Origin of the sequence: Vibrio superstes, from assembly GCF_003569005.1 — a bacterium.
Taxonomy (GTDB): domain Bacteria; phylum Pseudomonadota; class Gammaproteobacteria; order Enterobacterales; family Vibrionaceae; genus Vibrio; species Vibrio superstes.
On record NZ_BCUR01000004.1, the window covers coordinates 2679304 to 2736974 of the forward strand.

Here is a 57671-nt window from a genome sequence, read left to right on the forward strand (position 1 = left end):
ACTCTTTTGCGTCCCACTGTGCGTAGATGTCAGCAGGAACTTCAAATGGGCCGTGCTCCCAACCAAGAGCCGCTTTAGTCGCAACGATTTCGTCTTGACCTAGTGGTGCGCCGTGGCAGTCATGCGTGCCTGCTTTGTTTGGAGAACCAAAACCAATCACTGTTTTAGTACAGATAAGTGTTGGACGAGGATCTGCTTTTGCCGCAAGGATAGCCGCGTTGATTGCGTCGCTATCGTGACCGTCTACTGCTGGAATTACATGCCAGCCGTAAGCTTCAAAACGCTTAGGCGTATCGTCAGAGAACCAGCCTTCAACTTCACCATCGATAGAGATGCCGTTGTCATCCCAGAAAGCAACAAGCTTGCCAAGGCCTAGAGTACCCGCAAGAGAACATGCCTCGTGTGAGATGCCTTCCATCAGACAACCGTCACCCATGAATGCATAGGTATAGTGGTCAACGATGTCGTGGCCTTCTTTGTTGAACTGTGCTGCAAGTGCTTTTTCAGCCATTGCCATACCAACAGCGTTGGTGATGCCTTGACCTAGAGGACCTGTCGTGGTCTCGATACCAGGTGCATAACCATATTCCGGGTGTCCTGGAGTTTTAGAGTGCAACTGACGGAAGTTTTTAAGGTCATCGATAGATAACTCGTAACCCGTCAAATGAAGCAGAGAGTAGATCAGCATTGATCCGTGACCATTTGACAGAATAAAACGGTCGCGGTCAGCCCACTCTGGGTTTTGTGGGTTATGGTTCAAATGACCACGCCAAAGAACTTCAGCGATGTCAGCCATACCCATAGGTGCGCCTGGGTGACCAGAGTTAGCTTGTTGAACACCATCCATGCTAAGAGCACGGATTGCATTGGCTAGATCTTTACGAGAAGACATGTCTGCTCCTGAATGCATAAGCAATTTATTAAAAATAAGTCCTGATCCCAACGGAGGGTGTTGGGCGGCGTTATTGTCGCAAAGCGCCTCTATTACTGCAAACCCTTTCCCGAGCAAAATTCAAACTATGAGAGATTAATTTGTTTAACATCTCACTATTTTAATTAAAAACTTGCGTGAGCCAGCGCAAACGTTTGGCTCACTTAAATCGTAAAAAAGCTTGTATTTCACACATTCAAAATTAGAATAGACGTCTAGAAGTAGAAACACCTACTAAACAGTACGATTCAAAAGACGCCAAGATGCGTCTTTTCTTAACTAAGAAATAAGGGAGCCCATCATGGCTAAGCACCTGTTTACTTCTGAGTCAGTATCAGAAGGCCATCCAGATAAAATCGCAGACCAAATCTCTGATGCGGTTCTAGATGCAATTCTTGAGCAAGACCCAAAAGCTCGCGTTGCTTGTGAAACCTACGTGAAAACAGGCATGGTAATGGTGGGTGGTGAAGTCACTACCTCTGCTTGGGTTGATATCGAAGAGCTAACTCGTCAAACCGTTCGTGACATTGGTTACGTGCACTCAGACATGGGCTTTGACGCTGACTCTTGTGCGGTACTAAATACCATTGGTAAGCAGTCTCCAGACATCAACCAAGGTGTGGATAAAGCAGACCCTAAAGATCAAGGCGCAGGCGACCAAGGTATCATGTTTGGTTACGCGACTAACGAAACACCAATCCTAATGCCAGCTCCAATTACTTACTCTCACCTTCTTGTTAAGAAGCAAGCTGAAGTACGTAAGAGCGGCAAACTTGACTTCCTTCGCCCAGATGCGAAATCTCAGGTAACATTCCAGTACGACCAAGGTAAGATCGTTGGTATCGATGCTGTTGTTCTTTCGACTCAACACTGTGATTCAGTAACAACACCAGACCTACGTGAAGCGGTAATGGAAGAGATCATCAAACCAGTACTTCCTTCAGAGTGGATCAACAAAGACACTAACTTCTTCATCAACCCAACAGGCCGTTTTGTAATCGGTGGCCCAATGGGTGACTGTGGTCTAACGGGTCGTAAGATCATCGTTGATACCTACGGCGGCGCAGCTCGTCACGGTGGCGGTGCATTCTCAGGTAAAGATCCTTCAAAAGTTGACCGTTCTGCAGCTTACGCCGCGCGTTACGTTGCGAAAAACATCGTTGCGGCTGGCATGGCTGACCGTTGTGAGATTCAACTGTCTTACGCTATCGGCGTTGCTGATCCAACGTCTATCATGGTTGAAACCTTTGGTACTGAGAAAGTAGCTCACGAGATCATCATTGAGGCAGTTCGTCAAAACTTCGACCTACGTCCATACGGTCTACAAGAGATGTTGAACCTACTTCAGCCTATCTACAAGCAGACTGCTGCATACGGCCACTTCGGTCGTGAAGAGTTCCCATGGGAAGCAACAGATAAAGCAGAAACCCTTAAAGATTTCGCTGGCATCAAGTAAGCTTAAAACTCTATTACTAAGACCTCAGCCATGGTGCTGAGGTTTTTTTTGCTTAAAACCTACCTCCTTCTGATTAATTTCCGCACAAAATTTGTATTTCCCCTCATCCAAGACGATAGTTATAAAAGTTAACAAACTGTTAAATAGATCAACTTTTTTAGCAAGAGGGTCGTATTAATAACAGGCAAACTCCCTTGGTCTTTCTATTAGAGATGCGCTGCTCTATGCATCGAGGGTAAACATTACGGGACAGAATCAGGAGGATTACCATGCCTCGTACATACGATGACGACGACTTCCAGAAAACAACGGAAGTCAAAGACAGTGACTACGCAAAGACACTGCCGTGCAACAAAATCACCATCAGCGACCCCTTTCAGTGGTTATCGCTGGGACTTAATGACCTTGTTAAGTCGCCACTAATTAGTCTTTTCTATGGAATCTGCTTCGCCGCCGCGGCTGCTGGCATTGTTGGACTTATCTATCTGCAAGGAAATCATTCACATCTAGTGATACTCCCTGCTCTTATTGTGTACATGCTAATCGGCCCCTTCCTCGCTCTGGGTCTATACGATGCCAGCTGGGCGAGAGAACGAGGAAAACAGCCTAGCTTGCTTCATTCTATGAAGGCCATTGGGCGCAATTCAACATCTCAATGGAGTTTTGCCGTCCTTTTAGTGGTGGCCATGATTTTCTGGATGAGAGTGGCGGCATTACTACACGCTCTCTACCCTTCAGTTAAAGGGGCTAGCATTGTTGAATTTGCACCCTTCCTCATTACAGGGTCAATCGCAGGCTTCATTTTGGCATCCGTTGTATTTAGTATTTCAGTGTTCTCAATGCCACTGATGCTAGAGCGCAGGGTCGATATGATGACCGCGGTATTTACCAGCTTTAACGCCGTTCGGAGCAATCCTGGACCAATGCTAGTTTGGGCTGCAATGATTTGTGGTGGCGTACTGATTGGTTTTGCTACTTACGGGATCGGCATGATAGTCACCATGCCAATTCTTGGGTATGGCACATGGCACGCCTATCACGCAACCATTCAAAAGAAGCACTAAATTAGCCATCCTTAACTAGGGAAGCATTCGCTTCCCTTTTTCATCTCTATTTTTGCCTCTTTTTTGTCTAAACAGATTGCGCTAGAGTGCATGCATATACAGTTAGTACACTTAATTTAATGACCCCGATTCAGTATCAACTATCCAAGACAACAGCACAGCTAATAGACGTTGCAAATAAGCACTTCCAGCGAAGCTTCCCTATACCCAAAGTAGAGGTCAACATGCGAGGGAAAGCAGCCGGCAAAGCATTGCTGCAACTCAATACCATCAAACTAAATACAGTGCTGTTTGCTGAAAACCAACAAGCATTTATAGATGAGGTGCTACCACACGAGTTAGCACACCTAATCACCCATCAGGTGTTTGGAAGAGTTAGGCCTCATGGCAAAGAGTGGCAATACGTTATGGCTAAAGTGTTTGGTATTAAGCCTGAGCGAACCCACACTATGGATATCAGCTCTGTGCAAGGTAAAACCTTTGAATATCAATGTGGCTGTCGGAGCTACCCTCTTTCCATACGCCGTCACAACAAAGTCCAGCGCGAAGAGAGTCAGTATACCTGTCGCAGTTGTGGGAATGGATTAGCCTTCACAGGTAAGCAGCTTAGCTAATCAACCCACCTGTTTCTTATAGAACGAATCGATGCCACTAGAAGTATCGTCACACTCAACTGAACAAAATCTGGTCAATTTAACTAAACATCGTTATCCTACGCTCTGTTTTTTTACATTCAACGTTGTTTATTCTTGATACGCTTTATTTTCCCAATTATCAGCCTAGTACTTGTTGCTGCATCGGTTCATGCTAAACCGCAATCATTCTATAAGTCTAAGCAACTCGCCGTTGGTATCTATCAGCAACACCCCGAGTCCTTTTACTGTGGGTGTAAGATAGATTGGCAAGGGAAGAAAGGTACCCCGCAACTGGCTGATTGCGGCTACCAAGTTCGTAAACAAGAGCGACGCGCAAACCGTATTGAGTGGGAGCATGTCGTTCCTGCTGCACACCTTGGCAAGCAAAGGCAATGCTGGCAAGAAGGTGGTCGTTCGAATTGCACCAAAAGCGACCCTATCTACAAAGAAATGGAAGCCGATCTGCACAACCTAGTGCCCGCGATTGGCGAAGTAAATAGTGATCGATCGAACTTTGATTTCAACCAATGGAATGGGGAACGCGGGGTTAGTTATGGTCAATGCCAAATGCAGGTTAGCTTTAAAGATGATAAGGCGATGCCGCCAGAACAATCTCGAGGCGCTATTGCTCGCACCTATCTGTATATGGAAAAGCAATATCCCATCACTCTATCCGATCAACAAATCAAGCTAATGCAAGCGTGGAACAAAACCTACGCTGTGACTGACTGGGAGTGTCAGCGCAATCAATTGATCTCTGAAGCTCAGGGCAATTCAAACCCATTCGTTGAGCAAGCGTGTAGCCACTAAAAATTCATCTCTATCAGACTGCGCTACACCTCTTGTTATTTGCTACCATAGCAACCATATTTAGTGAGTTCAGTTAGTTACGGGTAAGAATTTAATGCGTACACCAAGGATATATCATCCTGAGTCTTTGTCTTCAGCCACACATGTCCAACTATGTGATGATGCCGCAGGGCACATTGGTCGTGTATTAAGAATGCAGACAGGACAAGCGGTTACCTTGTTTGATGGCAGCGATGTAGAGTATTCCGCTGTTATTACAGAGGTTTCCAAGAAAAATGTCGCGGTTGAGATAACAGATTCTCAGCAGCACAGTGTCGAATCACCACTCGATATCCATCTAGGACAAGTCGTTTCTCGCGGCGATAAGATGGAGTTCACTATTCAAAAGTCAGTGGAACTTGGCGTCAATACCATTACCCCTCTTATTTCTGATCGCTGTGGCGTTAAACTCGATGCCAAACGATTTGAGAAAAAGCTCATGCAGTGGCAGAAAATCGCGATTGCGGCTTGTGAACAAAGTGGTCGTAATACCGTTCCCGTGATTAGACCCATCATGCAATTAGAAGAATGGTGTAGCGAGGAGTATCAGGGGCTTAAGCTCAACCTTCATCCTAGAGCCCCTTATTCTATTAACACCCTTCCACAGCCAATCAAACACGTTAAGTTACTGATTGGCCCTGAGGGTGGGCTATCTGGCTCTGAAATCGACATGACCACCGAACATAACTTCGAACAAACACTGTTAGGGCCGCGCGTTCTTAGAACAGAAACAGCAGCCCTTACCGCAATTACCGCACTCCAAGTTCGCTTTGGCGATCTTGGCTAGGAGGAATAAATGATCAAGATCGGCATAGTGATGGACCCTATCTCATCCATCAACATCAAGAAAGATTCAAGTTTTGCCATGCTTCTCGAGGCACAAAAACGTGGCTACGAAATCCATTACATGGAAATGAACGATCTGCACCTAGATCAAGGTGTAGCGGTTGCTGATACTAAAACCCTAAGAGTCGAGAAGAACGCCGATTCTTGGTATGAATTCCTTTCCGAGCAAACCATCAAACTCTCTGAGCTAGACGCTGTATTGATGCGTAAAGATCCTCCGTTTGATACTGAGTATATCTACGCAACCTATATCCTGGAACGTGCTGAAGTTGAAGGCACACTAATCGTCAATAAGCCTCAAAGCCTGCGCGATTGCAACGAGAAGCTATACACAGCTTGGTTTGCCGATATGACACCAACCACTATCGTGACCCGTAAAGCCGACAAGATCAAAGCCTTCCAACAAGAACATGGTGATGTCATCCTTAAGCCACTAGATGGTATGGGTGGCGCATCTATCTTCCGCGTAAAAGACGGCGATCCAAACGTATCAGTCATCATCGAGACATTGACTAATCACGGACAAAATTACGCGATGGCACAAGCATTTGTGCCTGACATCAGCAATGGTGATAAGCGCATTTTGATCGTTGATGGCGAACCAATGCCTTACTGCCTAGCTCGTATTCCAGCGAAGGGCGAAACTCGCGGCAACTTGGCTGCAGGCGGACGTGGCGAAGCTCGTCCTTTAAGTGAGACAGATTTTGCGATAGCAAATGCGATAGGTCCTACACTTAAAGAGAAAGGATTGATCTTTGTTGGTCTAGATGTCATCGGCGATAAAGTTACTGAAATCAATGTCACCAGTCCAACCTGTATCGTTGAGATTGAAACTGAGTTTGGTATTTCAATCACAGGCAAGCTGATGGACGCTATTGAGCGACGCATTAGCAAATAACTAAAAGCCGCGTCTTGGCATAACGCGTAGCCACCGCACAGCGGTGGCTTGTTTTCGGAGGTAGCTGCATGAACCTTACTAATCACTTCTTAGTAGCCATGCCATCAATGCAAGACCCCTATTTCAAGCGCTCTGTTATCTATATCTGCGAGCATAATGAAAATGGCGCTATGGGTATCATGATCAATGCCCCTATCGACATCACCGTCGCCGGCATGTTGAAACAGGTAGAACTGAAATCAGAACATATTCAGGCTGGTGATAGCCTCAAGCAACCTGTGCACAATGGCGGCCCTGTCGCAGAAGACCGTGGGTTTATTCTTCATCAGCCTAAAGGCAGTTATCAATCCAGCATAGAAATGGCCAATGGCCTAACTATGACGACATCTAAAGATATATTGTCAGTGCTTGGAACCCAAGAAGAGCCAGCGCAATACCTTGTCACACTCGGTTATTCCGGCTGGGAGGCTGGGCAACTGGAAAATGAGTTAGCTGAGAACTCGTGGTTAACGATGGAAGCTGACCCCAGTATTATTTTTGCCACACCGGTACAAGATCGCTGGGCTAGCGCCGTACAGTCGCTAGGCATAGACGCATCTCAATTATCAACACAAGCAGGACATGCATGAGCAGAACCATAATGGCGTTTGATTACGGCACCAAGAGCATTGGTAGCGCCATCGGACAAGACATAACAGGCACCGCCACTCCTCTAAAGGCCTTTAAGGCAAAAGATGGTATCCCCCATTGGGATGATATAGGAGCACAGCTAGAAGAATGGAAACCCGACCTTGTGATTGTAGGCCTACCAACAGATCTACATGGTAAAGACCTAAAGACTATCACTCCGAGGGCAAAGAAATTTGCTCAGCGAATTCATGGCCGATTTGGGGTGCAAGTAGAACTCCACGATGAGAGGCTTTCCACTACTGAAGCGAGAGCCGACCTATTTGCCATGGGAGGCTACAAAGCCCTTAGCAAAGGCAATGTAGACTGTCAGTCTGCCGTGGTTATTTTAGAAAGTTGGTTTGAGAGTCAGTGGGGAGAGTGATCCTCACCCCATATCAATTTTAATATCGTCTAACGGGCCACTACTGCTAGTCCCTTGGTGATTTTTAAGCATTAAGCGCAGATCGTTTGCAGAGTCTGCGCTTCTCAAAGCCTCTTCCTCACTCACCTTGCCCTGCACGACTAAATCAAAGAGTGATTGATCAAAGGTACAGATCCCTTGTTGCTTGGTCTTGGCCATATAGTTCTTAATCTCCGCGATCTCTCCCTGACGAATAAGATCCGACGCTCTCGGCGTCACCAATAAGATCTCTAGCGCGGCATGACGTCCGCTATCATCTTGTGCCTTAAGCAATTGCTGCCCTACGATCCCTTTCAGGTTAAGAGAGAGATCGAGTAAAAAGTGTTCTCGCTGACCTTGAGGAACTAAGTGTAAAATTCGTTCTAGTGCTTGGTTGGCATTGTTTGCATGCAAGGTCGCGACGCACAGGTGCCCCGTTTCGGCAAAGGTCATCGCATAGCGCATGGTTTCTGGTGTTCTAATCTCACCAATGACGATCATATCCGGGGCTTGTCTTAAAGAGTTTTTAAGTGCGATTTCATAACTCTCAGTATCTAAGCCAACCTCACGCTGAGTGACTATGCTCTTTTGATGCTGATGCACAAACTCGATAGGATCTTCTACCGTAAGAATATGCCCTCGTTGGTGTTGATTTCTATGCCCCACCATAGCGGATAAGGTCGTCGATTTCCCTGATCCCGTAGCGCCAACCACCAGCACTAGACCGCGCTTGACCATAGCGAGATCTTTTAGCGTATCAGGTAGGCCAAGCTCATCAAAAGAAGGGATGTTGGTTTCAATATGACGAATGACAGCACCAGGAAGATCTCTCTGAAAGAAAGCACTGACCCTAAAGCGTCCCGATTCACTTTCTATGGCAAAGTTGGCTTCCCTAATGGCTCGATATTCTTTGCGCCTATCGTTATCCATGATGCTATCAAGAATGGCGGTCACTCCAGATTGGTGTAGCTTGTCGCCAAAAGGCTGAAGCTCACCGTCCACTCGAAACATACAAGGAGAATCTACAGTGATATACAGATCCGATGCCTTGTGCTCTGTCATCGCATCTAACAGTTCTTTTAATTCCATGGTCTTCTCCTTGTCGGTTTTAACAACACCTAAAAGCCGGAACCTAAGCTAGGCTGTATCTCAACCTTAGCCTCTGCTTCTTCGCGGCTAACCAGATTTTGTTGCATCAATTGATTTACCGATTGCTCCATAGTTCTCATACCTTGAGCCGCACCAGTTTGGATGATCGAATACATCTGCGCCACCTTGTCCTCTCGAACAAGGTTGCGAATAGCAGGATTCGCTAACATGATCTCATGACAGGCCACTCGGCCTCCGCCAATACGCTTTAGCAGTTTTTGCGCGATAACGGCGCGCAATGACTCTGACAACATAGAGCGAACCATATTTTTATCGCCCGCGGGGAATACATCAATAATACGGTCTATGGTTTTGGCTGCAGAACTGGTGTGCAGGGTGCCAAAGACCAAATGCCCCGTTTCTGCCGCGGTAAGCGCAAGGCTTATGGTTTCTTGGTCACGAAGCTCACCCACTAGAATCACATCAGGGTCTTCACGTAGTGCAGAACGAAGCGCCGCCTTAAAGCTATGCGTATCACGATGCACTTCCCTTTGATTGATCAAACACTTAGAGCTTTGATGAACAAACTCAATAGGATCTTCAATGGTTAGGATGTGTTTGTTGTGATGACGATTAATGTAATCAACCATGGCCGCTAAGGTGGTTGATTTACCCGACCCCGTGGGCCCAGTCACCAAAACCAGTCCCTTTTCATAATTAGCTATTTTTTCAAATATGGGCGGGCAATCAAGTTGCTCAAGGGTAGGAATCGTAGTGGGAATGGTTCGAAACACCGCAGAGGCCCCACGGCTTTGATTAAAGGCATTGACCCTAAATCGACCAACGCCACCCAGCTCGATGGAAAAATCCAACTCAAGGTTGGATTCAAACTCACTTCGTTGCGCATCATCCATAATGTCGAAGATAAGTTCATGTACCTCAGCTTCACTAAATTCAGGCATTTCCAAGCGTCTCACATCGCCATCAATCCTTACCATTGGCGGTAGTCCCGATGAAAGATGTAGATCTGAGGCATTATGCTTTACACTAAAGCGAAGCAATTCGGTGATATCCATAAAATTTCCTGTTAAGTCAAAACTATGCAGACAATCCAATCAAATTTAGAACATATTCATCAGCAGATTAAAGAGTCTGAACGTAAGTTTGGGCGTGCAACTGATTCCGTGCAACTTCTTGCAGTAAGTAAAACTAAGCCCAACCAAGCAATTGTAGACGCTTGTGTTGCAGGGCAGCGCCAATTTGGCGAAAACTACGTGCAAGAAGGTGTTGAAAAAGTTCAATACTTTCAAGAACATCATAGCGATTTCAAGATAGAATGGCACTTTATTGGGCCAATACAATCCAATAAAACACGCCCTATTAGTGAGAACTTCGACTGGGTTCACTCTATTGATAGAGCTAAAATCGCACAGCGCCTTAGTGACCAAAGGCCTGACGATAAAGAGCCATTGCAGGTGCTCATCCAAGTCAATACCAGTGGTGAGGCAAGTAAGTCCGGAATTTCGGCTCAGCAGGCGTTAGAGTTAGCCTCTTCTATTGAAGCAATGCCCAATCTAACTTTACGTGGGTTAATGTCCATACCCGCAGCGGTTGCAAGCTATGAGGAACAATTGCAGGCCTTTAATCAGCTCAAAGGCTTGTTTGAAGCAATTAAAGCCCAATATCCTCAAGTAGACACCTTATCTATGGGCATGAGCGGTGATATGGAAGCCGCTATCGAAGCCGGTAGTACTATGGTTCGTATCGGCACCGCCATTTTTGGCGCGCGAGACTATTCAAGCAAACAATAAGTCAAACAAACAGTAAGGGATAAAGCTCTTGGCAAATTCAGCACGTAACATCGCCTTTATTGGTTCAGGCAATATGGCAAGCTCCATTATTGCCGGGCTTTTAGACAGCGGTTACCCCGCGAACGCATTAACAACAACCGCCCCATCACAGCAAAGCCGTGACAGAATCAGTAAGCGCTTTTCCATTACTGCGACATCGGACAACCGAGCTGCAGTCACTCAGGCTGATGTCATTGTACTATCGGTCAAACCACAGATTATGTCTGAGGTATTGGCTGAGCTTTCTGGTATCGACTTTAGTAACAAGCTACTGATCTCTATTGCTGCAGGTATTACAGTTCCTAGATTGCAGTCAATGCTGGGACAAGATGCAGACTTTGTGCGTGTCATGCCAAACACTCCTTCCTTGCTTGGGCTTGGTATGAGTGGCCTTTATGCACCGCAGCAAATCAGTGAAAAAGATAAAGCCTTCGCTGGTGAGCTAATGCAAGCGGTCGGTAAAATCTGCTGGGTGGAATCAGAGTCTAAAATCAATTCCATTATTGCAGCAGCGGGAAGCTCTCCTGCTTACTTCTTCTTGTTCATGGAAGCTATGCAGCAAGAAGCCATCGCACAAGGTTTTGATAAAGACACGGCGCGCATGCTTGTACAGCAATCAGCAATAGGCGCTGCGCAAATGGTCGCTGAAAACCCAGAATTAGAGTTAGCAACTCTTCGCCAGCAAGTGACCTCAAAAGGCGGTACCACCGCTGAGGCCATTGCCACATTTAATCAACACCAACTCTCTGACACCGTTGCCACCGCCATGCAGGCTGCAGTAAAACGTGCGCAAGAGATGGAATCCCTTTTTTAACCTCATCAAGGATTTGTAATGAATTCAATGCAGTTTTTAGTGACGACCTTTTTTGATCTCTACATCATGGTTGTCATCCTTAGAATCTGGTTGCAGGCAGCTCGCGCTGATTTCTATAACCCGTTCTCTCAATTTATCGTGAAAGCTACCCAGCCGGTATTAAAGCCTTTACGTCGCGTTATTCCATCCATTGGTAATATCGACTTAGCCACGCTGACCTTTGCTTATGCGCTGTGTGTCCTGAAGTTTGTACTTCTAATGCTGATGGCGTCAAATGGTGCGGTAGGCTTTAGCCCTGACCTTCTAATTATTGGCTTGCTTGCCCTAATCAAGGCTGGCGGTAAGCTTCTGTTCTGGGTACTGCTACTTCGTGCAATTCTTAGCTGGGTTAGCCAAGGCCGTAGCCCTATCGAATACGTATTCCATCAATTAACTGAGCCAATGCTGGCACCGATTCGTCGTATCCTTCCTTCTATGGGCGGACTAGACTTAAGCGTACTGGTGCTATTTATTGCATTGCAGTTTGCTAACTTCTTGATGGGCGATCTCACCAGCAGCCTATTTGGTCCAATTTGGTACGGCCTGTAAGGTGTGGCCGGCAAGGTGTGGCCGGCAAGATACGGCCTGTAACGTTTAAACATGATTTTAGGGGTAAGAATGACAAAGCTACTCACAAGAGCACTGTGCACATTATTGATTGCCGGGTTTGCCATGCCCAGTTGGGCTGAACAGTTTGTGCGTATGAAGGATATTGAATTGCACTACTCTGCATTTAATTCCACCTTCATCGCCCCTGAAATTGCCAGAGATTTGAAACTAAAGAGAAACCCAAACGTTGCTCTAATCAACATCAGTGCCCTTGATCTCTACAGCGTTGGCAAAAAGCCAACGCAGGTAGCGCTTCAAGGCACAGCCAAAAACCTTGTTGGCAATACTCGAACATTAGAATTTCGAGAAATCACTCAGGGCGAGGCCATCTATTACCTTGCTGAGTTGCCAATCACAGAGAATGAAACCTATCGCTTTGAGATAAAAGCGGATGCTGGTTCTAAAGGCAGTGGCATTCTCCGATTTAACCAAACTTTCCATATTCAGGAGTAATCCTTTGTCTGCAAAAAATAAACTAGTGCTTGCTACCGGAAATCAAGGCAAGGTGCGTGAAATGGCGAACCTGCTTTCTGACTTTGGCTTTGAGGTGCACGCCCAAAGTGAATATCAAGTCTCAGATGTCGCCGAAACAGGCACAACCTTTATTGAGAACGCCATCATCAAGGCTCGCCATGCAGCGAAAGAAACGGATCTACCTGCCATTGCTGACGACTCTGGATTGGAAGTCGACTTTCTTAAGGGTGCACCTGGGATTTACTCTGCACGCTTTGCAGGCGAAGGGGCAACTGACCAGCAAAACCTAGACAAGCTACTCGATGAGCTAGATGGCGTTGCTGAGGAGCAACGTAGCGCGCGCTTCCACTGTGTATTGGTGTACATGCGCCACGCGGATGACCCTACACCTATCGTTTGCCATGGAAAATGGGAAGGACGTATTTTAACTAAAGCCCATGGTGACAATGGCTTTGGTTATGACCCTATCTTCTATGTTCCAGAAGACAAGTGCGCTTCTGCAGAATTAGCACCTGAGCGTAAAAAGCAACTCTCTCATCGAGGTAAGGCGCTAAATGAGCTATTCCAACAGCTAAAACAGGCTCTATGAGCACGCTAACGCCACCCGCGCTGGGCCTTTATATTCACATACCTTGGTGTGTGCAAAAATGCCCTTATTGTGACTTCAACTCCCACGCTCTGAAGGGTGATATCCCTGAAGAGCTGTATATCGATGCCCTTCTCGAAGATTTGGATAGCGATATCAGTAAATATGCGGACTCTGTTGGCGAAAGAGTGCTTACCTCCATCTTCATTGGTGGCGGCACGCCAAGCCTGATCTCTCCACAACACATTGCACGCTTGCTCAATGGCGCTAAACAGCGCATTGCCTTCTCTGAAAATATAGAGATCACCATGGAGGCAAACCCTGGCACGATTGAAGCTGAGCGATTTGCTCAGTATGTCCATGCGGGAGTAACGCGCATCTCAATAGGCGTGCAAAGCTTTGAACAGAAAAAGCTTGAGCGCTTAGGTCGCATACACGGTAAAGATGAAGCAGTGAATGCAGCCAAACTAGCCCATACCATTGGTTTGAATAGCTTCAATCTAGACCTAATGCACGGCCTTCCAGATCAAAGTATTGAGCAGGCGCTGGATGACTTAGATAAAGCCATTGAACTGGCTCCGCCACATTTATCTTGGTACCAGTTAACCATTGAACCCAACACCCTGTTCTATTACAAAACGCCGACACTGCCTGATGATGATGACCTTTGGGATATCTTCGAAAGAGGGCATGAGAAGCTAAATGCTGCAGGGTATGTGCAATACGAAATATCAGGCTATAGTAAGCCCGGTTATCAGTGTCAGCACAATCTTAACTACTGGCGCTTTGGTGATTACCTCGGTATCGGCTGTGGCTCACATGGCAAGCTCAGCTTCACCGACGGGCGCATTGTTCGCACTACCAAGACAAAGCACCCTAGAGGCTATCTAGCCAGCTATCAGAACATGGTTAAGCCTTATCTAGATACGGAACACATAGTGGCCGATGAAGACCGTCCATTTGAGTTCTTTATGAACCGCTTTCGATTGATCGAAGCCTGCCCTAAGCAGGACTTTGTGAACACAACGGGGCTGCCAATTAGCGCCATTCAACAAACCATAGATTGGGCGCTAGAGATGAAGTATCTCACCGAAACTGAGACTCATTGGCAGATCACCGAGAAGGGTAAGCTGTTTTTAAATGATCTTCTAGAAGCGTTTATGGTGGAAGAAGAATAGCGGTCAGTTATACCAATCACACTAAGTAAGTGTTCAGAAATAGCGCAGGAAAAACTCTCGAGGGCAAGGCAGAATTTTTCGATAAGTAGTTATTCTACAATCAAAAATTCTAGCGCAGTCATCGAGTATTTTAACAAGCTAGGATGACCAGTGATTTAGTACGACTGGTATTATAAGCACGTTTCTTGATCACAAGTCGTGCGAGGAGATAGGCGTCATTCCCGAGTGCTGTTATCGGGAATCTTCTACGCAATACAACTGAAAGGTCCCCGATAAAAACCTTCGGGGACGACGGTAATTCATCGTACGAACCCAAAGTAATCATCAATAAGCTAAATAATCTGTAAGATCACATTTAGGCAAGATACCTCTACTTGTTTATAAAAACTAGGCCATCAAAAGATAGACCGTCCTATACGCTCAGATAGAAGCTCTAGGGCTCGTGTGCCTGCCAATGAATTGCCTGATGCATCAAGCTCGGGCGACCATACCGCGATAGTCATATCACCAGGCACAACCGCTATGATGCCTCCGCCAACGCCAGACTTACCTGGCATGCCCACTCGGTAGGCAAATTCACCCGCACCATCATACAAACCACAGGTGGCGAGCAAGGCATTTAACTGCTTACTTTGAGTCACAGAGACGACACGCTTACCTGTTCTCACTGAGATACCCTTATTGGCCAAATAACTAAAGGTTTTTGCTAAATCGACGCAGCTCATCTGAAGGGCGCAGGCGGTAAAGTAATTCTCCAATACCGGAATCACCTCGCTGTTAAAATTGCCAAAAGAACGCATTATATAAGCGATAGCCGCGTTGCGATCTCCGTGCATCATCTCCGAAGCAGCTACCACCTTGTCATAGACAATATGCGTATCACCTGACAACTGACGCACGAACTCTAGAAGATACTGTCTTGGGGCAGACAAGCGACAATTCAGCAGGTCAGCAACCACTATAGCACCCGCATTGATAAATGGGTTGCGTGGGATACCTTGTTCCATTTCCAGCTGGATCAGTGAATTAAATGCTTGGCCAGAGGGCTCTTTTCCTACCCTCTTCCAGATCTCTTCTTGCTCATACAAGCGCATAGCTAGGGTTAAGCTAAGAGCTTTAGATATAGACTGGATGGAGAATGCCTCGTCCGCATCTCCCGCCTTGAAGACTTCACCATCATTGGTATATACAGCAATGCCGAGTTTGGTACTCGGGACTTGAGCAAGTGCTGGGATATAGTTTGCGACGTTACCCTGCCCTACCAAGGGCGTGACTTCCGCTAGAATATCTTGTAATAGTTCAGCTGTTGGTTTCATTTCTTACCTTGCGTTATTCAAGGGCAAAAAAGCCAACACTAGGTTGGCTTTAGGGAAGTCACTATTTAAAGCTAGTTTAAGGTTTAACAGCAATAAAGATATTACGGTTAATTGACTGGTCTACGCGGTGCAGATACCCAGTGTAAGGTTCTTTATCTAGTACCTCAAAGCCTTGCTCGGCAAACAGCTCTGCTAGCTCAGTCCACTTCAGAGTGAACTCATTGAACGACAACACTATCGCGCCCTTTGGCTTCAAAACACTCTTCCACGCTGGAAGTGCTTCCTCAATCAACTCTAGTGGGCTTCGAGCCATCTTAGTGTCTTTTGCACTTTTGCTGCCATGCTGCACACCATAAGGAAGGTCAGAGACCATCACATCACATGAGTTCTTCTTGATGATTTGATTCACAATGCGCGTATCAGCTGCGTACAACTTCATCGACTGCCCAAGGTCTTTCACAAAGTCTTCTTTGTTTACTGCAGCATTAACCACGAACCCATCGGCAATCTTTTTGCCCGCACTTCCGGTACGTTTTTCCTTGGTCACTTTATGCTTATAACGACCATTTTTCATGTACTTCACGATAAAGGTTTGGATCTCTTGAACCCATTTGGCATTGATCTCGACACCCATAACGTCTAGACCTTGGATCAAGCCTTCATACAGAGTTGTCCCCTTACCACACATAGGGTCCATCAGACACTTTCGCGTGCTGTTAGTTTTAGCTGCACTTAAACCTAAGTTAACCATCAAGCGAGTAAACTGCTCATTGGTCTTGCCTGTATAGCGCAGGATCTGACTCATGCTTTCAGGGAAGGTATTGAACGCTTCAGGTTGGAGTGGCTTGAGCAGACCCGACTCTACAACTTGGAAAATGGCATAGTAAATCGACGACGATGACAGCCTTTTGAGTTGCTGCGCATCCAGTTCTTTATCTGTTTCAAACACTAGAGCTGCAGGTAAGCCGATATCCTTTTCCAAGACTTCATCCACGATGATATCCATAGAAGTAAGAATCGCTTTTAGCTCTGAACACGCGATCTTTACTGCGGTATCAAAGTAGATGCGATTGTGACCCGGGTTGGCCAAGATAGCATATTGAAACATCCAAAAACCTTATTTTTAAAGTTGAGCAAGATAGAAATAAAAAAGGGCTACCTAGTAGCCCCTCGATATCAATTAAGCAGTGCGCTTATATTTAATATCCCAGACACCGTGTCCAAGGCGATGACCTCGAGCCTCAAACTTCGTCAAAGGACGCTCCTCTGGGCGAGGAATATAGTCACCATCTGTAGCAATGTTAGCAAATCCTGGAGCTTGGTTCATAATCTCGATCATGTGCTCTGCATAGTTTTCCCAGTCAGTTGCCATATGGAAAATACCCGTTTCCATCTGAAGCTTTGAACGAAGCATCTCAGCAAACTCAACCTGCACGATACGACGCTTGTGGTGACGCTTCTTGTGCCATGGGTCAGGGAAGAACAGCTGAACGGTCTGTAAGCTGCCATCCGGGATCATGTTCTCAAACACCTCAACCGCATCGTGACACATAACACGAAGGTTAGTGATACCCTCATCACGAGCAAGACTTAGACAAGCACCAACTCCTGGGCGGTGAACTTCAATACCGATGAAGTTCTTCTCTGGAGCAGCCTTCGCCATTTCGACTAACGAAGCCCCCATACCAAAGCCAATTTCAAGTACGACTGGGTTCGTGTTGCCAAAAACTTGGGCCCAATCTAGCAATTCATTTTGATAATCGATGCCCATCGTCGGCCAGCATTCGTTCAAAGCGGTTTCCTGACCTTTAGTCAATCGACCTTCTCGACGCACAAAACTGCGGATTTTTCTCACCAGCTTGCCATCTTCGGTATATTCGTTAGTCGTTACTTCGCTCATTCTGTTGCCTGTTCATCGATTAATCAAAGCGGGAATTATCCAAAGAAATCTTCATTACGCAAGTGCATAAATCATTTCAAAGGCAAATTATTCCAATTTCTATGCATATTGGCGGTCTATCGCGCTTAATCAGCACAACTTAGTTTTACTTAACCTAACTATTATGGTGCAATTTCTAACCTTTGATGACTAATTTTGTGGGCTCTCAGTGACACCATTCGCAAATCAGATACTTACTTGGTATCAGCAATACGGTAGGAAACACCTTCCTTGGCAGCAAGACAAAACGGCTTACAAGGTATGGCTATCAGAAATAATGCTACAGCAGACGCAGGTAGCCACTGTCATCCCTTATTTTGAGCGATTTTTAGAGCAGTTTCCTGATGTTAATTCTCTGGCTAAGGCTCATATTGATGAGGTGCTGCACCTTTGGACAGGGCTTGGCTATTACGCCAGAGCGCGTAATCTACACAAGAGTGCACAAATCGTAGCTGACCAATATAACGGTCGCTTCCCATTAGATATTGAAGAACTTAATGCTCTGCCCGGTATTGGTCGCTCTACTGCAGGCGCGATATTGTCATCGGTATTTAATCAGCCTCACCCTATCCTAGATGGTAATGTAAAAAGGGTTCTGGCACGATGTAATGCCATTGATGGTTGGCCTGGTAAAAAGGTCGTTGAAAATGCGTTGTGGGTAGTGGCTAGTGAGCACACCCCTGCCGAACGAGTAGACGAATACAACCAAGCTATGATGGATATGGGAGCTATGGTTTGTACTCGTAGCAAGCCAAAGTGTTCATTGTGCCCCGTTTCTGAGCACTGTGTTGCTTTTAAGCAGCAGAATCAAACTGACTACCCAGGCAAGAAGCCAAAGAAAGAGAAACCCACAAAACAAACTTGGTTTGTGATTCTTCATCATAACGATGAGGTGTGGCTGGAACAAAGACCAGCATCAGGTATTTGGGGAGGCTTACATTGTTTTCCCGAGCAGCCTAGCGCCGATATCCAACACTACTTACAGTCCTTAGGTTGTTGTGAGGGTGAAATTAACAATGCGAAAACGTTGATCGCCTTTAAGCATACTTTCAGTCATTATCACCTAGATATTACGCCTGTATTGTTAAACCTAGAGCAACTTCCTAGCCTTGTAATGGAACAAAACCAAGGTCTTTGGTATAACTTGTCTCAACCACAGAAACTTGGGCTGGCTGCACCGGTTAAGAACCTGCTAGCAAACCTTAAGTATGATCTAACATAAGGAACACTCATGAGTCGCACAGTATTTTGCGAGCATCTAAAGAAGGATGCAGACGGTCTGGATTTTCAACTGTATCCCGGTGAACTTGGCAAACGCATCTTCGATGGCATCTCTAAAGAAGCTTGGGCCATGTGGCAAAGCAAGCAAACCATGCTAATCAACGAGAAAAAGTTGAACATGATGGATCCTGAGCATCGAAAATTACTAGAAACAGAAATGGTTAACTTTCTGTTTGAGGGCAAAGACATCGTTATCGATGGTTATACACCACCGAGTCAATAATCCTATCGAGTGGCTTTTGCCACTCTTTTTTTAGTTTTTGGATGCCAATGAAAAAGCTGCTTTATCTTGCCCTTCCCTTAATTCTTGTTGGTTGCAGTCGTGAGTTTGTAGAAAAAATCTACGACGTAAACTATGAACCTACTAGCCGATTTGCGGCGAAAAATTTGGCCCCTAAGCCCGGACAGTTTGAAAAAGACACCGCAGCTCTCGACTCATTGATCAGTAGTTTTACCGGTGATATTGAGAAGAAATGGGGTAAACAGCAGGTCAAGGTTGCTGGTAAAAGCAACTATGTGAAGTACATAGATAACTATGACAGCCGAGCTGAAGTTAACTTTTCAACAGGCAAGATCACGATCGAAACCGTGGCCTCTAATGATCCAAAAGCCCACCTAAAAACGGCGATCATCACCACTTTATTGACACCAGATGATCCTGCGCATGTTGATCTTTTCTCTTCATCCAACATTAAGCTAGAGGGTGAACCCTTTCTATATCAACAAGTTGTAGACCAAGAAGGTAAGCCAATCCAATGGAACTGGCGAGCAAATAAGTTTGCAGATTACCTCATTGCAAACAAGATGAAGACTAAAAAAGTGGACTACAAAATAGCCCACTATGTAGAAATACCTATGGTCGCTACGCACTCAGACGTGCGCTCCTATAAGTACGCAGATATTGTACGAAGAGCGTCGCAGCGCTACGACATTCCAGAAGACCTGATCTACGCAATCATCAAAACTGAAAGTAGCTTTAACCCCTACGCCGTGAGCTGGGCGAATGCCTACGGACTTATGCAGGTGGTACCAAAAACGGCAGGCGCCGACGTGTTTAAACTGGTTAAAAAGAAACCTGGCATCCCCAGCCCTGAGTATCTCTTCAATCCTGAAAACAATATTGATACCGGTACCGCTTACTTTTACATTCTGAAGAACCGCTATTTGAAGGACGTAGATAATTTCTTGTCCCTTGAATACAGTATGATCTCTGCCTACAACGGCGGAACAGGTGGAGTATTGAACACCTTCGACCGAAACAGTCGCAGTAATGCGATGAAAAACTTAAATTCTTTGCAGCCAAATCAAGTTTATTGGGCATTAACCAATAAACATAGCAATGCTGAAGCTCGAAGATATTTGGAGAAGGTGACCAAATATAAGCGCGATTTTAACCAAGGAAAGGGATAATTTGAGCAATATGCTCAAATTAAAAGCAAACAACACGCTTTTTTAAAAAAAACCAAAAAACAGGTTGACGAATTCCTCAAAAATACGTTTAATAGCGCTCCGTTGCCCGGATAGCTCAGTCGGTAGAGCAGAGGATTGAAAATCCTCGTGTCGGTGGTTCGATTCCGCCTCCGGGCACCATATTTTTAACTGGTGTCTTTTTTTGAAAAACATCAGTCAGTGCCCTAGGCGGGCCCGTTATTCCGCCTCCAGGCACTACAATTTGATTGTTGGTGTTCAAGTAACGTCAACATTGCACAAAGAATAAAGTGTGCCGACTTAGCTCAGTAGGTAGAGCAACTGACTTGTAATCAGTAGGTCACCAGTTCGACTCCGGTAGTCGGCACCATTCTTTATGCCTCGATAGCTCAGTCGGTAGAGCAGCGGATTGAAAATCCGCGTGTCGGTGGTTCGATTCCGCCTCGAGGCACCATTATTTGGTGTTGAATGTGAAAACATTGCACAAATAATTCCCCTTTAGTTCAGTTGGTAGAACGGCGGACTGTTAATCCGTATGTCGCAAGTTCAAGTCTTGCAAGGGGAGCCACATTATAAGCCCTAGTCCTCGGACTGGGGCTTTTTTGTATCTGGAAAACTTTGTGAACGATGAATATGTCGCAACCGGATGGCCGGCCCATTCAAGTCTTGCAAAGGGAGCCTCATCATAAGCCCTAGTCCTCGGACTGGGGCTTTTTTGTATCTGAAGAACTTTGTGAACAGTGCATATGTCGCAACCGATACTCGGCGTGTTAAGTCTCACAAGGGAAGCCACATTATAAGCCTCAGTCCTAGGACTGGGGCTTTTTTGTATCTGTCGAGTTCTAACTGCGTTCAGCAACTCAAACGATCCCTCTACTGTCGTCTCCGAATTCTTTTATCGGAGACCTCTTCAACTGTCGAACTAATTAGATCCCCGATAAAAACATTCGAGGATGACACTGATTTACCTTCTATACAATTTAACCACTAACCAGCGTACTTCTTACGTCATCAAGCTAACTACGCGCAGCAGCTCAAGCTTCCCCACTACCGTCGTCTCCGAGGTATTTTCCGGGCTGGCGTACCAGTCGGAGACCTCTTCAACTGTCGAACTAATTAGATCCCCGATAAAACCATTCGGGGATGACGCTGATTTACCTTTTATACAATTTAACCACTAACCAGCATACTTCTTACGTCATCAAGTGCTCCCTGTCTTCAGCAACTCAACCTTCCTCACTATCGTCGTCTCTGAGGTGTTTTCCGGGCTGGCGTACCAGTCGGAGACCTCTTCAATTGCCGAACTAATTAGATCCCCGATAAAACCATTCGGGGATGACGCTGATTTACCTTTTATACAATTTAACCACTAACCAGCGTACTTCTTAAGTCATCAAGCTAACTACGCACAGCAACTCAAGCTTCCCCACTACCGTCGCCTCCGAAGTATTTTCCGGGCTGGCGTACCAGTCGGAGACCTCTTCAACTGCCAAACTAATTAGCTCCCCGATAAAACCATTCGGGGATGACACTGATTAGCCCCCTACACACTAGTGAAGCAAGCAACAGAGTCAAGCCCACTTAATATCTCATCCCTCAAGAATCCCCCTCTTTACCTCTGCTACTAAAAGAATAATAAACAGACATTCAAAAACTTATCTCTCAACTAATCTCAAGATATGCTCACAGTTAGCGACCAATAAGTTATTACTCAGTGCGATCTCCCTGTCATCATCACTAAGTCATAGGTTTATCAATCGCTACCCTATATGTGATGAGCAATGAATGTAGCAATAAGAAAAGAATTCGTTATTAATTGGTGAAAAAAGCGCTCTTTTATACATAAAATGTACGCTTCGGACTAGAATTTCATCAAGCGGAATATTTTTTGCATTTTTTTGTTGACCTGAATAACGAAAAACCGTTTAATACCCCCCGTCGCCCGGATAGCTCAGTCGGTAGAGCAGAGGATTGAAAATCCTCGTGTCGGTGGTTCGATTCCGCCTCCGGGCACCACAATTTAATTGTTGGTGTCTTAGACATCAGTAAAGAATATAGTGTGCCGACTTAGCTCAGTAGGTAGAGCAACTGACTTGTAATCAGTAGGTCACCAGTTCGACTCCGGTAGTCGGCACCATTTATTTGCTTTAAAAGTAATTCCCCCTTAGTTCAGTTGGTAGAACGGCGGACTGTTAATCCGTATGTCGCAAGTTCAAGTCTTGCAGGGGGAGCCATTTTTCATCACTAGCTAATGCTATTGATACGGCGCCGACTTAGCTCAGTAGGTAGAGCAACTGACTTGTAATCAGTAGGTCACCAGTTCGATTCCGGTAGTCGGCACCATTTATTTGCTTAAAAGTAATTCCCCTTTAGTTCAGTTGGTAGAACGGCGGACTGTTAATCCGTATGTCGCAAGTTCAAGTCTTGCAAGGGGAGCCACATTAAAGAAACCGCATTACGAAAGTAACGCGGTTTTTTTTCGTCTGTGCTTTTCCCTGAATATTGTGAACGATGAATATGTCGCAACCGAAGCTCGGCGCGCTCAAGTCTTGCAAGGGGAGCCACATTATAAAAAAACCGCATTACGAAAGTAACGCGGTTTTTTTTCGTCTGGGCTTTTTCCCTGTGCTTTTCCCTGAACATTGTGAACGATGAATATGTCTAGCTCGTCATTCCCTCGAAGGAGGGAATCTAAAGAAGTAAGTCATCACTGTAAGTTGCGCTAAAAGTGGCTGAGTTTAATAATGACGTCGGTTAGTACTGACGACTAGCCGCTACAGACAGATAACCACAACCGTCATCCATTATTCGCTCCCACGTCATTCTGACAATGCAACATCCAGCGGATACCAAACTTATCAACGAGCTGCCCAAAGTGTGCACCCCAAAACATATCGGTTAGAGGCATAATCACCTGCCCTTCTTCCGCCAATGCATTAAATATCTCAGCCTGTTGGCTCATATCGTCAAGCATTATAGACAGGGCTATAGGTCCATCTCTCTCCGTGCTTTTCAGGCCATCTGACATCATCAGTGAAAAGTGGGGGCATTTAAACTCGGCATGCATAACCCAATGAGGTTCTGCGCCCTCTATAACTTGGGGAGCGTCAGAGAAGAGTTGCTGTGAAACAACCTCACCAGAGAAGGCATCACAATAAAAAGCTAGGGCCTGTTCGCATTTCCCAGAGAAAAACAAATATGGAGTCAATTGGCTCATATGTATACCTTGAGTGAGTTTGTCTGTATCTCAAAACTAGAAGTGTCACCAACAATGTTCAAGTTAGAGTGTTCATAAAAGCCCAGCAATTTCCAAATACTAATCAATATAAAGCAGATTCCGCGCCCCCAAAGTTCAATGGCCCTACATCTGTGTGCCAGTTCACATAGGTTAAACACAGATCCTCACTTTTTTAGAATATCACCCTGCTAAAATGTAATTTAATTACAAAATGTTGCTACCACCCCTTACCTGCACAAAAACCGCACAAGTAAAGCCTACAAACCAACCATTAATTCACTGTAATTATGTGTTAATTGAAACAAATGCGATCGGCATCACAATAAATATTCTCACCAAAGAAAGAGAAGTGTGATCTACGCCCACTTAAAATGAGAGTAAATCTTAATAAATTGCTTGTGTAATTTATTAACACTCATTTTATGTGAGGCAGATCACTATGAATTAATAATACAAACAATCCGCACGTGATCTAGATCACACTTATAGGGCAGCACGTGCGTTTTCAAATTTATGTGATAGATTTTTGTCAACGTTAACTAGAACAACACTGCCAACTGGCTCAAATAATAAACGAGGTCACCCTATGCTATCTCCCGAAGCTAAGATCAAAGTACAGAACTTTGGTCGTTTCCTCTCCAACATGGTTATGCCTAATATTGGGGCATTCATTGCTTGGGGTTTCATTACCGCCCTATTCATTCCAACAGGCTGGATTCCTAACGAAACGTTAGCTGCCATGGTTGGTCCTATGATTACCTACCTTCTGCCGCTCTTAATCGGTTATACAGGTGGTAAAATGGTCGGTGGCGACCGCGGAGCTGTAGTAGGTGCCATCACTACTATGGGTGTTATCGTTGGTACTGACATTCCAATGTTCATGGGTGCAATGATCGTAGGTCCTCTAGGCGGCCTAGCAATCAAGAAATTTGACGCAGCAGTTCACGGTAAAGTGAAGAGTGGTTTTGAGATGTTGGTAAACAACTTCTCTGCCGGCATCGTTGGTATGATTTGTGCCATCCTAGCATTCTTAGTTGTTGGTCCTGCGGTTAAACTTCTGTCATCAGCTCTTGCTGCTGGTGTAGACGTAATGGTAAACGCTGGCTTGCTTCCTTTAGCTTCTATTTTTGTAGAGCCTGCGAAGATTCTGTTCCTAAACAACGCAATCAACCACGGTATCTTTACCCCACTAGGTGTACAACAATCTGAAGAACTAGGTCGTTCAATCTTCTTCCTAATTGAAGCGAACCCTGGTCCTGGTCTTGGTCTACTTCTAGCGTACATGGTATTTGGTAAAGGCAACGCTAAGCAATCTGCTGCTGGTGCTTCTATCATCCACTTCTTTGGTGGTATTCACGAAATCTACTTCCCATACGTATTGATGAACCCTCGTCTAATCCTTGCTGTAATCGCAGGTGGTATGACTGGTGTATTCACTAACGTTGTATTTAGCTCAGGTCTGATTTCTCCAGCTTCTCCTGGTTCTATCTTTGCTGTTCTAATCATGACACCTAAAGATTCATTCATCGGTGTAATTCTTTCTGTAGTTGCAGCGGCCGCAGTATCATTCTTTGTTGCAGCTCTGCTAATGAAAACTCAAGCTCAAACAGACGACGAAGAAGACTCTCTAGAGAAAGCTGCAAGCCAGATGAAAGACATGAAAGCGTCTTCTAAAGGTCAAGCTGCAAACGCTGACGTAAACATGTCTGCGGTAAAGAACATCATCGTAGCGTGTGACGCAGGTATGGGTTCAAGTGCAATGGGTGCAGGTCTACTACGTAAGAAAGTAGAAGCCGCTGGCCTCGATATCTCAGTAACTAACCTAGCAATCAACAACCTACCGCAAGATGTAGATATCGTTGTAACGCACAAAGATCTTACTGACCGTGCTCGTTCAGTTGTTGATAGTGCTTACCACATTTCACTATCTAACTTCCTAGACGGCGCTGTGTACGACAATCTAGTTGCACAACTACTAGAAGCTCAAGGTGCTTCAGAATCTCCAGCAGTTGCTAAAGAAGAGCCAGAGCAGCAAGGTACACTGAAACTGTCAAACGACAACATCTTCCTTGGCATGAAAGCAAAGACTAAAGAAGAAGTCATTAAATTTGCCGGTGAGCAACTGGTTAAACTTGGCAACGTTCGCCCAGAATATGTAGACGGCATGCTTGCTCGTGAAGAGTTGGTATCTACCTACCTAGGTGAGTCAATTGCTGTACCACATGGCACTATTGAAGCTAAGCAGTATGTTGAAAGCACTGGCATCGTGTTCTGCCAATTCCCTGAAGGTATTCAGTGGGGTGAAGACGAAGATGATGTTGCGAAGATGGTAATCGGTATCGCGGCACAAGGTGACGAACATATTCAAGTTATCACCGCTATCACTAATTCACTTGATGACGAAGAAGCTGTTGAACTGTTGAAGACTACATCGAACCCTCAAGATGTATTGAATATCCTCAACGGAAAATAAAATTGCTTTAAGTCACGCTCCTAAGTAAGTGACGAGGCCAGCTCCCCTTATTATTACGCTGGCCTCCTTTTTATTTTTATTAATTTCTATTGGTTAGGTACTGTTATGAAAGCTTTACATTTTGGCGCAGGTAACATTGGTCGTGGTTTTATCGGTAAGCTACTTGCTGACGCTGGTATTGCTGTGACGTTTGCAGATGTAAATGAAACTGTAGTAAACGCTCTTATCGAGCGAAATGAGTATTCAGTTAAGGTTGTTGGCGCAGATTGTGTTGTAGACACAGTTTCAAACGTAACCGCTGTTAACTCAACTAGCCCTGAAGTTGTGAACTGCATTGCAGAGTCAGACATGGTGACAACTGCTGTAGGACCAACGGTTCTAAACATCATCTCAAAGACCATCGCACAAGGCCTTGAGCTACGCTTCTCACAAGGTAATGAAGCACCACTGAACATCATCGCTTGTGAAAACATGGTACGTGGTACTACTCAGCTAAAAGAAGCTGTTTACGGCCACCTAAGCGATGAAGTGAAAGCGAAAGCCGACCAATATGTAGGCTTTGTTGATTCAGCAGTAGATCGTATCGTTCCACCAGTCGAAGAAGGTGAAACTGATCCTTTAGCCGTGACCGTTGAAACCTTTAGTGAATGGATCGTCGATCAAACTCAATTCAAGGGCGAGATTCCGAACATCCCTGGAATGGAATGCACAGATAACCTAATGGCATTTGTTGAGCGTAAACTATTTACCCTAAACACTGGCCACTTAATCACTGCATACCTTGGCGTTCTTGCGGGTCACGAGACCATCAAAGACTCAATCGAAGATCCTGCGATTCGTACGGAAGTACAAGCAGCAATGGAAGAAAGTGGTGAAGTATTGATTCGTCGCTACGGCTTTGACCCTGAAGCTCACGCAGCTTACATTCAAAAGATCCTTGGTCGATTCGCTAACCCGTTCCTTCGCGATGAAGTGGATCGTGTAGGTCGTCAACCAATTCGTAAGCTAAGCCCTCAAGACCGTTTGATTAAACCGCTTAACGGTACTCTAGAATACAACCTACCAAACAAGCATCTGCTAAAAGGTATCGCTGCTGCATTCCATTATAAGAATGACGACGATCCGCAAGCAGTTGAACTTCAAGCTATGTTTGCTGAAAAAGGCTTTGCTGAGACATTAGCGCACTACTCTGAGCTGAATGTTGATGCTGAAGTTGTTAAACTAGCGGAACAAGCTTACCTAGCGATTAAATGATCCAAACAATAGGTGCCTCTTATGAGGCGCCTTTTAATTTTAGTCCCCACAATAATAAGAGTAGTATGCCCATAACTCCTGAGCATGAAACAGAACTCCTTGAGGCCCTTTCTGAAGCAGAGAGCGCTCACGAGTGCCTGTTAACTGCCTATGATGCATTAGACGATACCGTTGATGCATTGCTCAAGAGTATCTTTTTCAAAGATGATTATGCGGTTAAATTTGTGGTTGATCCCTTACTAACCAACGATGGTCCTTTAGGAGAAATCCAAGTAAGAACCAAGCTTTTGTTAGGGCTGGGAAGTATCTCCAAAGAGATTTACGACGATATAGAAATCTTCGTGACGTTAAGGGAATGGGCTAAGATTCAGGGAGAAGAGGTCAGCTTCACTGAAGTTGATGTGTTGTTTGAGCTCAACAAGATAAACTCAATTAAGGGCATTATGCCGCTCGAGTTTGATGCAACTCTTGCAGAAGGTATGAGTGGCGCCACATTAGATATGTTTCTAACTCGGCACTTCCAGAGAGTACGCTCTACCCTAGTGCTCGCCATCACAGATATCATCAACAAACTCTGTCGTGAAAATGACTTAACCTCCTAAGACAAAAAAACCACCTAACGGTGGTTTTTTATTATCTATTCAATCGAATCAAGCTTATAGATCTTTTATGTTCTCAGCTTCTAGCTCGTTAAAGTACTTAACCGTTTTTACCTTAAGTTCTTGCTGTGCAGGTTCATCAGCAACGATGATTGCCTTGTTGTGAAGCTGTAGAGCTGTCACTGTCCACATGTGGTTTACGCTGCCTTCAACTGCCATTTGCAATGCTTGCGCTTTGTTGTGGCCTAAAGAAAGAATCATCACTTCTTCCGCATCAAGCAAAGTGGCAACGCCGATAGTTAGTGCGTATTTTGGAACTTGGTTGATGTCGCCATCAAAGAAGCGAGAGTTCGCAATACGAGTATCTTCAGTTAAAGTCTTGATACGTGTGCGTGATGATAGAGATGAGCCTGGCTCATTGAAAGCAATGTGCCCATCAATGCCAACACCACCCATGAATAGGTTAATCTTGCCGTAAGACTTCATTTTAGCTTCGTATGCTGCGCAGTGAGCATCGATATCGTCAGCCAAGCCATCAAGCAGGTTGATGTTTTCTTCTTGAACATCAACATGATTAAAGAAGTTGTTGTACATGAAAGAGCGATAAGATTCAGGGTGCTCAGGGTCAATGCCTACATACTCATCCATGTTGAAGGTAACAACGTTCTTGAAGCTCACTTCACCCGCTTTATACAATTCAATTAACGCTTTATAAGTGGTTAGTGGAGTGCCACCTGTTGGTAGACCCAGTACAAATGGTCGCTCTGCTGTTGGTTGGAACTTGTTGATGCTTGCAACGATATGACGAGCAGCCCACTTACCTACTTTTTCAGCATTGCTTAACGGAATCAGTCTCATAACTCTACCTTTCTAGTAATTAGGGTTTTAATGTTTTTTTGTAGTGTAAAATAAGTAGTGATTTTGTCCAACTCTTATTAGCGATTTTTTGACCTAGATCAGCCGTAATCGGCAAATACCACCCCTTACCCCTTCAATAAACGCCCTTTAATTGCCTTTCTAAACAAAAGATAGCAAGCATAAACACCTAAATAATTCTCTTCGAAAATTATGCTTTTCAATTCATAAATAACAATACCTTATGACAAAAGGCCGTGGCACTACTGGTTTCAACTAGCTTTCGAAGTGTAGACATTTAAGTTTCGATGTGAAAGAATGCGCCCATTGAAACGAAAGAAACCGAATATGACCAAACGAAATACTCAAATTCGACGCAGTGCTATCGCCTCTCTTGTCGAGGAACAAGGCGAAGTGACTGTTGAAGAATTAGCAAAACGCTTTGATACGTCAGAAGTTACTATTCGTAAAGACCTTGCATCGTTAGAACAAAGTGGACAGCTACTCCGTCGCTATGGTGGCGCAGTCTCTATCCCAACCGAAACGGTAGCCGAAGAGCTCAATATACTGATTTCAGAAAAGAAGCTATCTCTAGCATCGGTCGCCGCCTCCTTGGTTCGTGACCACAATCGAATTTTGATCGATAGCGGCAGCACCACAGGTGCTCTTATTTCTAAGCTAAACACCAAGAAAGGCTTAGTGGTAATGACGAATTCATTGACCGCAGCAAATGCGCTCAATGAGCTAGAGAGTGAGCCGACCCTATTGATGACAGGTGGCACTTGGGATGCACATTCAGACTCATTTCAAGGACAAGTCGCCGAAGCAGCTCTTCGTTCATACGATTTTGACCAGCTGTTTGTTGGTGCTGATGGTATCGACCTTGAGCGAGGTACGACTACCTTTAATGAACTCATTGGTTTAAGTCGCGTGATGGCTGAGGTATCTCGCCAGGTTATCGTCATGATTGAGTCCGATAAGATAGGTCGCCGTATTCCCAACTTAGAACTCGCTTGGGATAGCATCGATATCGTAATTACCGACAAAAATCTGTCTGACGAATACAAACAAATTATCGAATCAAAAGCTGTTCGCGTTATCCGAGCAGCCAACTAAATTTAAACTACTATCGTCTTTGCTGTATGTGTAAAGACAAACTGGAGAATAAAACATGTGTGGAATTGTGGGTGCAGTAGCACAGCGTGATGTAGCAGAGATCCTTGTAGAAGGCCTTCGTCGTCTTGAATACCGCGGTTACGACTCAGCAGGCGTTGCTGTTGTTGACGCAGAGTCAAACCTAACTCGCGTTCGTCGCTTAGGTAAGGTTCAAGAACTTGCAGACGCTGTAGATGCACAAAACGTTCTAGGCGGTACAGGTATCGCACACACTCGCTGGGCAACGCATGGCGAACCAAGTGAAGTAAACGCGCACCCTCATATGTCGGGTGACATTGCTGTTGTGCACAATGGCATCATCGAAAACCACGAAGAGCTACGTGAACTTTTAGTTGGCCGTGGCTATGTATTTACTTCTCAAACCGATACTGAAGTTATTGCTCACCTAGTTGAATGGGAACTAAGAACATCAGCGTCTCTAGTTGAGGCACTACAAAAGACGGCTAAACAACTTGATGGTGCTTACGGCACAGTAGCAGTTGATCGCAAAGACCCTAGCCGTATCGTTGTCGCTCGCTCTGGCAGCCCAATTGTGATTGGTTTAGGTGTAGGCGAGAACTTCCTTGCTTCAGATCAGTTAGCACTACTTAACGTAACGCGTCGCTTCATCTACCTAGAAGAAGGTGATATCGCAGAGATCACGCGCCGTGACGTGTCTATCTTCGATGCAGAAGGTAACTCTGTAGAGCGTGAAGAGCACGAATCTAACGCAGAGCACGATGCAGGTGATAAAGGTAAATACCGTCACTTCATGCAAAAAGAGATCTTCGAGCAACCTACAGCGCTAATTAGCACTATGGAAGGTCGCATCTCTGCAGACTCAGTCATCACTAACGCTATCGGCGTTAAAGCAGAAGAAATCCTTAGCAAGGTAGAACACGTTCAGATCATTGCTTGTGGTACGTCATACAACTCAGGCATGGCTGCTCGTTACTGGTTCGAATCTATCGCTGGCGTAAGCTGTGACGTAGAAATTGCATCTGAGTTCCGTTACCGCAAGTTCGTAACTCGTCCAAACAGCCTACTTGTGACTCTTTCTCAATCAGGTGAAACTGCCGATACGCTAGCTGCACTTCGCCTAGCTAAAGAAAAAGGTTACATGGCGGCAATGACCATCTGTAACGTGGCAGGCTCTTCTCTTGTTCGTGAATCTGATTTTGCCTTCATGACTCGTGCGGGAACAGAGATCGGTGTTGCTTCAACTAAGGCATTTACCACTCAACTTGCAGCAATGCTGATGATGGTAGTTTCAATTGGTCGCCTACAAGGTCGTGTAGATGCAACTCGTGAAGCAGAGATTGTTCAGGCTCTACATGAACTCCCAACGGCCATTGAAAAAGCGCTAGCGTTCGATAAAGAAATCGAAGCTCTAGCCCCTGATTTTGCTGACAAGCACCATACATTATTCCTAGGCCGCGGTGAATACTACCCAATTGCGATGGAAGCATCTCTTAAACTCAAAGAGATCTCTTACATTCATGCTGAAGCTTACGCTGCGGGTGAATTGAAGCATGGCCCACTGGCTCTTATTGATGCCGATATGCCAGTAGTGGTTATCGCACCAAACAACGAGCTTCTAGAGAAGCTGAAATCTAACGTTGAAGAAGTACGTGCACGTGGTGGACTGCTGTATGTATTTGCTGACGAACAAGCAGGCTTTGAGAGTGATGAAAACATGAAGATCATCAAGATGCCTCATGTAAACGAAATTACAGCACCTATCTTCTATACGGTTCCAATGCAGCTGTTGTCGTACCATGTAGCATTAATCAAAGGTACTGACGTAGACCAACCTCGTAACCTAGCAAAAGCGGTTACTGTAGAGTAACGTGCAAGCGTAACCTTATGTTTTTAAAAGGGGCTTTTAGCCCCTTTTTTATTGCTGCCAATCACGTCTACGTAAGTTTGATGTAACAAGAAATTCAGTTTTGTGATTACCTGCAACACAAACGATTAAATACCAACTCAGTTGCATAATATAGACCAATATTTAACCATCATGAGTAACTGGACAAGATGAGATGCAGGCGCAAGAAACACAAAGTTTGATGCAACCGATCCTGGTTCTTCTCTCTGATGCATTCTTTTATCTTATCGTCATTTACGCCGTAGTGATTATTGGCGGTTACGCTCTTGTGGTACTCAAGCGACACCTTGAGGTGATAAAAGAACAGAAGATCATGCATGATAGGCATAATGATTCTCATCACAGATAAGTAATACTTTATAAATCACAGCCTTAAAAAGAAGAATACGGTCAACACTGCCTTTCTTTACATTACTAACTATTCATTACTTTATTCTAAGTATTTATAATTTGCTCATATGTTGAAATATAACCACTTAATAATATGTTAATTCTTGGTTTTCGATATTTAACCTATTCCACCACTTTCAATAACAATCATGAGTAAATTCAGATCATTAATTATTGTTCCTATTCCTGCTTATGTTTTTTGTTTATCCTTTTATTTAATCTACTGAATGAGCTCACGATCACAACATAGTATTCATTCTATGTATGAGTTTGTACTCTACTGGTAGACTCATGCGACTTTGTTTTGACTCTATGGCTTATTGTTATTATGGATAGGAAATATCGAATAAACTTGCTATTCAATGCAAATAAGGTTTATGACCGACAAGTAATTGAAGGCATTGGCGAGTACTTACAAGCAACTCAGTGTGACTGGGATATTTTCCTTGAGGAAGACTTTACGACTCACTTGGAGAATGTTCGAGCTTGGCAAGGCGATGGCATCATTGCAGATTTTGACAATCCGGAGATAGAGCGCTTACTTTCAAACTCAGACATTCCTGTGGTCGGCGTCGGTGGCTCTTACCAGTCTGAAAATGATTACCCCGACGTCCCCTATGTTGCTACAGATAACCAAGCCTTGGTGGAAATGGCGTTCCAACACCTAAAAGGCAAAGGGCTACAAAATTTTGCTTTTTATGGCATCCCTGATGCACCTTGTCGCCGCTGGGCCAGCGAAAGAGAAAAGGCATTCAAAAACATCGTCGCTCGTGAAGGTTATGCTAGTGCAGTGTTTCGTGGTAATGAGACCTCGTCTGGCAGTTGGCAATATGATATGAACCGTCTTGCTGACTGGCTACAAAGGCTTCCAACCCCCACAGGGATTATTGCAGTAACAGATTCAAGAGCTAGACATTTACTGCAAGTATGCAGCCATTTAAACATTATGGTTCCCGACAAAGTTGCCGTGATTGGCATCGACAATGAAGAGGTAACTCGATACCTCACAAGAGTTTCCCTGAGCTCTGTGGCTCAAGGTAGCAAGGAAATGGGCTATCGTGCCGCTAAGATGCTTCACAACATTTTAGATACCCAAGCTAACTCTGAAAATGAGGCCTTAGTTCCCACAGCAAGACCTAAAGTCATGATTCCACCATCAATGGTGTATGAGCGTCAAAGCACTGATTATCAAGCCTTAAACGATCCTTATGTGATTCAAGCAATGCACTTTATTCGACACAATGCTTGCAAAGGAATCAAGGTTGATCAGGTACTTAGCTATGTGGGTATTTCTCGTTCAAACATGGAAGTACGATTTAAAGAAGCCAGAGGACACTCTATCCATCAAGAGATTCATAACTCGAAACTGAAGAGAGCTTGCAACCTACTAACGAGCACCTCACTCTCGATCAATGATATCGCAGAGGTCTGTGGTTACCCGTCGTTACAGTACATGTACACGGTATTTAAAAAGAACTTTGAAATGACACCTAAAGACTTTAGAGAAAAGTCAGCCTAGAGAAGCTAACACTATTTCATATTAAAAAGCCCCGTTATAAAAATGGGGCTTTATTAATTAAAGCTCTGTTTGGGGGTGAGCTTATTATAAATAATCAATCAGTAATCATTTTATTAATAACTTTAAATAGTAATACCTAGGCGACTAATTGAAATTACTGTTATTAGCAACTTAATTATGCAATCTTGTTTATGTGATAAACATCTAAAAACTGATAACACTTGCTCGATAATCCATCACAAAAACTCAAGAAAGGGTTTTCACCTCCTGAATGAGACTTGTCGCACAAATAACAAATACATGAATTTTAGTACTAAAAATCGTAATTGAAGGAATGAGATAAAAAGTAAATTATGACTATCGAAGCCTGTTACTCATTTTGGATATTACGATTATGACCGAATTCTTTAAAAACATTAATAAGATTAAATTTGAAGGCACCGAGTCTTCAAACCCACTTGCTTTCCGCCACTACGATGCCGACAAAATGGTACTGGGCAAAAGCATGAAAGAGCACCTGCGCTTTGCTGCATGCTACTGGCACAACTTCTGCTGGGCTGGCTCTGACGTATTCGGCGCTGGCACTTACGACCGTCCTTGGCTAAAAAGCAACGACCCGATGGAAGTGGCTCGCATGAAGGCTGACCACGCATTCGACTTCTTCTCAAAACTAACCGTGCCTTACTACTGTTTCCACGACACTGATGTGGCTCCTGAAGGCAACTCTATCAAAGAGTACATCAACAACTTCCAAACTATGGTTGACGTTCTTGAGCAGAAGCAAGCGGAGACAGGCACCAAACTGCTTTGGGGCACTGCAAACGCCTTCTCTAATCCTCGCTACATGTCAGGTGCAGGCACTAACCCTGACCCGAAAGTATTTGCGTATGCAGCAACTCAAATCTTCAACGCTATGGGCGCAACCAAACGCCTAGGTGGTGAGAACTACGTACTTTGGGGTGGTCGTGAAGGCTACGAAACACTACTGAACACTGACCTTCGCCAAGAGCGTGAACAATTAGGCCGTCTAATGCAGATGGTGGTTGAGCACAAACACAAGATTGGCTTTAACGGCACTATCTTGATTGAGCCTAAGCCACAAGAGCCGACTAAGCACCAATACGACTACGATACCGCGACCGTGTATGGCTTCTTGAAGCAATACGGCCTTGAAGATGAAATCAAGGTAAACATCGAAGCCAACCACGCCACTCTTGCGGGGCACAGCTTCCACCATGAAGTGGCGACTGCGACTTCTCTAGGTTTGTTTGGTTCTATTGATGCAAACCGTGGTGATGCTCAGCTAGGCTGGGATACTGACCAGTTCCCTAACAGCGTTGAAGAAAACACGCTAGTCATGTACGAAATTCTGAAAGCAGGCGGTTTTACTACGGGTGGCTTTAACTTTGATGCTCGCCTTCGTCGCCCATCTATCGATGCACAAGACCTATTCCACGGTCATATCGGCGGCATGGATGTGATGGCTAAATCTCTAGAAAATGCAGCCGCTATGCTAGAGAACGACGTATTAGGCAAGCTGACTTCTGAGCGCTATGCTGGCTGGAACGATGACCTAGGTAAGAAAATCTTAAGTGGAGAAATGAACCTTGAGCAAGTGGCTAAGTTTGCTCAAGAGAAAAACATTGCACCTAAGATGGCATCGGGTCGTCAAGAGCATCTAGAAAACATCGTTAACGGCTTTATCTTTAAATAACCAAGCAATACGTTAACTAATCGAGCCCGAGCGCCATATACATTAAGGTTCTCGGGCTTTTTAATAAACAAATTCGCAGTCAACTACAAGAATAAGAAATGACAATGACCCATGTAATCCAAAATCCAATACTTAAAGGCTTTAACCCTGATCCTTCCATAGTTCGAGTTGGCGATGATTATTACATTGCCACTTCAACATTTGAGTGGTTTCCTGGCATTCAGATCCACCACTCTAAAGACCTCGTCAACTGGCGTCTCGCCGGACATGTTCTTACTCGCACCTCACAACTCGACATGAAAGGCATGGATAACTCTGAAGGTGTCTATGCCCCTACCCTTACTTATGCTGATGATAAGTTTTGGGTTTGCTTTTCCAACGTACACTCATGTCGAGGCGGCAACTGGATGGCAACCCCTTGCTTTGTTGTGACCGCAGAGAACATCGAAGGTCCATGGAGTGAACCCGTTTCCATAGGCAACTATGGCTTTGACCCATCACTGTTTCATGACGACGACGGCAAGAAATACATGGTCAACATGGTGTGGGATGGCAGACAAAAAACGAATTTCTTTGGTGGCATTGTAGTTCAAGAATTTGACGTCGAAACGCAGTCTCTGGTTGGAAAACCACACAATGTGTTCAAAGGCACCAAACTCGGCTGCACCGAAGGGCCACAGATCCTCAAGAAAGACGGCTACTACTACCTTATTACCGCAGAGGGTGGCACTGAACGTAACCATGCCGTCACTGTGTGTCGCTCTAAGAATATATTAGGGCCGTATGAGGTTCATCCTGAAAATCCAATCCTAACTACGCGCTTTCAAGAGAACGCTCCCCTTGAGCGTGCTGGGCACGGCTTCTTTGTTGAGACTCAAAATGGCGAGTGGTATCTAAGCCATCTATGTAGCAGACGAATTCCAAACCCTGAGGGTTATCAATTCATACCCGATTATGACAATGGCTATTCTATTCTCGGGCGTGAATCTGCGATACAAAAAGCGAACTGGCAAGAGGGGTGGCCTTATGTCACTTCAGGTCGTATACCTGCCGTCGAAGTAGAAGCCCCAGATCTTCAGCCGCACCCTTGGTCAAGTAAACCGAGTCGTGACAACTTCGAGTCCACAACGCTTGCTGTTGATTATCAAACGCTAAGAGAACCCAAAGACGAATCTTGGCTATCGCTAACTGAGCGACCAGGGTATTTGAGACTAAAGGGCCGCCACTATCTCTCATCAAGATACGAGCAAAGCATGCTGGCTCGCCGCTTTCAGGCTTTCTACTGCACTGTAGAGACCAAGCTAGAATTTGCACCTGAAACACCTTACGAGATGGCAGGCTTGTGCGCTTACTACTCACGCAATGGCCATTATTTCCTTAAGATGAGCGCCGATGATGAAGGAAACAGGCTGCTGCAAATTGTCGGAAACATAAATGATGTTTATGGGGAGTATTCTGAGGAGGTGCTTATTGGCGATGCCGATGCTGTCTTTATGCGTCTCGAGCTCGATCGCCAATGGTATCGCTTCAGTTATTCATTGGATGGACAGACTTGGCAACAGATAGGCCCTTCTCTAAACAGCACGCCACTGTCCGATGAAGGTGGTCCTGATATCTTCCGTTTCACCGGCAGCTTTGCAGCGTTATTTGCTGCTGATATTCGCGGACAAAAGCGAGCTGCTGACTTTGAGTATTTCGACTACATCGAACATCAAGACAAACAATAAACACATTGCCCAATCTGGTGATGTGCAGTGAAAAGATTAAATGACTATTTGAGTGAGAATATTATGAATGATACGACTGCTACGGCAAACGAACTAAGTGATGCAGAGAAGGTAACGGCTCGCGATCTTGAGCGTGCAAGCTCACTAAAGCCGATCTCTTCGCCATTAGTTACCCACATGTATACAGCGGATCCCTCCGCGCATGTGTTTAATGGCAAGATCTACATCTATCCTTCTCATGATATCGAGACGGAACAGCCTCTAAATGATAATGGTGATCACTTTGATATGCGTGATTACCATGTCATCTCTCTTGACCAACCTTTTGGCAAGGCAACGGACCACGGCAATGCGTTAGACGTTAAAGATGTGAAATGGGCAGAGCGTCAAATGTGGGCGCCAGATGCCGCGGAGAAAGACGGTAAGTATTACCTGTATTTCCCTGCTAAAAATGCCGAGGGTATCTTTCATATTGGTGTGGCAGTCGCAGACCAACCAGAGGGCCCTTTTACCCCTGAAGAAACCCATATCCAAGGTACCTACAGTATTGATCCAGCGGTGTTCCAAGATGAGGACGACCAATACTACCTATACATTGGCGGCTTATGGGGCGGTCAACTGCAGAATTGGCGTGATAATCAATATGGCGAGGAAGTTTTCCCGCAAGATCATGAGCTTGCTCTTTTACCAAAAGTGGCCAAACTCGCAGACAACATGGTTGATCTTGCCGAAACACCTCGTGACATCGAGATCCTTGATGAGAATGGAGATCTGCTTCTAGCAGGAGATACCGACCGTCGTTACTTTGAGGGCCCATGGCTACACAAACATAACGATACCTACTACTTCTCATATTCTACCGGCGATACCCATAAAATAGTGTATGCCACCAGCAAGTCACCGTATGGTCCATTTACTTATCAAGGCGTTATCTTAGAGCCGGTACTGGGTTGGACTACCCACCACTCAATTGCTGAGTTTGAAGGTAAGTGGTACTTGTTCTATCATGACAGCACCTTATCTGGAGGCCAGACACACCTTCGCAATATCAAGATGACAGAGCTGATTCATAACGAAGATGGCAGTATTCAAACCATTACTCCTTATCTCGATATCTAAAAATTAAGACACTCTCCTCCTTTCAAGCGCACACCAGACGGTGTGCGTTTTTTATTGTTTCTTTTAATTATACCAATCGTACAAAATAACTGGTCATCCTATCTTGTTAAAATACTCGATAACTGCGTTAGAATTTTTGATTGTAGAATAACTACTTATCGAAAAATTCTGCCTTGTCCTCAAGAATTTTTCCTACGCTATTTCTGATCACTTACTTAGTGTGATTGGTATTATCTAGGCACAAAAAAAAGAGGTGACCTAAGCCACCTCTATTTCGATTTATTCAATAATCTAACGCAAGGTTATCCTAGTCAGTTCCTCACCTAGGTAAGACATATTACTGCCTGGTACTGGGTAAAGCTGGTATTTACGTCCCTCTCCGTCGTTGTCTGACAGGGCAATATTCCACTGAATGCTTTCGCCATCTTTTAGCTCTGAATCAAGCTCAATCGCAAACATTAACTGTGTGCCTTCCTTGTGCCATTGCGCTTCATAGCCAAGTGCATAGTTAGTCGGCTCGAAACCTTCCCCAACCACAGTTCTAAACTGAGTCATATCCTTGTCGCCCTGCTGAACAAACACCTCGACGTTATCGTTTTCATAGCTTTGTTCAGCGCCCGTAAAGGTCACATCATCTTGTCGTTCTACAACACCGTATAACCATTTCCCGTGTACGCCAACCTGCCACGATCCCGATACATCAGCATCATCAAAACTCATATCTCTCTGATTTAGCTGATTAAAAGCAAATGAATAACGATAGGCGTTTTCCCAAACACTATCTTTAGCGCTGCTTGGTGCCTCGTTTAATTGACTCATAGAAAACGTCGGTGGTGTAGAGATTGGATTCGGTGACACAACAGCATTTTGTCCATTCATGAACAGCTCGCCAAACTCCTCACCCTGCCAGCCCACATTGTTACCCGTTAGCGGATAAAGCTGAGCTTTGCGGTTGCCATCGTCTGTGTCGTTGTCATTATCAGATAGCGCAATATTAAAGCCTAACGTCTCACCCACTAGGTCTTCAAAATCGTCAAATTCAATAGCAAAGTCAAATACCTTACCATCTTCACTCCACGTACCCGTGGCTTTCCCAGGGAAACCTAACGGAGCAAAATCTTGACCTACGATTGAACGCAACTGCCAATATTGTTCACCAAGTCGAATGAACACCTCAACATTGTCATTCTCATGCACAAGGCTATGGTTGGTCACCGTTGTCTCATCTGAGCGAATCACCTGGCCTATGAGTTTATTCTTATAGTAACCCACGCCCCATTTTCCGCTCACCGTCTCTGAACCAGGCAGTCTTTGGTCTTTGCCATTAAGTTGGTTGTAGACAAATGGGTAATAAACCACAGCTTCAGCATTCAATGATTCTGATAACAAAGGCTTGGCATTGAATGGAGTGACATGACGCTTGGCATTGCTTAGGTCGGTAATGGGCTCATAGCCAAAATTTCCGGTTACCGCATCCACCAATACATCTTGCACCGCTATATAAGCCGGTTTTGCGCGGTAGTCTTTATCCAGCATCAAGGCTCTGCCGTAACCCTCAAACCAAGACGGCACCCAAGAGTACTTGTCACTCAGTCCCCAGGTCGTATACATGTCCACCTCAGGATAATAGGCCGCAAGCTTCATTAAGGTTTCATAATGCTTTGCTTGATCATTAAGCCCTGCCTGACCTTCACTATCTCGCATACGCACATCTATCTCAGTGAAGTGCGTATCCAGTCCAATCTCGGAGAATCGCTCAATATTGCGCGCAATAGATGCCTCACCAATAGGGTACTCACTCATTAGGTGTAGCTGTGTGCCTACGCCATGGATTGGCACACCTTTATCTAGCAGGGCTTTTAAGTGACGATACACTGCATTGGATTTAGGTCCCATAGCTTCGGTGGAGTAATCGTTGTAGAACAGAACAGCATCAGGATCAGCCTCATGCGCCCATCGAAAGGCCATCTCAATATACTCTTCACCTAAGACTTGATACCAAAGTGTTTCTCTAAAGGTACCATTGTCATTAAAGGCTTCGTTGACCACATCCCAGTAAGCTACACGCCCTTTATAATGGCCGACCACCGTCTTGATGTGCTGTTCAAGCACCTCGCTCAGTTCTTCTTTAGTCCACTCAGTTTCTTCTAACCATTTAGGATTTTGGATATGCCAAACAAGGGCATGTCCTTTTACGACCATGTCATGCTCTTCAGCAAACTCAACGAGTTGGTCTGCTTTACTAAAATCGAACTGACCACGCTGAGGCTGAACATAGCTAAACTTCATCTCATTCTCTGGCGTGATTTGTGAAAAATCGCGGATCAGTACCTGACGAAATAGAGGGTCCTCTAAGTGTCGAGTCTCTACAGCAGCACCTATCGCAAGGTTGATTTGATCAGCCAGAGATTTTAGAGGCATACCCGGAAGTTCACCCGGTTTAGCCATAGCGGGTGTGGTGTCTTGGGTGGGTTGATTGGATTGTTCGGCGGAGCAAGCTGAGAGTAATGCGAGACAGAGTGAAGGGAAAAGTAACTTTCTCATCTTTATTTCCTTTTTCTAGATGAAATTACACAACTGGATGCCTTAGTAGCATCCAGTGTGTTGTTGTCATCAATAGTTAGTAAGTGAAGGTTTATCCTTTAACAGCACCAGAGGTAAGTCCGTCGATGAGTCGACGTGATGCCAGTATAAATAGAATAAGTAGCGGCAATACTGCGATGGCAGCACCGATAGAAACGGCGCCCCAAGGCACTTGTCCCGTTCCCTGTAGGGCACGAAGAGCCAGCGGTACTGTAAACATCTTCATGTCGTTCATTACCACCAAAGGTCCCATGAAGTTGTTCCAGGTTCCGATAAAGGTAATCAAACCTAAAGTACCAAATGCCGGTGTAATAAGAGGCACGATAACGCGATAGTAGATCTTAAACTCACCACAACCATCCATGCGCGCCGCTTCAACCAACTCTTTAGGAATAGAGCTTGAAATGAACTGGCGCATCATGAAGATCCCCATTGCTCCACAAGCCGCAGGGATGATCAGTGCCTTAGGATCGTTCATCCAACCGATAGTAGACATGATCATTGCCGTTGGAATCATTCCTAAAAATGGAGGTAACAGCATGGTCGCCATAATGCCTACAAAGAGCGCGTTCTTGAACTTGAAGTCAAACATAGCGAAGGCGTAACCAGCTAGTGAGCAGAACAATAAATTCAAGAAGGTCACCACAATGGCAACATATAAACTCAAACCAAGGTTGTGCCAAAAGTAAGGTAGAAACTCCAGTAAGGTATTAAAGTTTTCTACTAAGTAATCACCTAACCCAATCGGTGGCGGTACCGACAAGATGCCCGCATTCGAGTGAGAGGAGAATATGAACATGAAGTAGAACGGAGCAATCATGATTACTGCTCCAACGGCTACAAAACCGTAGGCAATGAGCTTATCTTTTTCTATTACTTTTCTCATTGGTTGTTCCCACCTAAAAGCTTGTTATTTATTAGCGTCAATCCGGCAATAATCATGAAGAGAATCCAAGAGATTGCTGACGCTGTACCAAAGTCACTTTCAACGAATGCTGTGATGTACATGTGCATCGCGGCTGTTTTACCCGCTTGCTCTAAGCCACCTGTACCGCCAGTGATGATGAAGGGTTCTTCAAACAACTGCAGGTTACCGATGATGGTGAGTGTTACTGCAAAGAAGGCCATCGGTTTTAGCATTGGTAAGGTGATATGCAGGAACTGTTGATAACGGTTCGCACCATCGATGATGGCAGCTTCGTAGATATCTTTTGGAATAGTCTGCAGTGCTGACAAGTACAACACGGTGTTCCAGCCAACAAATCGCCAGAAGACCACAAATGAGATCATATCTTTGGTGTAGGCAGGTTTAGCCCAATCAATGTTCTCTGTAGGGAATAGCCAAGACAGTACCTTGATATCACCAATAGTGAAGTTACCCAGTGAGGTAAGCACCTGGTTGATCATGCCAAAATCACGCGAGAATAAGGTAGTGAATACCAAAGAGATCGCGACCGTAGACGTAATGTAAGGAACAAAATAAATACCAATCACGGTATTTCGCATTCTCATAAAGCTAGTATGAATGAAGAATGCTAACGGCAGAGCAACGGCGTGTTGCGGAATACCCGACTTAAGGGCAATAACAAAGGTGTTATATATTGAGGTTTGGAACCATTCATCTTGCAGGGCGAATGTATAGTTCTCAATACCTACCCACTCCATTGCAGCGAGACCCGCTGCAGGCTCCCAATAATGGAATGACAAATACAAAGAAAATAAAAGTGGAAATAATCCGAAGATGCCAAATATTACGAAGAATGGCAGCACAAAAATATAAGGGGCAACTTTGTTGCCTTTGCGCAGCCAAAAACGACTCTTCTGTGGCGAAGTAGGACTGGTAGCTAATAAAGAACTCATAATCTTATCCCAACTAAAAAACAGCGGGTTAGGGTCATAGCCCTAACCCGGGCGTTACTTAACGACGACGTGCACGACGTTGGATTTGCTTCTCAGCATTCGCTAGTACCTGATCGATATCAGCGTCTTTTTCTAGAACTTGTTCAAGTGCATCATTGATAACTTGGCGAGCGACTTCGTCATAGCGGTCAGCAACACGTGCTGGTACTTTCTCTGATGCGGCACGCCAAACTAAACGAGCTTTTTGTCCACCTAGGTAAGGCACTTCTTCGTTGAAGAACTCAGCTGAGTGAACTGATTGCAGTGCAGGGAATGCGTTGATCTCTACGAAACCTAGCATTTGAACTTCAGGGTTCGTTGCCATGAACTCAATGAACTTCCATGCTGCTTCTTTGTTTTTCGCTTTCTTAGGGATGCCGTAGAACGATCCACCCCAACTTGCATATGCTTCAGCAGGAAGCTGAGCCGTACGCCACTTACCTACTTCTTCAGGAGCAATCCAGTCTTGTAAGTGACCACCTAACCAAGCACCCATCATTTGCGATGCAATCGTTCCGCGACGCAGACCTTCAGTCCACTCATTTGACCAAGCACCTACTTCAGCATCAATGCCAGCATCACGCGCTTTTTTCGCTAAACGGAAGGCTTCTTTAAAGCGAGGAGAGTTAACCAAGATGTTGTGTTCGCTATCGAAGTAAACACCCTCGCCATCTTTTAGATTGGCACGAATATAAATGTCTTTGATATCAACAGCATTTGCTAGCAAGTAACTGCCCGTTGTCTCCTTAACCTTGATACCAGCCTCAATGAAAGAGTCCCAGTCCTTAATAAGTTCTTCTTCGGTCACACCCGCTTTATCAAGTATGTCTTTACGATAGAAAGTCGCACCAGGGCCGATGTCAGCAGGGATCCCAGACAATACGCCTTTTGAATTAGTACCTTGAGCTACAGCATAAGGAACAAGCTGATCGGTAAATTGAGTTGCGTTGTATGGTGCTGCACCTAAGTCTTCTAAGCCGCCCCCTTCAATGAATCGACCAACATAACCATACTCAATACCCATCACATCAGGCACATTGGCACCTGTAGCAAGCGCAGTTGTCATCGCATTATGGTGATCGCCGTAAGCTAGAGTGACGACCTTGACCTTAATGTCTGGGTATTGCTTCTCAAACAAGGGAACTGCAGCTTCTGCTACCTGATTAAAGTTGGGAAAAGAGGCAACGCTAAGCTCCACTGTCTCTGCCTGAGCATAGCCAGCAACGGCGGATGCTATCGCAAGAGACATTACCTTGAGATTTAACTTTTTCATTATTCTTCCTTTTTATAGTAGGGTAATGCTTTGATTTTCATCGAAATAGTGAACATTTCGAGAGTCAAAATACACGTTAATATGATCGTCTAGATCTTCTTCTTGGTATGGGGTTTCGATGGTGATTCGCTTCGAACCAAGCAAACCATTCACATGAATAACGGAGCCTAATACTTCATGTCCTATAACATCGACCTTGGCAGAACAGCGGTGAGTCGCATCGACGTCGTTCTCCGTTAAGGTGAAGTCCTGTGGACGAATACCAATGGACTCAACGGTGTTGGTATCGATGGAATGTGGCAGGCAACTTACGAAATCGTGCTCGGTAGAAGGCATGATGTTGATTTCAGGACTACCGATAAATTTCGCTACAAACTTAGTGCGAGGTTTTTCGAATATCTCTTTTGGCGTGCCAACCTGTTCGATAACACCGTTATTCAGAATCACAATTCGGTCCGCTAGCGTCATCGCTTCAACTTGGTCGTGGGTAACGTAGATAACTGTGGTTTGCACACGCTTATGTAGAGCTTTTATTTCTTTGCGCATTGCTCCGCGCAACTTCGCATCCAAGTTCGATAGGGGTTCATCAAATAGGAATACTTCGGGTGTACGAACCATTGCACGCCCCATCGCGACACGCTGTCTTTGACCACCCGATAGATCTTTGGGTTTTCTATCAAGTAGAGGCGTCAACTCCAATACCTCTGCCACTTCAGCAACCATCTCTTTGCGTTTAGCCTTATCAACCTTCATGTTCTCTAGCGCAAAGCCGATATTTTCTTCTACTGTCATATGTGGGTAGAGAGCATAGCTTTGAAATACCATTGCGATATTTCGCTCAATTGGGTGTAGGTCGTTTACAAGTAGGTCATCAATGTAGATCTCGCCGTCACTGATGTCTTCTAGGCCCGCTAGCATTCTTAAGGTGGTGGATTTTCCGCAGCCAGAAGGCCCTAATAGAACCACAAACTCACCGTGCTTTATGTCTAGGTCAACGCCTTTTACTACTTCCGTATCGCCGTAGGATTTTTTTAAATTGTTAAATTTTACAGATGCCATTTACATCACCTAAGAGTAATAAACCTTCAAAATTTTCTGTCATTCATACTGTGAAATAATAAGCTCATCAGCAATTGTGAAATTTCATATCAAATTTATTCTTTTTATTTGTCAGCTAGGTTTATCTCAATAATTAGCTATTGCTCACACTTACAATTGCTTTACAACATATCGCATTGACAGGTTGAATTTATTTATCAAGATTCCCGAACCAATTAATAGAGAGGAGGTAAATAGAGCTAAGCTAAAGCCTAATTCCTTTTGATTTTATATGTGAACCGGATCACTTAATTTGTTATTTTTTAACTAAATAACGTAGAGATGTGATCATTCGCAAATTAGTCAAATAACTTAAAGTCAGTAATAAATTTCATAATTGAGGAAATAGATAAAACTGATTCATGATAAGACAAATGATTCATCCTTTTGGACTTAGGTAGAGACGATGGCAACTGTAGAGTTTAGAGGCGTAGACAAGATTTACTCCGGAGATACGCACGTAGTAAAGGACTTCAATCTTAAGATTGAGGATGGCGAATTTGTAGTATTGCTAGGTCCCTCTGGCTGCGGTAAATCCACCACCCTTAGAATGTTGGCTGGCCTAGAAGACATCAGCAATGGTGAAGTTGTCATTGATGATCTGGTCGTCAATGACTTGAATCCAAAGGATAGAAATATCGCAATGGTATTTCAAAGCTATGCCCTATACCCACATATGACGGTGGCAGAAAACATAGGTTTCTCCCTTAAGATGGCAGGGGTAGATAAGAAAGAAGTTGAGCAACAAGTGCGCCGTGTTTCTGACATGTTGCAACTGACACCACTACTGAATAGAAAGCCAAGAGCCTTGTCTGGAGGACAACGCCAGCGTGTCGCTATGGGTCGTGCTATGGTTCGCACACCCGAAGTATTCTTGTTTGATGAACCACTATCAAACCTAGATGCTAAGCTGCGTAATACCATGCGCACTGAACTAAAAGAGCTACATAGAAAACACAACAAAACCACCGTTTATGTTACCCACGATCAAATAGAAGCAATGACCCTTGCAGACAAGGTAGTTATATTGCGTGACGGTTTAATAGAACAAGTAGGAACGCCAAAAGAGATATTCCATAAACCGGTGAACCAGTTTGTCGCAACCTTTATCGGTAGTCCAACTATGAATATGTTACCTGTGAATATTCATAAAAAGGGTGAACTGTGGGAGCTTAGAGTTGAAGATACAAACTACCTTCTTTCTGAGGCCTATCACAACTCAGGTATCCAAGAAGGCCCGGCAACCTTAGGTATCCGACCATCAGATATCAGCAGTGAAGAAAGTGACAACTCGATCCCTATCGAATTATTTGTGGAAACTACGGAGTTACTGGGCGCGACGGTACAAATTAATGGTGTTTACCAAGATGTAAATGTTGTTATTGAAGTTGATTCAGATAAAAGTGTATCGGACAATAAAATGCAACGCTTCTATATAGATCGAAATAGAATGCATATTTTTGATAGTGCAGGTAAGGCTTTAATTTAGCTCTTATATAGAATCATTAAAAACAACCGCAGTGATCATTAAATCACTGCGGTTGTTTTGCTGTAATAAATAAACTCAAAGCAATAATAAATTACCTAAGCAACAAATAAAATTTCATAATTGTAATTAAAACGCTGAACATTGATCATTGAATTCGAAGATTAATCCTACTAACTGGGTACAAAAATTATGACCGAATTCTTTAAAAACATCGATACTATTAAGTTTGAAGGTTCTAACTCTTCAAACCCGCTTGCTTTCCGCCACTACGACGCCGACAAAATGGTACTGGGCAAAAGCATGAAAGAGCACCTGCGCTTTGCTGCATGCTACTGGCACAACTTCTGCTGGGCTGGCTCTGACGTATTCGGCGCTGGCACTTACGACCGTCCTTGGCTAAAAAGCAACGACCCGATGGAAGTGGCTCGCATGAAGGCTGACCACGCATTCGATTTCTTCTCAAAACTAACCGTGCCTTACTACTGTTTCCACGACACTGATGTGGCTCCTGAAGGCAACTCCATCAAAGAGTACATCAACAACTTCCAAACTATGGTTGACGTACTAGAGCAGAAGCAAGCCGAAACGGGCACTAAACTACTTTGGGGTACAGCCAACGCCTTCTCTAATCCTCGCTACATGTCAGGTGCAGGTACTAACCCTGACCCGAAAGTATTTGCGTATGCAGCAACTCAAATCTTCAACGCTATGGGCGCAACTAAGCGTCTAGGTGGTGAGAACTACGTACTTTGGGGTGGTCGTGAAGGCTACGAAACACTACTGAACACTGACCTTCGCCAAGAGCGTGAGCAATTAGGCCGTCTAATGCAGATGGTAGTTGAGCACAAACATAAGATTGGCTTCAACGGCACTATCTTGATTGAGCCTAAGCCACAAGAGCCAACTAAGCACCAATACGACTACGATACAGCGACCGTGTATGGTTTCTTGAAGCAGTACGGCCTAGAAGACGAAATCAAGGTCAACATCGAAGCCAACCACGCCACTCTTGCGGGACACAGCTTCCACCACGAAGTAGCAACAGCGACCTCACTAGGCCTGTTCGGCTCTATCGATGCTAACCGTGGCGATGCGCAATTAGGTTGGGATACGGACCAGTTCCCGAACAGCGTTGAAGAAAACACACTAGTCATGTACGAAATCCTTAAAGCCGGTGGTTTTACTACTGGTGGCTTTAACTTTGATGCTCGCCTTCGTCGCCCATCTATCGATGCACAAGACCTATTCCACGGTCATATCGGCGGGATGGATGTGATGGCTAAATCTCTAGAAAATGCAGCCGCTATGCTAGAGAACGACGTATTAGGTAAGCTGACTTCTGAGCGCTATGCTGGCTGGAACGATGACCTAGGTAAGAAAATCTTAAGCGGTGAAATGAACCTTGAGCAAGTGGCTAAGTTTGCTCAAGAGAAAATCATTGCACCTAAGATGGCATCGGGTCGTCAAGAGCATCTAGAAAACATCGTTAACGGCTTTATCTACAAATAACGTCAAAGATGCCAGTGCCTGCTCACTGGCATCTCTCTTCATTCTCACTTTCTCCTAACACCATAGGATTAACAAACATGAACAATGCACTGCAACAGCTAAGAAAATTCACCACTGTCGTTGCCGATACTGGCGAAATTGATGCCATTAGAAAATACGCACCTCAAGATGCAACCACCAACCCATCACTGATCTTAAAAGCGGCGCAAGTGCCAGAATACGCGCCCTTAATTGCCGAAGCCATTACTTATGCAAAATCGCAAAGTAATGACAAAGCAACGCAGATCCAAGATACCTGTGACCAACTTGCCGTAAACATAGGTAAAGAGATCCTCACTACGATTCCAGGCCGTATTTCAACAGAAGTAGACGCGAGATTGTCCTATGACACAGACGCGAGTGTCAGCAAGGCTCGCCAATTGATCAAGATGTACAACGACGCTGGCATCAGCAATGACAGGATCCTAATCAAACTTGCCTCTACCTGGGAGGGGATCCGCGCTGCAGAGATCCTAGAAAATGAAGGGATCAACTGTAACCTGACACTGTTATTTTCTTTTGCTCAAGCTCGTGCTTGTGCAGAGGCGGGGGTATTCTTGATCTCGCCATTCGTGGGCAGGATCATGGATTGGTATAAAGCCAAGCAAGGCCAAGAGTTCAAAGCGTCAGAAGATCCTGGCGTGCTGTCTGTTGCTAAGATCTACAACTACTACAAACAGCATGATTACAACACCATAGTGATGGGTGCTAGTTTCCGAAATATCGGCGAGATCATCGAGCTTGCAGGCTGCGACCGCCTCACCATTAGCCCTAACTTTCTTCAAGAACTCAAAGAAACTGAGCTTGAGATCAGCGAGAAGTTACATGCCAATCAGCCAGTACAACATCGCCCAGAGCCATTAACTCATGCTGAGTTCCTATGGCAGCACAACCAAGACCCAATGGCCATAGAAAAGCTTGCAGAAGGTATTCGAAACTTTGCTATCGACCAAGGCAAACTTGAAGCGATGATCGCTGAAAAGCTTTAACCCAACTCCTTATACCTAGTTAGAGCGTTTGTCGTCGTAAATTCATTCCGTAAACAAATGCTCTGCTAGATAAGCCAACCACTTTCCTTTTATCTATAGAGACATTCACATATGGACCGTAAACTCCTCGCCAACGCGATCCGTGCATTGAGCATGGATGGTGTGCAGCAAGCTAACTCTGGGCACCCTGGTGCGCCAATGGGCATGGCTGATATTGCCGAAGTACTTTGGCGTACACACCTAAACCACAACCCAAGCAATCCAGACTGGGTAGACCGCGACCGATTCGTACTATCAAACGGTCATGGCTCAATGCTTATCTATTCTTTGCTTCACCTCAGTGGCTATGATTTATCAATTGATGACCTAAAGCAATTTCGACAATTGCACTCTAAAACGCCAGGGCATCCTGAATATGGCTATGCCCCAGGCATAGAGACGACCACAGGCCCATTGGGACAAGGGATCACAAATGCTGTAGGTATGGCTATTGCTGAGAAAACCCTAGCAGCGCAGTTTAACCAAGACGATTTTGATATCGTAGACCATCACACCTACGCGTTTATGGGCGATGGCTGTCTAATGGAAGGCATCTCCCATGAGGCTTGCTCTTTGGCTGGAACCTTAGGCCTAGGCAAGCTGATTGCTTTTTGGGATGACAATGGCATCTCCATTGATGGGGAGGTTGAAGGTTGGTTCTCCGATGATACCCCTAAGCGATTTGAAGCCTACGGTTGGCAGGTAATTGCCGATGTGGATGGTCACGATCCACAAGCAATAAACAACGCCATTGAAGCAGCAAAAGCGGACAATGGACGCCCTACCCTTATCTGCACAAAAACCATTATTGGTTTCGGCTCTCCAAACAAGTCGGGTTCTCATGATTGCCACGGTGCACCATTGGGAGCTGAGGAAATTCTTGCAACACGAAAACAACTAGGTTGGAACTATGGCCCGTTTGAGATTCCATCGGAAATCTACGCACAGTGGAACGCGGTTGAGGCAGGCTCAGCTAAGGAAGCAGCGTGGAACCAGAAGCTTGCTGATTATGAAAAAACATACCCTGAACTCGCCAGCGAATTCAAGCGTAGAGCCAGTGGTGATCTCCCAGTTCAATGGCAAGATCTAAGCCAAAAGGTCATCGATGATCTGCAAGCAAACCCTGCGGATATTGCCTCTCGAAAAGCATCACAAAACGCCCTTGAGGCCTTTGGTAAGATCTTGCCTGAATTCTTAGGGGGATCGGCAGATCTTGCCCCATCTAACCTCACTATGTGGTCAGGATCTAAGTCGATCTCAGCGGAAGATGCCGCAGGCAACTACATGCACTATGGGGTTCGTGAGTTTGGTATGACGGCTATAATGAACGGCATCGCCTTACATGGTGGCTTTGTTCCCTACGGCGCTACCTTCTTGATGTTCATGGAATATGCACGCAATGCAATGCGCATGGCCGCATTGATGAAGATCCAAAACATTCAGGTGTATACCCACGACTCAATCGGCCTTGGTGAAGACGGACCTACCCACCAGCCTGTCGAGCAGATAGCATCGTTGCGCTTAACGCCAAACATGAGTACTTGGCGTCCCTGTGATCAGGTGGAATCCGCTGTGGCTTGGAAGTTGGCTATAGAGCGTAAAGATGCACCTAGCGCATTGATATTCTCTCGGCAAAACCTTGCTCAGCAACCAAGAAATCAGCAGCAACTAACAGACATTACAAAGGGCGGATACATCCTAAAAGATTGCTCTGCCAAACCTGATATTATCTTGATTGCGACGGGCTCTGAAGTTGAGCTAGCCGTTAATGCGGCGACAGAAATAACCGCGCAAGGCAAGCAAGTGCGCGTTGTTTCTATGCCATCAACGGACACGTTTGATAAGCAGAGTGCGGAATATAGAGAGTCTGTATTGCCATCTGCGGTTACCAAGCGCATTGCTATTGAGGCTGGCATTGCCGATTACTGGTACAAATACGTAGGCTTTGATGGCGCTATCGTTGGCATGACCACATTTGGTGAGTCCGCTCCAGCGGGTGAGCTATTCAAAATGTTTGGCTTTACTGTCGATAACATTGTTGACAAAGCAACTGAACTACTGAAATAACACACCAAAAAGCGAGTACTAGGACGCTTAGTCTTCAGTGCTCGCTTTTTATATTTTGCGTAAGTTAAAACCTATCCTAGTTTTCAAAAACAAAAAAAGGCCAGCCTATAGGCTGACCTCAAAAAATCAAATCAAGAATGTTTAGAACAGCCCTTTAAGCTGGGAATATAGCGCCTGATAGGTTCCTCGTTTACTCGCGTACTGTTCTGTAATAGCTAGGTCAGGCATATGTACTTGCACTGCCGGTGGCACAGGACACACATCGGTTATAGTCGCACCTTCTTCAACGCCTAACCTTGCCAGTCTTGCCGCGCCAAGAGCAGGGCCTACATCGCCACCTTCTCTGAACACCACCTTCATACCAAAAATATTCGACAGCATTTGACGCCAGTATGCACTGCGCGCGCCACCACCAATCAGAGAAATTTCTTCTGGTACTAGTTTCGTTTCGTGCAAGGCATCAAGGCCATCAGCAAACGCAAAACCAACACCCTCAAGCACAGCCTGAACGAGGTCATACTCAGTCGTAGAGTGCGTCATTCCAAAGAACACGCCCTTTGCAGTAGGGTCATTATGTGGCGTTCTTTCACCAGAAAGATAAGGCAAGAAATAAACCGCTGATTCTTGATTAGCCTTAGCTTCAGTTTCAGTCAGCATCTGACCAACATCTTCAAAGTCAGTCAGCTGCGCAACCCAATCTAGGCATGAGGCTGCACTCAAAATCACTGACATCGCATGCCAAGTACCTGGCAGTGCATGGCAAAAACTGTGTAGCGCCGATTCAGGGTTAGAGATATAGCCGTCACTCACTGCGAAATAAACACCCGAGGTACCAAGAGACAACATCGCTTGGCCTGGTTCGGTAATACCAACACCGACAGCGCCTGCAGCATTATCACCACCACCCGCAATAATAGGCACCTCTTTCATTCCCCAACGAGCAGCAAGCTCAGAGTTGAGATGACCTGTCACCTGGCTCCCTTCAAAAAGGGCTGGCATTTGAGAGCGCGTCAATCCAGTCGCGGTAAGTAACTCTTCACTCCAATCACGTTTGGCAATGTCTAACCACATAGTTCCAGCAGAATCAGACATGTCTGATGCGTAATCGCCACTCAATTTAAAGCGCAGGTAATCCTTGGGAAGCAGCACCATATCGACCTTAGCAAAGACTTCTGGCTCATGGTTGGCCACCCACTTCAGCTTAGGGGCAGTAAAGCCAGGCATCATCAAGTTGCCAACGATATCGCGGCTGTTAGGCACGGCTTTTTCAAGCTCAACACACTCGGCAGCACAACGACCATCATTCCACAAAATAGCCGCTCTTAGCACTTCACCTTGGCTATCCAATAAGGTCGCACCGTGCATCTGCCCAGATAAGCCCATCGCAGTAACCGCTGACATATCTATTTGCTCAGCAAGGCTATCAATAGCCGTTTGTGTCGCTTCCCACCAAGCATGAGGGTCTTGCTCTGACCAAAGAGGTTGTGGCCTTTGTACCGTCAGCGACTGCGTAGCTTGCGCGACGATTTTATCTTGATTATCCAGTGCGATAACCTTCACACCAGATGTGCCTAAATCTACTCCAATATACATACCGATTACCTGCTCATTGAAAACTAATGTCATCGCGTACTGTTCAATACAACGAATTGCTTGATATCGATAATGAGCGCTGTAAGGCACACCCTCAATTACGTTTTTTGTTTCTTAAATTCAGGGATTTCACGACTGGGGGGTAGATCACATCAAGCTTCTCAATTTGGGTCACCCAGCGCTGTAATTCACACCTTATCCATGTCTTCCTCTAAAAATGATGCAAAACGTTCCTCAGGCATAAACTCCACAATTGATTGAATAGCGATGTGAACATTCATTTATAGACATAAGGAATACACATGTAACATAATGTAAACATGTGACTTTATATTGAATTCAACCTACATATACAGGGTGTATTGTGAAGCAAACTATAAAAGGTTTTACCTTGATTGAGCTTGTAGCCGTTTTGATTTTGATAGCCATTATTGCTGTTGTTGCTGCACCAAAGTTCATCAACCTATCTACTGACGCACGCACAAACACCATGAGAATGGTTACCTCTGCTATGAAAGCGAGTGCTGATCAGGTGAAATTTCAAGCTCAAATACAAGGTGTGAAAAATGGAAATGTCGAGCTTGAGAGCATAGGCCAAACCGTTGTGGTTTATAACGGCCACGTAAAGGGGCACTGGCGAGATGCTTGGCAGCATATTCTAGATATAGGAAAAGTGATTGAATGGACTAACGTTAGGCAGACCTGCACAAAGCACGATATTTGCGGAGTTGGTAATCAAACCGGATACAATATACCTAGCTTCCCTCACCCTGAAGATCTGAGCGGTCAAAGAGGTTTAGTATTGGTTTGGCCAGAAGGATACCAAATTGCTGATTTATGTTATTCCTACTACTACAACCCTCAAAATGGTGAAGAGCCAATAATTGGAACAGTTGTAGATGGATGCTAGTAAAGTAATCGTTACTTACCCCACTACATGCCTTTTCACAACATATTCCTTCTTAATTATAAATAACCACCAATTCGCTTAATTAGTACATCAAAATATAATTATCGACTAGATAAAATTGGTTTAATTATGTCACAAACCACCAATAAAACATTCCAAACCGTTGATTTTAAAGAGCTTTAATTTGGTCACACATGAGACCGCAATTTATCTCTTTATATTTAATTGTCGATATTTCAAATAGCATCACACATTTAAATTATAATACTACAAATAATAAAAACTCCGGATATCATCCTCTCGCTTATTAACGAATGTGAGAATACCAAAGTGGAACTCAATACTCTTATTGTTGGCATCTATTTCCTATTTCTAATTGCGATAGGATGGATGTTCCGTAGTTTTACCAGCACAACCAGTGATTACTTCCGTGGGGGCGGTAATATGTTGTGGTGGATGGTGGGTGCAACTGCGTTTATGACTCAGTTCAGTGCTTGGACATTTACCGGTGCCGCAGGTAAGGCGTATTCAGATGGTTTTGCTGTCGCTATGATCTTTGTAGCCAATGCATTTGGCTATCTGATGAACTACCTATACTTTGCCCCAAAGTTCCGTCAATTGCGTGTGGTCACACCTATTGATGCTATTCGCATGCGCTTCGGCTCCAAGAACGAGCAAGTGTTCACTTGGTCTTCAATGCCAAACAGCGTCATTTCTGCAGGTATCTGGTTAAATGGTCTCGCTATCATTGCTTCCGGTATCTTCGGCTTCGATATGGAAACCACGATCTGGTTAACAGGCCTAGTGGTGCTGGTTATGTCGGTGAGTGGCGGCTCTTGGGCAGTTATTGCCTCTGACTTCATGCAAATGGTCATAATCATGGCCGTAACCATTACCTGTGCTGTGATTGCCGTGGTACATGGCGGGGGTGTTTCAAATATCATCAACAACTTCCCTGTTGAAGAAGGTGCCTCTTTTGTTTCGGGTAATAACCTAAACTACGTAAGCATTTTTGGTATCTGGGCATTTTGTATCTTCATGAAGCAGTTCAGCATTACCAACAACATGCTTAACTCTTATCGCTACTTGGCCGCAAAAGACTCTAAGAATGCCAAGAAGGCAGCATTACTAGCGTGCGTTCTGATGACCATTGGTCCGGTAATCTGGTTCTTACCCTCTTGGTTTGTTGCCTCTCAAGGCGTTGACCTTGCAGCTCAATATCCAGAAGCAGGCAACAAAGCCGGTGACTTCGCGTACCTATACTTCGTAGAGAAATACATGCCCGCGGGTATGGTTGGATTACTGATTTCAGCAATGTTTGCTGCAACCATGTCATCCATGGATTCCGGGTTAAACCGTAACTCTGGCATCTTTGTGATGAATTTCTATCAGCCGATCCTTCGCTCTGAAGCCACCGAGAAAGAACTGATGGTAGTATCAAAGCTAACCTCTGCATTCTTTGGCTTTGCAATCATCTTCATCGCACTATTCATCAACTCACTAAAAGGGTTAAGCCTTTTCGATACCATGATGTACGTGGGTGCTCTTATCAGCTTCCCTATGACCATCCCTGCATTCTGTGGCTTCTTTATTAAGAAAACACCCGACTGGGCTGGCTGGGGAACACTAGTGGTCGGCGCTATCGTTTCTTACATCGTTGGCTTCATCATCACTGCAGATCATATTGAGTCATGGTTCGGTCTCAATGAGCTAACCAAGCGTGAATGGGCTGATGTGAAAGTCGCTGTAGGTCTAGTCGGGCACATGGTAATTACTGCAGGATTCTTCTGTGCCACAACCTTGTTCTACAAGCCTCTTGAAGAAAAGCGTCAAAAAGATGTAGACCTATTCTTTGATAACCTAGCAACACCGCTTGTGAATGACTCGACAGATCAGAAGAAACTGGATAATAAGCAAAGAAAGATGCTGGGTACTCTCATCGCAATTTCCGGCGTTGGTGTAATGGCAATGTTCGCCCTACCAAACCCACTCTGGGGAAGAATGACCTTCGTTCTGTGTGGCGTCATAGTACTAGGCGTAGGCCTATTGCTTGTTAAAGCAGTGGACGATTCAGTTGAGAAAACAACTGAAGAAGCTAGTGTCAATTAACCCACAATCTTAGCTGTAAGTTCATTAAGCCTTAGCGATTTCGTTGAGGCTTTTTTGTATGCGGGTACTTAAAATTTTTGGATTGGAAATAAGCATTGCACCAATTTCCCCCCAAAATAACGAAAGGCCGCTATAAATAGCGACCTTTCGTTATTTTTGCACGGGTCGGCGGAGTTGATGGTCCGACTCTCGGGCGCCACTCGGCTATCCCCCAGATACAACAAAGCCCCAACTTTCGTCGAGGCTTTATCTTTCAAATAATGGTACCAGTGGGCGGACTGACCGGGCTTGCGCTCAAGCCGTCACTCGGCTACGAAAGGATTTAAACTCTCTAGAAACGACGAAAGGTCGCTATAAATAGCGACCTTTCGTTATTTTTGCACGGGTCGGCGGAGTTGATGGTCCGACTCTCGGGCGCCACTCGGCTAACCCCTAGATACAACAAAGCCCCAACTTTCGTCGAGGCTTTATCTTTCAAATAATGGTACCGGTGGGCGGACTTGAACCGCCACGCCCGAAGGCAACGGATTTTGAATCCGTCGTGTATACCAATTTCACCACACCGGCACTGCATACCTCTTAGGTACGTTTTGCATTATACGTAAGCCGAAGGGGCACGCAAGGGCAAATATTGTAATTATGATTCGTTCGCATGTTTTTTAGACATGGATGCCACTTTTTTACACTGAATCTCTTTGCAGTCAGGCAACAAATGGCTATTCTGAGCCACAAAATACAATGATTAGAACTTCAAAACGAATGAATTCACAAAACTCTCTACCTAAAGCAGGCTTAATGCGACGTCTTGGGGCTTGGCTTTATGACGCACTAATTGTGATTGCTATTGAGATGATGGCGGCCGGTGTTGTCGTTGCAATCTTTGAAGCATTAGTTGCAGCGGGCCTAATGGATTATGGTCAATACATTGATGTCAGTGACTATCTTACTCAGCACCCACTATGGAGTGTTCTATTCACTTCCTACCTAGCCATCATCTGGATTGGATTCTTTGTGTATTTCTGGACTAAAGCAGGGCAGACACTGGGAATGCGAGCTTGGAAGCTAAGAGTACAAAATAAGGACGGCTCACTCATTAGTGTGACTCAAGCTTGTATCCGCATTGCAACCTCAGCCTTTGGTTTGAGTAACTTAGCGGTTCCAGTCGATACTGAAAAACGCGGTTTCCACGATATCTGGGCAAAAACTGAGGTGGTAGTATTACCTAAGGCTATCTAATACCAATCGTAGTAAATAACTGGCCCATAAAAAAAGGATGGCAAATTTGCCATCCTTTTTTATTTGTTTCGTTTAAAGCTTACGCCTCAACAACATAATTGCCACCAGCATAAAGGCGACGCTCGGAGCTAGGGCTCCCCACATGGGTGGGATTTGATAAACAACACTCAAAGGCCCAAAAAACTCTGACGAGATATAAAAAGAGAATCCCGCAATAACTCCAGAAAGTATCCTTGCCCCCATGGTCACACTACGCAGCGGTCCAAACACAAAGGACAGCGCCAACATCATCATTACCGCAATGGATAAGGGCTGGGTTATCTTCCGCCAGAAGGCCAGCTCATATCGAGAGGCGTCCTGCTCTGAGTCTTTAAGGTAGGTGACATAACTGTAAAGCCCTGACAAAGACAACTCCTCAGGCTTAACCGTTACAATCTCAAGCCTTTCTGGCGCTAGCGTGCTCTGCCACTCCAGTTTACTTTGCTTGCTTTTACCAATCTCGGTTTCGTTGGTATACAAGGTTGTAGTGACGTTATTCAAGGTCCAAATATTGTCA

At 44.9% G+C, this 57671-nt stretch carries 49 protein-coding genes and 10 tRNA genes (2 of these 59 only partly in view); 43 read left to right on the forward strand and 16 right to left on the reverse strand.

Annotated features, from left to right (window positions below):
* On the reverse strand, window positions 1-892 hold the 5' end (the start) of the coding sequence (tkt, locus tag D5I41_RS20145) for a transketolase (protein WP_119011337.1). Its footprint begins 1100 nt before the window's first position; only the first 892 of its 1992 coding nucleotides appear in the window; it begins with the start codon at window positions 890-892; the stop codon falls past the left edge of the window.
* 340 nt (window positions 893-1232) lie between these two features.
* On the opposite strand from tkt (D5I41_RS20145), the gene metK reads away from it, so the two are divergent.
* The 8 genes from metK (at window position 1233) to ruvX (ending at window position 7730) form a co-directional block, all read left to right on the forward strand.
* Window positions 1233-2387, forward strand: a complete 1155-nt coding sequence (gene metK, locus D5I41_RS20150) for a methionine adenosyltransferase (RefSeq protein ID WP_119011338.1) — start codon at window positions 1233-1235, stop codon at window positions 2385-2387.
* A gap of 269 nt (window positions 2388-2656) precedes the next feature.
* On the forward strand, window positions 2657-3451 hold the full coding sequence (locus D5I41_RS20155; protein WP_119011339.1) for a DUF2189 domain-containing protein: 795 nt from the start codon (window positions 2657-2659) through the stop codon (window positions 3449-3451).
* Window positions 3452-3570: 119 nt separating this feature from the next.
* Window positions 3571-4065 (forward strand): SprT family zinc-dependent metalloprotease, encoded by a 495-nt coding sequence (locus D5I41_RS20160; protein ID WP_119011340.1) that lies wholly within the window; start codon window positions 3571-3573, stop codon window positions 4063-4065.
* Between the two features lie 135 nt (window positions 4066-4200).
* The gene (locus D5I41_RS20165; protein ID WP_119011341.1) at window positions 4201-4896 is read left to right on the forward strand and encodes an endonuclease; all 696 of its coding nucleotides are present in this window, start codon (window positions 4201-4203) and stop codon (window positions 4894-4896) included.
* A 94-nt stretch (window positions 4897-4990) separates the two neighbouring features.
* Entirely contained in the window at window positions 4991-5722 is a 732-nt protein-coding gene (gene rsmE, locus D5I41_RS20170; protein WP_119011342.1) for a 16S rRNA (uracil(1498)-N(3))-methyltransferase, read from the forward strand.
* 9 nt (window positions 5723-5731) lie between these two features.
* Window positions 5732-6679 (forward strand): glutathione synthase, encoded by a 948-nt coding sequence (gene gshB / locus D5I41_RS20175; RefSeq protein WP_119011343.1) that lies wholly within the window; start codon window positions 5732-5734, stop codon window positions 6677-6679.
* A 68-nt stretch (window positions 6680-6747) separates the two neighbouring features.
* On the forward strand, window positions 6748-7308 hold the full coding sequence (locus D5I41_RS20180) for a YqgE/AlgH family protein (RefSeq protein WP_119011344.1): 561 nt from the start codon (window positions 6748-6750) through the stop codon (window positions 7306-7308).
* The gene (gene ruvX / locus D5I41_RS20185) at window positions 7305-7730 is read left to right on the forward strand and encodes a Holliday junction resolvase RuvX (protein ID WP_119011345.1); all 426 of its coding nucleotides are present in this window, start codon (window positions 7305-7307) and stop codon (window positions 7728-7730) included. Before D5I41_RS20180 ends, ruvX begins: the two co-directional genes overlap by 4 nt.
* 3 nt (window positions 7731-7733) lie before the next feature.
* Here the strand turns inward: ruvX and D5I41_RS20190 are convergent, their stop codons facing one another.
* Window positions 7734-8837 carry a PilT/PilU family type 4a pilus ATPase gene (locus D5I41_RS20190; RefSeq protein ID WP_119011346.1) on the reverse strand — a complete coding sequence of 368 codons (1104 nt, stop codon included), beginning with the start codon at window positions 8835-8837 and terminating at the stop codon, window positions 7734-7736.
* A gap of 29 nt (window positions 8838-8866) precedes the next feature.
* Window positions 8867-9913, reverse strand: a complete 1047-nt coding sequence (locus D5I41_RS20195; protein WP_017032830.1) for a type IV pilus twitching motility protein PilT — start codon at window positions 9911-9913, stop codon at window positions 8867-8869.
* Window positions 9914-9937: 24 nt separating this feature from the next.
* Between D5I41_RS20195 and D5I41_RS20200 the strand changes: the two genes are divergently transcribed.
* The 6 genes from D5I41_RS20200 (at window position 9938) to hemW (ending at window position 14387) form a co-directional block, all read left to right on the forward strand.
* Window positions 9938-10648, forward strand: coding sequence for a YggS family pyridoxal phosphate-dependent enzyme (locus D5I41_RS20200; RefSeq protein ID WP_119011347.1), 711 nt, complete (start codon window positions 9938-9940; stop codon window positions 10646-10648).
* A 28-nt stretch (window positions 10649-10676) separates the two neighbouring features.
* Entirely contained in the window at window positions 10677-11501 is an 825-nt protein-coding gene (gene proC / locus D5I41_RS20205; protein ID WP_119011348.1) for a pyrroline-5-carboxylate reductase, read from the forward strand.
* Window positions 11502-11519: 18 nt separating this feature from the next.
* On the forward strand, window positions 11520-12089 hold the full coding sequence (locus tag D5I41_RS20210) for a YggT family protein (protein WP_119011349.1): 570 nt from the start codon (window positions 11520-11522) through the stop codon (window positions 12087-12089).
* Window positions 12090-12158: 69 nt separating this feature from the next.
* The gene (locus D5I41_RS20215) at window positions 12159-12602 is read left to right on the forward strand and encodes a DUF4426 domain-containing protein (RefSeq protein WP_119011350.1); all 444 of its coding nucleotides are present in this window, start codon (window positions 12159-12161) and stop codon (window positions 12600-12602) included.
* A gap of 4 nt (window positions 12603-12606) precedes the next feature.
* A complete protein-coding gene (locus D5I41_RS20220) occupies window positions 12607-13212 on the forward strand; it encodes an XTP/dITP diphosphatase (protein ID WP_119011351.1) in 606 nt (201 codons plus the stop codon).
* On the forward strand, window positions 13209-14387 hold the full coding sequence (gene hemW, locus D5I41_RS20225; RefSeq protein WP_119011352.1) for a radical SAM family heme chaperone HemW: 1179 nt from the start codon (window positions 13209-13211) through the stop codon (window positions 14385-14387). The genes D5I41_RS20220 and hemW overlap by 4 nt, the downstream gene beginning before the upstream one ends.
* 395 nt (window positions 14388-14782) lie before the next feature.
* Here hemW and glsB read toward each other — a convergent pair whose 3' ends face one another.
* The 3 genes from glsB to trmB all read right to left on the reverse strand — a co-directional run bounded on the left by glsB (window position 14783) and on the right by trmB (window position 17603).
* A complete protein-coding gene (gene glsB, locus D5I41_RS20230) occupies window positions 14783-15703 on the reverse strand; it encodes a glutaminase B (protein WP_119011353.1) in 921 nt (306 codons plus the stop codon).
* A gap of 76 nt (window positions 15704-15779) precedes the next feature.
* Window positions 15780-16811, reverse strand: coding sequence for a TRM11 family SAM-dependent methyltransferase (locus D5I41_RS20235; RefSeq protein WP_119011354.1), 1032 nt, complete (start codon window positions 16809-16811; stop codon window positions 15780-15782).
* Window positions 16812-16883: 72 nt separating this feature from the next.
* The gene (gene trmB / locus D5I41_RS20240; RefSeq protein WP_119011355.1) at window positions 16884-17603 is read right to left on the reverse strand and encodes a tRNA (guanosine(46)-N7)-methyltransferase TrmB; all 720 of its coding nucleotides are present in this window, start codon (window positions 17601-17603) and stop codon (window positions 16884-16886) included.
* 208 nt (window positions 17604-17811) lie between these two features.
* On the opposite strand from trmB, the gene mutY reads away from it, so the two are divergent.
* The 12 genes from mutY (at window position 17812) to D5I41_RS20305 (ending at window position 22790) form a co-directional block, all read left to right on the forward strand.
* Complete coding sequence (gene mutY, locus D5I41_RS20245; RefSeq protein ID WP_119011356.1) at window positions 17812-18864, forward strand: A/G-specific adenine glycosylase; 1053 nt, start codon at window positions 17812-17814, stop codon at window positions 18862-18864.
* Window positions 18865-18873: 9 nt separating this feature from the next.
* Window positions 18874-19146 carry an oxidative damage protection protein gene (locus D5I41_RS20250; RefSeq protein ID WP_017027133.1) on the forward strand — a complete coding sequence of 91 codons (273 nt, stop codon included), beginning with the start codon at window positions 18874-18876 and terminating at the stop codon, window positions 19144-19146.
* A 47-nt stretch (window positions 19147-19193) separates the two neighbouring features.
* Window positions 19194-20333: a membrane-bound lytic murein transglycosylase MltC gene (mltC, locus tag D5I41_RS20255; protein ID WP_119011357.1), complete on the forward strand. Its 1140-nt coding sequence runs from the start codon at window positions 19194-19196 to the stop codon at window positions 20331-20333.
* Window positions 20334-20437: 104 nt separating this feature from the next.
* Window positions 20438-20513, forward strand: a tRNA-Phe gene (locus D5I41_RS20260).
* A gap of 132 nt (window positions 20514-20645) precedes the next feature.
* Window positions 20646-20721: transfer RNA gene (locus D5I41_RS20265), tRNA-Thr, on the forward strand.
* Between the two features lie 8 nt (window positions 20722-20729).
* A tRNA-Phe gene (locus D5I41_RS20270) sits at window positions 20730-20805 on the forward strand.
* A gap of 38 nt (window positions 20806-20843) precedes the next feature.
* Window positions 20844-20919 (forward strand) — tRNA-Asn (locus D5I41_RS20275).
* Window positions 20920-22291: 1372 nt separating this feature from the next.
* Window positions 22292-22367 (forward strand) — tRNA-Phe (locus tag D5I41_RS20285).
* 45 nt (window positions 22368-22412) lie between these two features.
* Window positions 22413-22488 (forward strand) — tRNA-Thr (locus tag D5I41_RS20290).
* Between the two features lie 21 nt (window positions 22489-22509).
* Window positions 22510-22585: transfer RNA gene (locus D5I41_RS20295), tRNA-Asn, on the forward strand.
* A 33-nt stretch (window positions 22586-22618) separates the two neighbouring features.
* Window positions 22619-22694: transfer RNA gene (locus D5I41_RS20300), tRNA-Thr, on the forward strand.
* Window positions 22695-22714: 20 nt separating this feature from the next.
* Window positions 22715-22790: transfer RNA gene (locus D5I41_RS20305), tRNA-Asn, on the forward strand.
* Between the two features lie 358 nt (window positions 22791-23148).
* Here the strand turns inward: D5I41_RS20305 and D5I41_RS20310 are convergent.
* Window positions 23149-23568: a VOC family protein gene (locus D5I41_RS20310; RefSeq protein ID WP_119011358.1), complete on the reverse strand. Its 420-nt coding sequence runs from the start codon at window positions 23566-23568 to the stop codon at window positions 23149-23151.
* Window positions 23569-24175: 607 nt separating this feature from the next.
* Between D5I41_RS20310 and D5I41_RS20315 the strand changes: the two genes are divergently transcribed.
* From D5I41_RS20315 to D5I41_RS20325, 3 genes are all read left to right on the forward strand, one after another.
* Complete coding sequence (locus D5I41_RS20315; RefSeq protein WP_119011359.1) at window positions 24176-26062, forward strand: PTS mannitol transporter subunit IICBA; 1887 nt, start codon at window positions 24176-24178, stop codon at window positions 26060-26062.
* 105 nt (window positions 26063-26167) lie between these two features.
* Window positions 26168-27316, forward strand: a complete 1149-nt coding sequence (locus D5I41_RS20320) for a mannitol-1-phosphate 5-dehydrogenase (protein ID WP_119011360.1) — start codon at window positions 26168-26170, stop codon at window positions 27314-27316.
* Between the two features lie 65 nt (window positions 27317-27381).
* The gene (locus tag D5I41_RS20325; protein WP_017026778.1) at window positions 27382-27918 is read left to right on the forward strand and encodes an MltR family transcriptional regulator; all 537 of its coding nucleotides are present in this window, start codon (window positions 27382-27384) and stop codon (window positions 27916-27918) included.
* 54 nt (window positions 27919-27972) lie between these two features.
* Here D5I41_RS20325 and nagB read toward each other — a convergent pair whose 3' ends face one another.
* Window positions 27973-28773: a glucosamine-6-phosphate deaminase gene (gene nagB / locus D5I41_RS20330; RefSeq protein ID WP_017026777.1), complete on the reverse strand. Its 801-nt coding sequence runs from the start codon at window positions 28771-28773 to the stop codon at window positions 27973-27975.
* Between the two features lie 345 nt (window positions 28774-29118).
* Here nagB and D5I41_RS20335 point away from each other — a divergent pair, with 345 nt between their 5' ends.
* The 7 genes from D5I41_RS20335 to D5I41_RS20365 all read left to right on the forward strand — a co-directional run bounded on the left by D5I41_RS20335 (window position 29119) and on the right by D5I41_RS20365 (window position 38282).
* Window positions 29119-29886: a DeoR/GlpR family DNA-binding transcription regulator gene (locus tag D5I41_RS20335; RefSeq protein WP_119011361.1), complete on the forward strand. Its 768-nt coding sequence runs from the start codon at window positions 29119-29121 to the stop codon at window positions 29884-29886.
* A 55-nt stretch (window positions 29887-29941) separates the two neighbouring features.
* On the forward strand, window positions 29942-31774 hold the full coding sequence (glmS, locus tag D5I41_RS20340; RefSeq protein WP_119011362.1) for a glutamine--fructose-6-phosphate transaminase (isomerizing): 1833 nt from the start codon (window positions 29942-29944) through the stop codon (window positions 31772-31774).
* A 193-nt stretch (window positions 31775-31967) separates the two neighbouring features.
* Entirely contained in the window at window positions 31968-32162 is a 195-nt protein-coding gene (locus D5I41_RS20345) for a hypothetical protein (RefSeq protein WP_119011363.1), read from the forward strand.
* A 369-nt stretch (window positions 32163-32531) separates the two neighbouring features.
* Window positions 32532-33722 carry a XylR family transcriptional regulator gene (locus D5I41_RS20350; RefSeq protein WP_280525086.1) on the forward strand — a complete coding sequence of 397 codons (1191 nt, stop codon included), beginning with the start codon at window positions 32532-32534 and terminating at the stop codon, window positions 33720-33722.
* A gap of 394 nt (window positions 33723-34116) precedes the next feature.
* Window positions 34117-35436, forward strand: a complete 1320-nt coding sequence (gene xylA, locus D5I41_RS20355; protein WP_119011364.1) for a xylose isomerase — start codon at window positions 34117-34119, stop codon at window positions 35434-35436.
* Window positions 35437-35540: 104 nt separating this feature from the next.
* Window positions 35541-37163: a glycoside hydrolase family 43 protein gene (locus D5I41_RS20360; RefSeq protein ID WP_119011365.1), complete on the forward strand. Its 1623-nt coding sequence runs from the start codon at window positions 35541-35543 to the stop codon at window positions 37161-37163.
* Between the two features lie 63 nt (window positions 37164-37226).
* Window positions 37227-38282: a glycoside hydrolase family 43 protein gene (locus D5I41_RS20365; protein WP_119011366.1), complete on the forward strand. Its 1056-nt coding sequence runs from the start codon at window positions 37227-37229 to the stop codon at window positions 38280-38282.
* A 291-nt stretch (window positions 38283-38573) separates the two neighbouring features.
* On the opposite strand, the gene D5I41_RS20370 is transcribed toward D5I41_RS20365, so the two are convergent.
* From D5I41_RS20370 to D5I41_RS20390, 5 genes are all read right to left on the reverse strand, one after another.
* A complete protein-coding gene (locus tag D5I41_RS20370) occupies window positions 38574-40826 on the reverse strand; it encodes an endo-1,4-beta-xylanase (protein ID WP_119011367.1) in 2253 nt (750 codons plus the stop codon).
* A gap of 91 nt (window positions 40827-40917) precedes the next feature.
* The gene (locus D5I41_RS20375; RefSeq protein ID WP_119011368.1) at window positions 40918-41751 is read right to left on the reverse strand and encodes a carbohydrate ABC transporter permease; all 834 of its coding nucleotides are present in this window, start codon (window positions 41749-41751) and stop codon (window positions 40918-40920) included.
* Window positions 41748-42725, reverse strand: a complete 978-nt coding sequence (locus D5I41_RS20380; RefSeq protein ID WP_119011369.1) for a carbohydrate ABC transporter permease — start codon at window positions 42723-42725, stop codon at window positions 41748-41750. Before D5I41_RS20380 ends, D5I41_RS20375 begins: the two co-directional genes overlap by 4 nt.
* A 58-nt stretch (window positions 42726-42783) precedes the next feature.
* Entirely contained in the window at window positions 42784-44037 is a 1254-nt protein-coding gene (locus D5I41_RS20385; RefSeq protein WP_119011370.1) for an ABC transporter substrate-binding protein, read from the reverse strand.
* Between the two features lie 12 nt (window positions 44038-44049).
* Entirely contained in the window at window positions 44050-45096 is a 1047-nt protein-coding gene (locus D5I41_RS20390; RefSeq protein ID WP_119011371.1) for an ABC transporter ATP-binding protein, read from the reverse strand.
* A 445-nt stretch (window positions 45097-45541) separates the two neighbouring features.
* Here D5I41_RS20390 and D5I41_RS20395 point away from each other — a divergent pair, with 445 nt between their 5' ends.
* The 4 genes from D5I41_RS20395 to tkt (D5I41_RS20410) all read left to right on the forward strand — a co-directional run bounded on the left by D5I41_RS20395 (window position 45542) and on the right by tkt (D5I41_RS20410) (window position 51267).
* A complete protein-coding gene (locus D5I41_RS20395) occupies window positions 45542-46624 on the forward strand; it encodes an ABC transporter ATP-binding protein (RefSeq protein WP_119011372.1) in 1083 nt (360 codons plus the stop codon).
* A gap of 189 nt (window positions 46625-46813) precedes the next feature.
* On the forward strand, window positions 46814-48133 hold the full coding sequence (xylA, locus tag D5I41_RS20400; RefSeq protein WP_119011373.1) for a xylose isomerase: 1320 nt from the start codon (window positions 46814-46816) through the stop codon (window positions 48131-48133).
* 77 nt (window positions 48134-48210) lie between these two features.
* The gene (tal, locus tag D5I41_RS20405; RefSeq protein WP_119011374.1) at window positions 48211-49161 is read left to right on the forward strand and encodes a transaldolase; all 951 of its coding nucleotides are present in this window, start codon (window positions 48211-48213) and stop codon (window positions 49159-49161) included.
* A gap of 111 nt (window positions 49162-49272) precedes the next feature.
* Entirely contained in the window at window positions 49273-51267 is a 1995-nt protein-coding gene (gene tkt, locus D5I41_RS20410; RefSeq protein ID WP_119011375.1) for a transketolase, read from the forward strand.
* A gap of 141 nt (window positions 51268-51408) precedes the next feature.
* On the opposite strand, the gene xylB is transcribed toward tkt (D5I41_RS20410), so the two are convergent.
* Window positions 51409-52860: a xylulokinase gene (gene xylB, locus D5I41_RS20415; RefSeq protein ID WP_235868954.1), complete on the reverse strand. Its 1452-nt coding sequence runs from the start codon at window positions 52858-52860 to the stop codon at window positions 51409-51411.
* A gap of 364 nt (window positions 52861-53224) precedes the next feature.
* Between xylB and D5I41_RS21555 the strand changes: the two genes are divergently transcribed.
* Complete coding sequence (locus D5I41_RS21555; protein WP_162892872.1) at window positions 53225-53770, forward strand: type II secretion system protein; 546 nt, start codon at window positions 53225-53227, stop codon at window positions 53768-53770.
* Window positions 53771-54100: 330 nt separating this feature from the next.
* Complete coding sequence (locus D5I41_RS20425; protein WP_119011378.1) at window positions 54101-55879, forward strand: sodium:solute symporter family transporter; 1779 nt, start codon at window positions 54101-54103, stop codon at window positions 55877-55879.
* A 482-nt stretch (window positions 55880-56361) separates the two neighbouring features.
* On the opposite strand, the gene D5I41_RS20430 is transcribed toward D5I41_RS20425, so the two are convergent.
* Window positions 56362-56446: transfer RNA gene (locus tag D5I41_RS20430), tRNA-Leu, on the reverse strand.
* A 192-nt stretch (window positions 56447-56638) separates the two neighbouring features.
* Here D5I41_RS20430 and D5I41_RS20435 point away from each other — a divergent pair.
* The gene (locus D5I41_RS20435) at window positions 56639-57115 is read left to right on the forward strand and encodes an RDD family protein (RefSeq protein WP_017030011.1); all 477 of its coding nucleotides are present in this window, start codon (window positions 56639-56641) and stop codon (window positions 57113-57115) included.
* Window positions 57116-57187: 72 nt separating this feature from the next.
* Here D5I41_RS20435 and lptG read toward each other — a convergent pair whose 3' ends face one another.
* Window positions 57188-57671 carry the final stretch of an LPS export ABC transporter permease LptG gene (gene lptG, locus D5I41_RS20440; protein WP_119011379.1) on the reverse strand. 587 nt of this gene lie beyond the right edge of the window, so the window shows 484 of its 1071 coding nt (coding positions 588-1071); the start codon falls outside the window, past its right edge; it ends in the stop codon at window positions 57188-57190.

Excerpts from the sequence above, each read along its gene's own strand:
- metK (WP_119011338.1), top strand. The coding sequence starts at position 1,233 with ATGGCTAAGCACCTGTTTACTTCTGAGTCAGTATCAGAAGGCCATCCA.
- D5I41_RS20155 (WP_119011339.1), top strand. The coding sequence starts at position 2,657 with ATGCCTCGTACATACGATGACGACGACTTCCAGAAAACAACGGAAGTC.
- D5I41_RS20160 (WP_119011340.1), top strand. The coding sequence starts at position 3,571 with ATGACCCCGATTCAGTATCAACTATCCAAGACAACAGCACAGCTAATA.
- rsmE (WP_119011342.1), top strand. The coding sequence starts at position 4,991 with ATGCGTACACCAAGGATATATCATCCTGAGTCTTTGTCTTCAGCCACA.
- gshB (WP_119011343.1), top strand. The coding sequence starts at position 5,732 with ATGATCAAGATCGGCATAGTGATGGACCCTATCTCATCCATCAACATC.
- D5I41_RS20180 (WP_119011344.1), top strand. The coding sequence starts at position 6,748 with ATGAACCTTACTAATCACTTCTTAGTAGCCATGCCATCAATGCAAGAC.
- ruvX (WP_119011345.1), top strand. The coding sequence starts at position 7,305 with ATGAGCAGAACCATAATGGCGTTTGATTACGGCACCAAGAGCATTGGT.
- D5I41_RS20190 (WP_119011346.1), bottom strand. The coding sequence starts at position 8,837 with ATGGAATTAAAAGAACTGTTAGATGCGATGACAGAGCACAAGGCATCG.
- D5I41_RS20195 (WP_017032830.1), bottom strand. The coding sequence starts at position 9,913 with ATGGATATCACCGAATTGCTTCGCTTTAGTGTAAAGCATAATGCCTCA.
- D5I41_RS20200 (WP_119011347.1), top strand. The coding sequence starts at position 9,938 with ATGCAGACAATCCAATCAAATTTAGAACATATTCATCAGCAGATTAAA.
- D5I41_RS20210 (WP_119011349.1), top strand. The coding sequence starts at position 11,520 with ATGAATTCAATGCAGTTTTTAGTGACGACCTTTTTTGATCTCTACATC.
- D5I41_RS20215 (WP_119011350.1), top strand. The coding sequence starts at position 12,159 with ATGACAAAGCTACTCACAAGAGCACTGTGCACATTATTGATTGCCGGG.
- hemW (WP_119011352.1), top strand. The coding sequence starts at position 13,209 with ATGAGCACGCTAACGCCACCCGCGCTGGGCCTTTATATTCACATACCT.
- glsB (WP_119011353.1), bottom strand. The coding sequence starts at position 15,703 with ATGAAACCAACAGCTGAACTATTACAAGATATTCTAGCGGAAGTCACG.
- D5I41_RS20235 (WP_119011354.1), bottom strand. The coding sequence starts at position 16,811 with ATGTTTCAATATGCTATCTTGGCCAACCCGGGTCACAATCGCATCTAC.
- trmB (WP_119011355.1), bottom strand. The coding sequence starts at position 17,603 with ATGAGCGAAGTAACGACTAACGAATATACCGAAGATGGCAAGCTGGTG.
- D5I41_RS20250 (WP_017027133.1), top strand. The coding sequence starts at position 18,874 with ATGAGTCGCACAGTATTTTGCGAGCATCTAAAGAAGGATGCAGACGGT.
- mltC (WP_119011357.1), top strand. The coding sequence starts at position 19,194 with ATGAAAAAGCTGCTTTATCTTGCCCTTCCCTTAATTCTTGTTGGTTGC.
- D5I41_RS20310 (WP_119011358.1), bottom strand. The coding sequence starts at position 23,568 with ATGAGCCAATTGACTCCATATTTGTTTTTCTCTGGGAAATGCGAACAG.
- D5I41_RS20315 (WP_119011359.1), top strand. The coding sequence starts at position 24,176 with ATGCTATCTCCCGAAGCTAAGATCAAAGTACAGAACTTTGGTCGTTTC.
- D5I41_RS20320 (WP_119011360.1), top strand. The coding sequence starts at position 26,168 with ATGAAAGCTTTACATTTTGGCGCAGGTAACATTGGTCGTGGTTTTATC.
- D5I41_RS20325 (WP_017026778.1), top strand. The coding sequence starts at position 27,382 with ATGCCCATAACTCCTGAGCATGAAACAGAACTCCTTGAGGCCCTTTCT.
- nagB (WP_017026777.1), bottom strand. The coding sequence starts at position 28,773 with ATGAGACTGATTCCGTTAAGCAATGCTGAAAAAGTAGGTAAGTGGGCT.
- D5I41_RS20335 (WP_119011361.1), top strand. The coding sequence starts at position 29,119 with ATGACCAAACGAAATACTCAAATTCGACGCAGTGCTATCGCCTCTCTT.
- glmS (WP_119011362.1), top strand. The coding sequence starts at position 29,942 with ATGTGTGGAATTGTGGGTGCAGTAGCACAGCGTGATGTAGCAGAGATC.
- D5I41_RS20345 (WP_119011363.1), top strand. The coding sequence starts at position 31,968 with ATGCAGGCGCAAGAAACACAAAGTTTGATGCAACCGATCCTGGTTCTT.
- D5I41_RS20350 (WP_280525086.1), top strand. The coding sequence starts at position 32,532 with ATGGATAGGAAATATCGAATAAACTTGCTATTCAATGCAAATAAGGTT.
- xylA (WP_119011364.1), top strand. The coding sequence starts at position 34,117 with ATGACCGAATTCTTTAAAAACATTAATAAGATTAAATTTGAAGGCACC.
- D5I41_RS20360 (WP_119011365.1), top strand. The coding sequence starts at position 35,541 with ATGACCCATGTAATCCAAAATCCAATACTTAAAGGCTTTAACCCTGAT.
- D5I41_RS20365 (WP_119011366.1), top strand. The coding sequence starts at position 37,227 with ATGAATGATACGACTGCTACGGCAAACGAACTAAGTGATGCAGAGAAG.
- D5I41_RS20370 (WP_119011367.1), bottom strand. The coding sequence starts at position 40,826 with ATGAGAAAGTTACTTTTCCCTTCACTCTGTCTCGCATTACTCTCAGCT.
- D5I41_RS20375 (WP_119011368.1), bottom strand. The coding sequence starts at position 41,751 with ATGAGAAAAGTAATAGAAAAAGATAAGCTCATTGCCTACGGTTTTGTA.
- D5I41_RS20380 (WP_119011369.1), bottom strand. The coding sequence starts at position 42,725 with ATGAGTTCTTTATTAGCTACCAGTCCTACTTCGCCACAGAAGAGTCGT.
- D5I41_RS20385 (WP_119011370.1), bottom strand. The coding sequence starts at position 44,037 with ATGAAAAAGTTAAATCTCAAGGTAATGTCTCTTGCGATAGCATCCGCC.
- D5I41_RS20390 (WP_119011371.1), bottom strand. The coding sequence starts at position 45,096 with ATGGCATCTGTAAAATTTAACAATTTAAAAAAATCCTACGGCGATACG.
- D5I41_RS20395 (WP_119011372.1), top strand. The coding sequence starts at position 45,542 with ATGGCAACTGTAGAGTTTAGAGGCGTAGACAAGATTTACTCCGGAGAT.
- xylA (WP_119011373.1), top strand. The coding sequence starts at position 46,814 with ATGACCGAATTCTTTAAAAACATCGATACTATTAAGTTTGAAGGTTCT.
- tal (WP_119011374.1), top strand. The coding sequence starts at position 48,211 with ATGAACAATGCACTGCAACAGCTAAGAAAATTCACCACTGTCGTTGCC.
- tkt (WP_119011375.1), top strand. The coding sequence starts at position 49,273 with ATGGACCGTAAACTCCTCGCCAACGCGATCCGTGCATTGAGCATGGAT.
- xylB (WP_235868954.1), bottom strand. The coding sequence starts at position 52,860 with ATGTATATTGGAGTAGATTTAGGCACATCTGGTGTGAAGGTTATCGCA.
- D5I41_RS20435 (WP_017030011.1), top strand. The coding sequence starts at position 56,639 with ATGAATTCACAAAACTCTCTACCTAAAGCAGGCTTAATGCGACGTCTT.